Raw genomic sequence first — 56,425 nt, forward strand, 5'->3', positions numbered from 1 at the left:
AGAAGCGTACCCTAACTGGTAGTTGACCGCCTCTCTCCTATGCACCATGGGCATTGCACTTATTATCTGAATTCACGCCTGCGCATTCTGGAGCAGCAGAAAATGGCGCCAGCCGATCTCAAGGGATCCTGGGCCGGCGCCATGGGGCAGGTGCAGTTCATGCCCTCGTCCTATCTCAAATATGCGGTCGATCAGGACGGGGACGGCAAGCAGGATCTGTGGGGCAATCTGGCGGATGTGTTTGGTTCGGCAGCCAATTATCTGCATCAGAACGGCTGGCACGGGGATGAAACCTGGGGTCGTCTGGTGAGGGTGCCGGCAGGGCTGGATCCTGCGCTGGTCGGGCTGGAGGAGACCCGGGCGCTGTCGGCATGGCAGGCCCTCGGAGTGCGCAAAGCGGATGGGTCAGACTTGCCGCAGGCGTCGCTGCAAGCCTCGCTGGTGCAGCCCGATGGGGAGGGCGGGGCTGCCTATCTCGCCTATCCCAATTATCGGGTGCTGCGCGACTGGAATCGCTCCCACTATTTCGTGGTGGCGGTGGGCACCCTGGCCGATCGTATCGTGGAATAATCGATAATGGCGCCGCCGGATTTGCCACCGGGGGCAAGCGGTCGGGGTGGGAATAGCGATCGGAATAGTGCTGCCGGATTTGTCCTCAGGGACAAGCCGTCAGCGTGGGAATAACGATCGGATGCGGCGGACTTGCCGGGTGAGGCGGGGCGGAATATCCAAACGACAGGCAATAAAAACGGCGGGAATGCCCGCCGTTTTTATTGTTGCCACGCCGACTTATTCGCAGGCGACTTGCATCACCTTGATGGCCAGGCCACCGCGGGAGGTTTCACGGTACTTGGAGTCCATGTCCTTGCCGGTGATGTACATGGTCTCGATCACCTTGTCCAGCGAGACACGCGGCTTGGAGGTGCGACGCAGCGCCATGCGGGAGGCGTTGACCGCCTTCATGGCAGCGATGGCGTTGCGCTCGATGCAGGGCACCTGCACCTGACCGGCGACCGGGTCACAGGTCAGACCCAGGTTGTGTTCCATGCCGATCTCGGCGGCTTCACAGACGTGCTCCGGGCTGCCGCCCATCAACTCGGTCAGACCGGCGGCGGCCATGGAGCAGGAGACGCCCACTTCACCCTGACAGCCCACTTCGGCGCCGGAGATGGAAGCGTTCATCTTGTAGAGCATGCCGACGGCAGCCGCAGCCAGATAGAAGCGGGTGTAGTCGTCGCGGCCAACCGGCTGGATGAACTTGTCGTAGTAGGCCAGCACGGCCGGGATGATGCCGGCGGCACCGTTGGTCGGAGCGGTCACCACACGGCCACCGGCCGCGTTCTCTTCACTTACCGCCAGGGCGAACATGTTGACCCAGTCAACAATGTTCATCGGATCGTTGGAGAGGTTCTCGTTAGTGGTCAGCTGACGATAGAGCGGCGCGGCGCGGCGCGGTACGCGCAGCGGGCCGGCGAGAACGCCTTCAGTGCGGCAGCCGCGCTCGATCCCTTCACGCATGGTGGTCCAGATCTTGCCAAGCTTCTTGTAGATCTCTTCCGGGGTATTGAAGCACTTCTCGTTCTCCATCATCAGGGCGGAGATGGAAAGGCCGGTCTGGCTGCAGTGGGCGATAAGCTCGGCAGCGCTCTTGAACGGGTAGCTGACGGACATGTCGCCGCTGTCGGCCTTGCCGAAGTTCTCTTCGTCAACGATGAAGCCACCGCCGATGGAGTAGTAGGTCTTGCTGTAGACGGCAGCATCTTCGATGAAGGCGGTCAGCTTCATGCCGTTTTCATGCAGCGGCAGGGCTTCGTCATGGAACACCATGGCGTCGCGCGGGAAGCTGACAGTGTGGCAGTGCAGGCCGATGGGCAGACGACCGGTCTGCTCGACGCGGGAGATGAACTCGGGGATGCCGTCGATGTCGACATTTTCCGGCAGGTTGCCCGCCAGACCCATGATGATAGCGGTATCGGTGTGGTGACCTTTGCCGGTCCAGGAGAGTGAGCCGTAGACATCGACCTGGATCCGGGTGATGTCACGGATCTTGCCGCCTGCACGCAGTTCATCCACGAACTGTTTGGCTGCTTTCATCGGGCCGACAGTGTGGGAAGAGGAGGGGCCAACACCGATTTTGAAGATATCAAAAACGCTGATCATGTAACAATTACCTCAGGATAGAAGGGGGCGCCATGCCCACTCGCAGAAACGGGGTGATCCATGGGACGAGGGCGTCGTCGCCGAGGTCAATGAACCAGATAACCACAGTGTAACGGCTCAAAGCCCAAAAAAAGTTGAAATAGATCTATTTTTGTTGAATCAGAGCGGGCGAGTATAAAATTTATTTTGATGCTTATCCATTTTGTTAAGCGTTTGCCCATAAAAATACCCGACAATGCCGGGTATTTAGGAACCAAATGGGGCAAGTTACCGATTTTTAACACTCGGTAATGTTAACCGCCAGGCCACCGCGGGCGGTTTCCTTGTATTTGGTCTTCATGTCGTTGCCGGTTTCCCACATGGTCTTGATCACCTTGTCCAGCGACACCTTGTGCTCGCCGGTACCGCGCAGGGCCAGGCGCGCGGCGTTGATGGCCTTGACCGCCCCCATGGCGTTACGCTCGATGCAGGGCACCTGCACCTGGCCACCCACTGGATCGCAGGTGAGGCCCAGGTTGTGCTCCATGCCTATTTCGGCGGCGTTTTCGACAATCGCCGGGCTGCCGCCCAGGATCTCGGTCAGCGCCCCCGCCGCCATGGAGCAGGCAACGCCCACCTCACCCTGGCAGCCCACCTCGGCGCCGGAGAGCGATGCGTTCTTCTTGTAGAGGATGCCGATGGCGGCGGCGGCGAGGAAGTAGCTCAGCAGCAGTTCGTCATCCACCTTGCGCACGAAGCGATCGTAGTAGTGCAGCACGGCGGGGATGATGCCAGCGGCGCCGTTGGTGGGGGCGGTCACCACCCGGCCGCCGGCGGCGTTCTCCTCGTTGACGGCCAGCGCGAACAGATCCACCCACTCCATCACCATCAGCGGATCCTTGTTGAAATTGGTCTCGCAGCTGAGCTGGCGATAGAGCGCCGGGGCCCGCCGTTTCACCTTGAAGCCGCCGGGCAGCACCCCCTCGCTGCGACAGCCACGCTCGACGCAGCCCTGCATGGCCTGCCAGATCTTGCGAAGGCCCGCCTTGATCTCGGCTTCGGTGCGAAACACCTTCTCGTTGGCCAGCATCACGCCGGAGATGGAGAGGCCGCTCTCTTGGCAGTGGGCCAGCAACTGGGCGCCGCTCTCGAACGGATAGGGGATGGGGTGGGCCGCATCGAAGCGGGCGGCTTCCTCCTTGGCGTTGGCGAAGTGGCTCTCCTCGATGATGAAACCGCCACCGATGGAGTAGTAGGTCTGGCTAAACAGCAGCTGTTCCCCGGCGAAGGCGCGCAGGGTCATGCCGTTGGAGTGGGCGGGCAGGGTCTTGCGCCGGTTGAAGATGATGGCGCCGCTGCGGGCAAACTGGCTCGGCTGTTCACCCGCCAGCAGCAGCGACTGGCTGCGCTCCACCTCGGTCAAAAAGGCGGGGATGGCTTCGATGTCCACCGACTCGGGTTCGAAACCGGCCAGTCCCAGGATGATGGCCTTGCCGGTGCCATGGCCCTTGCCGGTCTGGCCGAGGGAGCCGTAGCACTCCACTTCTACCCGTTCGGTGCTGGGCAGCACCCCCTGCTGCTTGAGCGCGTTGGCAAAGGCGTAGGAGGCGCGCATCGGCCCCACGGTATGAGAAGAAGAGGGACCGATCCCGATGGAAAACAGGTCGAAGACACTGATCATGACACCACTCCGATTATGGGTTTCGTCTAAATATTGTAAATTTTTTGTAGTCGATGGAAAGCGGGAAAACCGAGGGGTGTGATGGCGGCACGCAAATGAAAGCAAGGATGGGTTGCAAAGAAGAGGGCGGCTTGCGCCAAAAAAGAAGGAGCGGCCCGGGGGCTGCTCCTTTGTGCGTGTTCAGGCAAGGGTTGCCGGCGGCTTAATCGAGAAACTCGCACAGATAGGCGGTGGGAGTTTTCACTTCCAGCTTGAAGGAGGAGTGGCCGGCCACGTCGAAGGATTGACCCTGCTCATAGGTGTGCCATTCGTCTTCGTCGGCCAGCTGGATGGTGAGCGCACCTTTGACCACCGTCATCCGCTCGGGGGCGGCGGTATTGAACTGGTAGTGACCGGCTTCCATCACACCCACGGTGGCTTTGTCGCCTTTTTGCTCGAAACCGATGGATTTTACATTTCCATCAAAATACTCGTTAACTTTCAGCATGTTTTCATCCCTGTATGCACGTTTGCCCAGCCAAAGTAGCACAATCTTTTGCCAGTTGTCATGAATAAAGCGGGAAAAATCGCCGTGAGCCTTTTGAATCTTTACTTTGTTGCAAACTTATCAATAACTCCCGTTAACGATTTGACGATTTAAAACAGCGAATAAATATGAGATAAAGCGCGCGCTCAGGGGAATGGACAGCTGTTCATCCCCTGTTTGGTTGATTGCACTGGGAAAGTGCGAATATTTGCTACTTAAAGGAACATTCTGTGTTAACAAAAGGACTCATTAAGAACGTTGGCTTCCAGGTCGTGGTCGCCATGGTGCTGGGGGCACTGGTGGGGGCGTTCATGGGTGAACAAGCCACCGTGTTTGCACCGCTCGGTACTCTCTTCATCCAGCTGATCAAGATGCTGGTGATCCCGCTGGTGGCGGTCGCCATTCTGTCGGGGGCGGCCAACCTCGGCGCCAGCCCGGCTGCTGGCAAGATTGGCGTTACCACGCTGGCCTTCTTCCTCGGTACCTCGGCGCTGGCGGTACTGCTGGCCCTGGTGATGGGGCAGATCTTCAAGCCCGGTGTCGGGGTCGAGTTCGGCTCCATGGCCTCCATGTTCTCCGGTGACTATGCCGACAAGGGCGCGCTGCCCGATGCGGTCGCCACCCTGCTCGGGATGATCCCGACCAACGTCTTCCAGTCGCTCAACGAAGCCAACATCCTGCAGATCCTGGTGTTCTGCATGTTCCTCGGCATCGCCCTGGCCAAGCAACCCCGCGAGCGGGCCAAGCCGCTGGTGGACGGCCTCAATACCCTGGTGGATGCCTTCGTCTGGATGATCAACAAGGTGATGCTGATCGCGCCGCTCGGCGTGTTCGGCCTGATGGCCGATGCCATCGGCACCTACGGTTTCGACGTGCTGACCCTGGTGCTCAAGCTGTTCGTGGTCTATCTGGCCGCCATCCTGATCTTCGCCTTCGTGGTCTATCCGCTGCTGATCGTGCTGTTCTCCAACACGCCGGTACGCAAGTACCTGTCTGCCATGAAGAAGCCGCAGATCGTCGCCTTCTCCACCGCCTCTTCCATGGCGACCCTGCCGGTCAACATGGAGACCTGCGAGGAGGAGCTGAAGGTGACCAATGCCACGGCCTCCTTCGTGCTGCCGCTGGGCGCCACCATCAACATGAGCGGCAACGCCATCTATTACGGCCTGGTCGCCATCTTCTTTGCCCAGGTCTACCAGATCGACCTCTCCATGGGTGCCTGGGCCGCCATCATAGTGACCGCCACCCTGGGGGCCATCGGCCAGGCCGGTGTGCCGGGCCCGAGCTTCCTGGTGGTCGCCGTGCTGCTGGCAGCCGGGATCCCCATCGAGGGGCTGCCGCTGCTGTTCGCGCTGGATCGTTTGTTCGACATGATCCGGACCGCCCTCAACATCACCGGCGATGCGGCCTGCGCCGTCATCGTTGACCGCTACAGTCCGGATTACGATCCGGACCGCTGGAACAAATAATCCAGCTGCAATGAACAAGGGGCCTGCGGGCCCCTTTCTTTATGCTTGTTGTTGTGACCGTCAGCCGAGCTGAGCGAGTGCCTGCTGGCAGCGCTGCTCGGCGGCGTCCAGCTCCAGCAGCACCATCTTGATGTCTTCCAGCTGCTGCTGCAGGGTCTCCCGTTTGTCGGCCACCAGCCCCAGCATGGTTTGCAGCTGGGTACGGCTGCTCTTGTCCGCATCGTAGAGATCGAACAGATCGCGGATGTCCGCCAGGCTGAAGCCCAGCCGCTTGCCGCGCAGGGTCAGCTTGAGTCGCACTCGGTCCTGCCGACTGTAGATCCGGGTCTGTCCCTGGCGGGCAGGATTCAAAAGTCCCTGATCTTCATAAAAACGAATACTTCGGGTCGTAACATCAAATTCACGGGCCAGTTCGCTGATGCTGTAGGTCCGCGTGTCATCCTTGGTTCGGTTCATGGCGCTATCTTGACTGTCAATCCTGGCTGGCACCTTACCCAAACGTCAACTGCCCCGCAAGTCTTGTTCCCGCAGCGGCGGCAGCATATGTTATTTCAATGTAACAAGGAGAGTGCAATTGATGGATATCGTGATTGTTGCGGCCAAACGTACCCCCATGGGGGCCTTCCAGGGAGCCCTGGCCAACCTGACGGCACCTGAACTGGGGGCCTGTGCCATTGCCGCGGCCATGGCAGAAGCGGGGCTCAGGGGAGAGCAGATCGATGAAGCCTATCTGGGCAACGTGCTGAGTGCCGGGGTCGGCCAGGCACCCGCCCGCCAGGCGGTGCTGAAGGCGGGTCTGCCGGACAGCATCCCCTGCACCACGGTCAACAAGGTGTGCGGTTCCGGCATGAAGGCGGTGATGCTGGCGGCCGATGGCTTGCGGCTCGGCGATACCAAGGTGGTGATCGCCGGCGGGATGGAGAGCATGAGCCGCGCCCCATATCTTCTGGACAAGGCGCGCAGTGGTTTTCGGATGGGGCACCAGAGCGTGCTCGATCACATGTTCCTCGACGGACTGCAGGATGCCTACGAAGGCCAGCTGATGGGGCATTATGCCCAGCTGAGCGCCGATCGCGCCGGACTGACCCGTGCCGACATGGATGCCTTTGCCATCGCATCGCTGGAGCGGGCGCTGGCGGCCCAGCGCAGCGGTGCCTTTGCGGCGGAGCTGGCGCCGGTGATGGCCGGAGATACCCTGCTGCTGGCCGAGGATGAGCAGCCTGCCAAGGCCAGGCCCGAGAAGATCCCCCAGCTCAAGCCTGCCTTCAGCAAGACGGGCACCATCACGGCGGCCAATGCCAGCTCCATCTCGGACGGGGCGGCGGCGCTGATCCTGATGCGCTCCGACACTGCCGTGCAGCTGGGACTGCCGGTGCTGGCGCGACTGGTGGGTTATCAGAGCCACGCGGCCCTGCCCGCCGAGTTTACCAGCGCACCGGTAGGGGCCATCAAGGGCCTGCTGGCCAAGGTGGGTTGGCGGGTGGAGGAGGTGGATCTGTTCGAGGTCAACGAGGCGTTTGCCATGGTCAGCCTGCTGGCGATGGCCGGTTGCCAGCTGCCCCATGACAAGGTCAACGTGAACGGCGGCGCCTGCGCGCTGGGTCATCCGCTGGGGGCGAGCGGTGCCAGGATCCTGGTGACCCTGATCCATGCCCTGCGCGAACGCGGTCTCACACGCGGGGTGGCCAGTCTGTGTATCGGGGGCGGGGAGGCGACGGCGGTCGCCATCGAGCTGGGTTAATCTGTCTCCGCCATCGCCTGGAGTTGCTGGTTGACCCAGGCGGTGGCGGTCAGATAGAGCTGGCTGACCTTCTCTTCATTGAGCCCGAGCCGGGCCGTTCTGGCCGTGATCCGCTGCCAGTTCGCACTCTCGTAATCCTCGCAAAACGACAGATAGAACCCCAGGTTGCCCTTGCGTTCCAGCAGGGCGACCCGGATCTCCTCGATCAGCGGAATGGTGCCGAGCAGCTTGTCCATGGGCTGTTCCATCAACACATCGAGCAGGGAGAAGAGGCCGGTGATGAAGGCCTGCTGGGCTTCCTGGGTCGGCGCATGGGTGTGGGCCAGCAGCTCGCAGAAGCGGGCCCGGATCATCGACATCTGATAGAGCTCGGCACTCTTGCCGTGGCCGGCGCTGGTGGCGGCGACCAGGGTCACGAAACGTTTGAGCTGGGTGTGGCCGAGATAGACGGCGGCCTGGCGAAAGGAGGAGATGGGGTTGGCGTGGCTCTTGAGGTGGTTGACGTAACGCAGCAGCTTGAGGGACAGGGAGATGTCCTGACTCAGCAGTTGCTCGATGCGGTTGAGGTCGGGCTCGGGCTGGTTGACCACGTTGAGCAGTTGCATCACCACCACCTGGGCCGGCTCCATGGTCGCCTGCTTGACCATCTCGGGTCGACTGAAGAAGAAACCCTGGAACAGGTCGATGCCAAGTCGCTTGACCCGTTCAAACTCCGCCTTGTCCTCCACCTTCTCCGCCAGATAGGTGAGCTTGAGCTGCTGATGCTGCTGGATGAACACCTTGATCTGCAGCAGCGACGTGGCGCGCAGATCGAACTTGATGATGTGGATGTAGGGGAGGAAGCGCTCCCAGTCCGGCGACAGGGTGAAGTCGTCGAGGGCGAGCTGATAGCCCAGCCCGTGCAGCTGTTTGACCTTGGCCAGCAGCGCATCGTCGGGATCGGCATCTTCCAGGATCTCGATCACCACCTTCTCCGGCGGCAGGCACTCGGCCAGCCCTTCCAGCAGCAGCGAATGAGGGAAGTTGATGAAGCAGGGGCGACCGCCGAGCAGCTGATCGATGTTCTGTTGCAGGAACTGTTCGACCACCAGTCTGGCGGTGGCTTGCTGGGAGGAGATGGGGGGGAACACGTTATCCAGACTGTCGCGAAACAGCAGCTCATAGGCGTGGGTGTTCAACTCCCGATCCAGGATGGGCTGCCTTGCTACGTATGAATACATGCATCTCTCCAGCGTGTGTACTGGATTGATTTTATTGTGAAGCCGCGCACTATGCCAGCGCTTGGAGGCCAGAAACGGTCAATAACTGGCATAGTGCTTGAGTGGGCGGGCAGGGGATGCCCGCCCGCTTCAGAACAGGTAATTGAGCTGCAGACCGGCCAGCCAGGCATCCCCTTCCGAGGTGCCCTGGAAGGTGGAGGTGGTCTGCGGGATGCCAGGTTTGAGCTGCATGGTCTCGCTCACGTCCACCTTCTTGCCGTCGATCAGCGTCACCCCCAGATCCAGCGAGAGGTGGCGATCGATCTGATAACCCACCCCGGCGCTGTACCAGACCCGATCCGAGTCGGGGATGGAGATGGTGCGGCGATCCGCCGGGACCGGGCTGCGGTCATAGGCAAGGCCGGAGCGCAGCTGCCATTGCGGTGCCAGCTGGTAGGTCAGGCCCAGCGCGTAGCGCCAGCTGTCTTCCCAGTGCTCGTCCTTGATGTGCATGACACCGTGGTGGTCGAGCTCGGATTCCAGCTGCACGAACTTGCTCCAGTTGGTCCAGTTGATGCTCGAATGCAGCGCCAGTGCCGGCGTGAGCTGATGGAACAGGGCCAGCTCGGCGGTGGCGGGCAGCGGCAGATCCAGGCTGCCGGTATCGGTGAAGGGCTGCCCGTTCTGGTCGATGCCGATGGCGTCGCCAGAGAGCTTCAGGGTGACGTCGTGGCGGTAGGAGAGGCCGATGCGGGTCGCCTCCGACAGTTCCAGCAGGGTGCCCAGGTTCCAGCCCATGGCCCAGCCATCCCCTTTCAGGTGCTTGGCGATCTGGTTGTTGGACGGGAAGGTGCCACCCACTTCCCCTTCGCCCTGAATGGCGGAGAGGCCGGCGCCGACGGACCAGACGCGGTTGATGCGGTAGGCCAGCGACGCCCCCAGATCCACGGTCTTGATGTCGGAGACATTGCCGAAGTGGCCGGCATTGTAGTTGTCCGGCATCTTGACGCCGAGCCCGTAATAGGAGGTGGCAGCCAGCCCCAGGCGCCACTGGTCGTTGAGCGGCACTATGAGGTAGGCGTTGGGCACCCAGGCATCATCGGCGATGTCGTGGGCCGCCGCATCCAGGCTGACCGGCCCCTTGGGGGTCGGCACCCGGGTGGTGCCCTCGATGTTGACGTCGGGGTGCACATAGATGAAGCCACCGGAGAAGGCCATGGTATCGAAACGGGTCATGGCGGCGGCGTTGCGGGAGAGCACGCTGGCATTGTCGGCGATGGCGGCTTCGCCGGCGAAGGCGCGGCCCATGCCGGTGGCGGATTGCTCGGCCAGCTGAAAACCTGCCGCCTGGGCCTGGCTCGACAGCACCAGCAGGGCGATGAGAGACGGCTTCATGATGGAGTGCATTGCATTGTCCTTGAAAATGAACTTGGAGTTCGAACGTTCTTATGGTTGGAGGCAGGATTTTATATGGTATGACCAGTAAGGCAACGGGCGTGGGGGCGAGGGGATGAAAACGGGATTAAATGCTGGGGGATGTGCTGCTAATAGCTTGATAAAAAAAGAAAAGCGTACAGTTGTTTACTACAGATGTACGCTGAAACATGAATTTGGAATAAAAAAAGAGCGCCCGCAGGCGCTCTGGTCAATTCGCTGATTATCAGAACTTCATGTTGAACTGAGCGGAAGCGAGGAAGGCGTTGCCGTGGGAGGTGCCTTTCCAGCGCAGGGCTTCGTTGCTTTCGACCAGCTTCTCGTTGACGTCCACTTTCTTGCCGTCCAGATAGGCCATGCCGAAGTCGACGCTCATGTCCTTGTCGATGTGGTAGGTGGCGCCAGCGCTATACCATACGCGGTCGGAATCCGGGATGCTCAGGCTGCGGTATTCCGGCTCGATCGGGGTGTTGTCGTAGGCAAAGCCGATACGGGCTTCCCAGGACGGGTTGACGTACCAGGTACCGCCCAGAGAGTAACGGGTGGAGTCCTTGAACTTCTCCGGCTTGTAGAGGCAGACGCCGGCACCGTCGGTGCTGTTGCACTGACCGCTGGTGGCTTTGAGCTCCTGGAAGGCGCTCCAGTCGGTCCAGTTGACGGAGTAGTGCACGGCAAACTGCTGGTTCAGACGGTGGTAACCGGCGAACTCGGCCTGGGCCGGCAGATCCAGCGGCAGTTCGCCACCGACGGTCTTGAAGCCGGAAGAGGTGCCCTGATAGTCACCCTTGAACTTCAGGTCTACCTGGGAGCGATAGGTCAGCGCGAAGCGGTTGTTCTCGTTCACTTCATACATGGTGCCCACGTTCCAGCCGTAACCCCAGTCGTCCCCCTTCAGGTGGCTGACGATGGTGTCCTTGCCGATACCCGGTACGCTGCTCAGCGGCGGCACGGCGGCCAGTACACCGGCGCGGCGGTTCAGTTCAGCCTTGGCATAGACCAGGTTCAGACCGGCGCCGACGCTGAAGTGCTGGTTGACGCGGTAGGCGATGTTCGGGTTGATGTTGAAGGTGAGCAGTTCGGTGTTGCCGGCAATGGAGCCACCGTTGAAGTTCTCGGTATACTCGGTCGACAGACCGTAGTTGGAGAACAGGCCGATACCCCAGGCCCACTGGTCGTTCAGCGGCTGGATGAAGTAGGTGGCAGGCACGAAGGCGCTCGGCGCAATGCCGCTTTCGCTGGCACCGGCCATCTTGGCGGAGCCTGCATAGATGTCACCATTTACATCCACATCCGGCTTGATATAGGTACCGGAGACAGAGAACGCCATCTTGTCAAACTGGGTCATGGCTGCCGGGTTGCGGGACAACACGGAGGCGTTGTCCGCCACGGCGGCTTCCCCTGCATACGCACGACCCAGGCCGGAGGCTGAGTGTTCGTTCAATTGGAACGCGGCGGCGAAGGTTTGGGTACTGGCCAGGGTGACGGCGGCAGCGATCAGGCTCTTTTTGAAAAAGGCAGTTGTCATAGTGTTCTCTCTTGTAGGCAGATTTTCCGTCGGCATCAGGGCTATTTTGCCTCTGTATGTGACAAGATCTGTTGTTATTTCAGCTTCTTCCCATTCAATTCTGGCGTGATTCTATGGATCTGGTAGGAGGTAAGAAATCAGACCAGTGACAGCAGAATACATAAAAGTTTCCAGAGTGTTAATCATTTGTTTGAATTCGCCGGTTAAATAGTCTCTTTTACCATTAATTGGATAAAAAACACCCACATACAGCGATCTGCATCACAAAAATATTTTTGGGTATTTGCGGGGAATGAGCAGCGAATAGGGGAGAATCGTGACGGGAAAGGAGATAAACGGGCAGCCAACCTGATTGGTCTGCCCGTTGGCTTGACCCGCTACGAGGCGAGTCAAGATTGGGTTAATGCCTGTTAAATCGACCAGTGCAGTCGGGATTCCAGCTGCTCTGCCACCGGCGCCAGCGGCTCTTCCATCCCACCGATCAGCACCATGTTGGCCCCCTTGAGTTGCAGGATCTCGCCCTTGAGCTGGCCATCTTCAAAGGTGGGCTGCAGGGTGAGTGGCACATGCTTGGGCACCAGGAACAGGGTGACCGGGCCCATCTTGCCCTGCAATACCATGTGCAGCGCCGGCCCCTGATAGAAGGAGCAGTGGTTGACATAGGTGATCTTCAGCCCCTGCATGCCCATCAAGGTCGCGCCATATTTCTCCATCTTGGCGTTGATGGTGCGCAGGCTCACCTGCTCGTCCACATCCTTGATGAAGGGCTCCTCGCCATAGATGTGGGCCATGGCGACCTGGGCCAGCGAGAGCTCGTCGGGAGCGGCTAGCGGCCAGTTCAGCCAGCGGGTGCTCATGCCGAGCAGGAAAGCGATCGAGGCAGCCATCGCCAGCGCACGCCAGTTGCTGCGCGGGCGCACCGGCAGGGGAACCACCTGCGGCTGATCGGCTTCCAGCGCCTGTCTGAGCAGGATACGCTCGGCCAGACCGGCCGGCACCTCGACCTCCATGGCTCGCTGCAGACTGCGATCGAGCTGCTTCATCTCGTCCAGATGCTTGCGGTTGGCGGGGGATCGCTGGGCCTGCGCGAGAAACGCGGGATCCTGCTCCTGTGGATGGGCTATGGCCCGACGGCGAAATTCCAGCTCATCCATTGGTGTGTCCTCTCTGTTGGGTCGTTGACTCCATGGCCTCTTTTATCTGGTTGCGGGCCCGAAACAGGCGAGTCATGACGGTGTTCTTGTTGAGCCCCAGCTGCGCCGCTATCTCGTCGCCGCTAAAGCCCCCCAGCACCTGCAGCAGCAGGGGTTCCTGATATTCGGCCGGCAGGCGGGCGATGTGGCGTCTGAGCCACTCGTTCTCCATCTCCTGCTCGCTGTGCAGTGCCTCCTGATCGCTCTGGGGATGCTCGTCGAGATCGACGAGGTCAAACTGCTTGCGCTCGAAGCGGCGTGCATTTTCCCGCCGCAGTATGGTGATGAGCCAGGCCTTGGCGGCCTTGTCGTCGAGCAGGGAGTCTATGCTCTTCCAGGCGCGCAGAAAGGTCTCCTGCACCAGGTCTTCCGCCACTTGCGGGTCCCGGCACAGCCAGTAGGCGTAGCGGTAGATGTCCCCGTGCAGGGCATGTACCAAGGCTTCGTATTTGGTTTGTTTGTCTGCCATGCCTCCATAGACCGGGGAGGTCGTGGGATCCTTTCCGACCGTGGCACCTTTTTTTCTGAAAAAACCTAAAGCCATCGCTGGGCTTCCTTATTTGAATGAAGGCCAGGATCGACCGATCCTGGCCAGTTGCCTGAGGCCATAGGCTATCGCAAAAGTTTCGTGGCCGCATAGGGCGCTGGCAAAGTCCGTCCAGGTTTGCGGGTGGCTCTCAGCAGGGGACGCGGCGGCAAAACAGGCGCGCTCCAGGGCGGCAAAGTGGGGTACAAGGGCGGGATCGCGACGACAGGGCAGGACATCGAGGCGGTGATGGGGCAGTGACCAGTGCAGGTGGGCCCACGCCAGCAAGCGGGCCCGGATCTGCTCGGTATCGGCCCGACACAGCGCCTGTTGCAGGCGATAGAAGGCGTGCCAGCGCGGCCCGTGGCGCCAGCAGGCGCGCAGCAGCAGAGCCCAGATGACCCACAGCAGGCTCTCGTCGTTCGGCCCATCCTGCGCCGGCTGCGACTGCGTGCCTGCGGCGATGTGCAGGGGCGTGGCGGGCAGCCGAGCATATTCGATGCGCCCGCGCTGGGTGTTGAACCAGGCCATCTCGATGGCGGGCAGCAGGTAGTCACCAGGTTCGTCCACGGTCAAGGCCTGGCGCCACTCGCGCTCGAAGCGCAGCGTCCCCTTGGCGAGATAGCGCTCCTGCTGCTGCTCCCCATCTGGCCTGGCCCTGATGCCGGCGGGCAGGCCGGATGAGCCGAGCAGGCGTGCCAGATTGAGGCGGCTGCCATCCCCCCCCTCCAGGGTGAGGGTCAGGGTACGGATCACCGGCTCACCCGCTCTGGCCGCCGTCGGGGGATCCAGCCGCTGACCCAGGGTGAGCTGGCTCGCCACCGGTTGCAGCGGGGGCTCGTCGATCTGCACGAACAGGGTGGCCGCCCGGGCCGAGAGCGGGTCACTGCCACCGTCATCTTGCGGCAGGCGCCCCTGAAAGCGGGGGGATTCCAGTGGATGGCGCCCCGCTTCTTTGGCCTGCAGCAGCCAGCTGCGGGTCAGGCGGCCGGGCAGACCGGGGCTTGCCGGTGGCTGCCACTGATCGTTGCCGAGGCGGCGAATGGTGAAGGCATCGCTGGCCGGCTCGGTGAGGTTGGGAGCCTCCATGTTGGCCGGCAGCCAGAGGCTGAGCTGATAGATAAACGGCTGGCCGGGGTAGAGCGGCCCCTGTTGCAGCACCCGGGCCTGCAGTTCGATGGGGGAGATGGCAGGCGTTGGCGCCAGGTTGCCGGCTTCGCTGCGTGGCGGAAAGGGGATGGATGGAGTCTGCTCCGCCCCCAGTGGCAGGGCCGGCACCTGCTGCGGGCTGGTATCCAGCAGGTGCAGGGGGATCTGCCACCGGGTCAGGCTCTGCTGCGGGGCGCTGATCCGGCTCATGGTCACCTTGCCCACCGCAAACTGGCGCAGCAGAGGGGTGATGGCAAGCTCATTGCTCTGGCGCTCGCCGTCCGCTTCGATGATCAGCAACCAGTCGCGGCGATCGGCCCCTGGCAGCAGCTCGGCCCGGGGCGGGGCGGCAAAAACCTGCGCCGTCATCAGCCAGAGCAGCAACAGGCACAGGGTATGGCAACGAGTGAAGAGGCAGCTCACCAGGGATCCTCTCCTTTCAGGTTGCCAGGGGCGAGGCCACGGTCGGCCTCCTGCTCGCGCCTGCGCTGATCTTCCTTGCGCAGCCGCTGCTCCAGCAGCAGGACGGGAGGTGACGGAGGCAGAGGAGCGTCCGGGGTAGCGGCCTGCTCGGGGGCATCGATGGGCTTGGGATCCTGCGCCTGTGGGGTTGCCTCGGGCGGCTGGGCGCGCAGCAAGGTCAGGTTGTAGCGCGCATCCTGATGGCTGGGTTCCAGTGCCAGCGCCGCCAGATAGGCCTGCTCGGCGGCCGCCAGCTGACCGAGCTGCACCAGGGCATTGCCCCGGTTGTAGTGGGCAGTGGCCGTGCTGGCCCGGCCATAGGCGGCGGCCGCCTTGGCGTAGTCGCCAGCCCGATACCAGGCATTGCCTTGCCAGACGGGATCCGCAAAGGTGCGGGCGGCCTCCTGATAGCGCTTCTGCAAGAAGGCCTGCCAGGCCTGATTGTCATGGGCAGCGGGCGGCAGGGCCGTTGGCGCCGGGCTGGCCTGCAGGGAGGGGGGCGTCAGCAAGAGCGCCCCCACCAGCACCAGCCAGAGGCTGCCAATGCGGGCCAGCAGCGCCAGCGGCAGCAGGGGCAGCAGCAGCCAGGGGCCGAGATCCATGGCCTGGTGTGTACCTATGCTCTGGCTCATGGGCAGGGGGGCAAAGCGTGGCGCCCCCTGTTGCAGCCACTGCAGTTGACCGCCGAGATCGCCGGCCAGCTGTTGCAGGGTGGCCACGTCGGGGGCCGGCAGGGCACGACCGAAGCCACCGCCTATGGTGGCGGGCAGGCGACTGGCCTGGCCGCTGTTGACCAGCAAGACGTCGAGGCGTGCCTGTACCTGGGCGTGGCAAAAGAGGCTGCCCTGGCAGGGCCACACCGCCTTGATCCGCTTGGCCTGACGGGCGGTCAGGTCATCGGTGATCAGCAGCAGGCGGGCCTGCTGGCCGGCGGGGATCTGCTTGAGTGCCAGCGCCACTGCACGCTCGGGCGCGCTGCCTTGCCTTGGCATGATGGCCGGGCGCAGGTCGGGTAGCAGCAGGGCGAGGGCCTGGTGATCCCGGGTTGGCGGCATGGCGAGGTAGGCATCCCCGGCAAACAGGATGAGGGCGATGGGATGGGCCGCTTCCTGCTGCACTCGGTCAGCCAATAAATCCTGCAGCAGCACCCGCACCCGGGTGGCCCGGTCTGGCAGCAGATCGGTGGCCAGCATGGAGCGGGAGAGATCCAGCAGCCAGATGTCGAGGGCCGGGCTCGGAACGCTCTGGCTCTGCTGGCGCAGGGCCGGGCCGCTCAAGGCCAGGATCAGCGGCAGGCAGGCCAGCCAGAGCCAGGGAAAATGGCGCCGCTGCCCAGGCAGTAGATAAGCCTGCATGGCGGGAGCCAGCAGCGGCGCCTGGCGACGACGGCGCCATCCCTGCCACAGCCAGGGCAGCAGGGCCAGCAACCAGAGCGGGCGCAGCAGAGTGAGCTCCATCATGGGGCGCCTCGGGACGGACTGTCAGGCACAGTGGCTTTGTGGCTCAGCCGCGTCGGCCAGCGCAATCGGGCGGGCCAGCTCAGCAGCAGCCAGGCCAGCGCCAGTGGCCAGGGGTAGAGCTCCTGGTTGGGACGATAGCGGGTCTGCGCGGTGGCGACGGGCTCCAGAGTATCCAGCGCCTGATTGATGACCTCGAGATCCCCCTGGGTGCGCGCCCGGAAGTAACGGCCATGGCCTACCTCGGCCAGCTGCTGCAAGAGGGCCTCGTCGAGCTCGGCACTGGGGTCGCTCTGGGCCGGGGCCTGGGCGGGAGTCATCGCCTCGGCAAAGGTATCCGGATCGGCGCCCACTCCCAGGGTATAGAGACGAATGCCTGCTGCGGCGGCCTGCTTGGCCTCGCGCAGGGGATCGGCGCTGCCGGCAGTGTTGCGCCCGTCGGTGACCAGCAACAGGGCGGTGGAGCGATCGGGGGCCTTGTGCTGGCGAGCAAGCAGGATGGCCTCGCCGAGGGCGGTGGTGCGTCCCACCAGCTCGAAATCGAGCTCGCGGGTCAGACCGAGCAGGGCGTTGGTCTCCTGGGTCAGGGGGGAGAGCAGGTAGGCATGATCGGCGAACACGATGAGGGCGATGCGATCGCCGGGACGGGCGGCGATGAGCCTGTCTATCTGCTGGCGCACCGCGCTGAGCCGGTCTTTTTGCTCCCCTTCATCCAGCATGTCCTGAGTGCGCATGCTGTCGGAAAGATCCACCGCCAGGATGAGATCCCGGCTGCTCTGATAGCTCACCTGAGGCGGCTCCTGCCACTGGGGACGGCAGAGCGCCAGCACCAGGGCGCACCAGCACAGCGCCATTCGCCACAGGGGCTGGCCGGCATGGGGGCGCAGCAGGGGAAAGCCGGCATGGGTCAATACGCCAGGATCATGTGCGCTGCTGGGGCGGGGCGGCAGACCAAAGCGCACCAGCAGCGGCAACACCAGCGCCAGGGCAAACCAGGGCCAGGCGAGGATCATGGCTCTCTCCCGGCGTGCGCGTCGCTGGTGCGAGTTCGCCTCCGTGGCCAGCGGGTGCGCAGGTCCAACAACCAGGCTGGCGGGCAGATGCAGTGACGTCCCCAGGCGAGGTAGGCCCGGCGCAGCGCCTGGCGCTGCTGCGCATCCGGGCTCTGACCGCCGTAGAGCCAGGCAGACCAGTGCGGGGCCAGCTCGCGAAAGCGGCTGCCCCCCAGAGGATCGAGCCCCAGAGAATCGAGAAAGGCGAGCCAGGGCGCGCCTTGCAGGGAAGCCGCCTCGGGCCAGCGGGGCAGCACAGCCTCGCGCAATACAGTCTGCAGTTGGGGCACCAGATCGGGGGCCTGCCAGTCGAGCTGCCGCCGCCAGCGGCGATAACGCAGCAGGCTCTGCACACCGAGGATGATGATGGCGCCGACCAGCAACGCGATCAGCAGCCACCACCAGCCCAGCAGACGGGGATCAGAGGCCAGCTGCAGCGGCGGGCCGGGGTGAATGTCGCGTAGCTGGGCCGCCAGCGGCGAGGTGGGGACGCTGCTGCCCGGCACGGCGCTGGCGAGCCAGTTCAGAATTGGCGGCATGCCCCCTCCTGCCACTGGCGTTGCAGCGGCTGGCCGTTGTCGAGCCGGTAGAGGCGTTGCACCAGCGGCAGCAGTTGCTGATGGCTCTGGCGGGCCAGCTGCTCGGCAGCCTCTTGATAGCGCCAGGCGAACCCCGGTTCGCCGGCCTCGAGCCAGCCGTTCTGCTGGCCGGCGCGCACCGCCAGACGCCCCTGGGCGGGCAGGGCTGCCTCCAGCGGATCCCGAATTTGCCAGCAATGCAGGTCGTGGCGCCGGCCGAGCAGTTGCAACTGGCGGCAGAGTGCCTCGTCGAGGGGGCTGTGATCGGTGATCAGGGTCAATCTGGCGCCGTGGGGCAGGTTGAGCCGGGCCAGGGTATGGGCCAGGGCGTGGGGGGGCGGCGTGCGCGCCAGCCCCAGCCGGTAGTGGTGGCAGAGGGCCTCCAGCAAGGGCACCAGGGGGCCGCGCTGGTGTTGCAGATGCGGCTCCACACCGTGGCAGATCAGGGTGTTGGCCTGCTTTTCCCCTTGCCAGAGCAGGGCGGCAGCCAGCTCGCAGCCCAGGCGCGCCTTGAGCTGGCGGCAAGAGCCGAAGTACATGGCCGGAGAGAGATCGAGCAACAGCCAATGGGCCTGATCCTGCTCCTCGCTGTAGAGCCGGGTATAGGGGCGACCGAGGCGAGCGGTCACCCGCCAGTCGATGTGGCGCACCTCGTCGCCGGCCTGATAGGCGCGCAGCTCGCGAAAGGTGAGCCCCGGCGTGCGGCCAAGTCGGCCCTGCGCCACCGGTTGAATGCGCGAGCGCGGCCCCTGCCGGGCCCACAGCCTGATCGCCAGCAGTCTGGCAAGCGGCAGGGCGATATCGGGATGGGCGAGGGGATCGACGGTGCTCGTCATGGCAGCAGGGCCCGCACAGAGGAAACGAGCGGGCTCAGGGGCATGGGATCGCATCCAGCAGCAGGGTGATGAGCGCCTCGTTGTCGAGGTTGTCCGCCAGCGCCTGATAACTGGGGATGAGGCGATGGCGCAGCACGGCCGGCGCCAGCTGCTGAATGTCTTCGGGCAGCACGAAATCCCGTCCGGCCAGCCAGGCCCTGGCGCGGGCCGCTCTGGCCAGACCTATGCTGGCCCTGGGGCTGGCGCCCACCGCGACAAGGGGTTCGAGTTCCGGGCACAGGCCACTGCCCGGGCGGGTGGCGCAGACCAGCTGCACCAGATAGTGCTCGAGGCGCCCCTGCATCTGCACCGCCTGTACCGCGCTGCGGGCCGCCAGCAGATCGGCCTGGCTCAGGGTGAGCGGCGGCGTCGGCAGGGTGTCGCCGCGGGCGTTGAGTTGAAGGATGGCCAGCTCCATGGCGGGGCTCGGGTAGTCCACCAGCAGCTTGAGCAAGAAGCGATCGAGCTGGGCCTCCGGCAGGGGATAGGTCCCCTCCTGTTCTATGGGGTTCTGCGTGGCGGCCACCATAAAGAGGGGCGGCAGGCGCCAGCTCTTCTTGCCCACGGTGATCTGATGCTCGGCCATCGCCTCCAAGAGGGCGGACTGCACCTTGGCCGGCGCCCGGTTGATCTCGTCCGCCAGCACCAGGTGGTTGAAGAGAGGGCCGGGCTGAAACACGAAGCTGGCATCCTGGGGATGAAACACCTCGCTGCCGGTGAGATCGGCAGGCAGCAGGTCGGGGGTGAACTGGATGCGGGCGAAGCGCCCCTCCACCGCGCCGGCCAGCGCCTTGACGGCCCGGGTCTTGGCAAGACCGGGGGCGCCTTCGATCAACACATGTCCTTCACATAACAGGGCGATCAGCAGCCCCTCGATGAGGGGGCCCTGTCCCAGAATTTGACTACCCAGATAGTCCCCAAGCTGTCTGAACTCGGCCGCTGCCATGCAATAAACCCGTTGTTTTCATAGAAGTTGATCTTTTTATACTCCAGTTGACGCACAAGGGCGAGGGAGGGGGCCAAGATGGCGGCAATTTAGTTTCAATCAGCCGTATGAAATTTGTGAGTGGATTGTTAAGATGTGGCGCAATGAGGTCAGACCTCTCCCTTTAGTCTTCTCGTTTAACCAAGGAGCCAGGATGAAAGAGCCATTGAAACTGACGACTCGCCAGGGCGAACGGATTGCCGTCGTGGCGGGTTTGCGCACTCCCTTTGCCAAGCAGGCCACCGCCTTTCACGGCGTGCCTGCGGTGGATCTGGGCAAACTGGTGGTGAGCGAGATGCTCGCTCGCACCGATCTCGATCCCAAGCTCATCGACCAGCTGGTGTTCGGCCAGGTGGTACAGATGCCGGAAGCCCCCAACATCGCCCGCGAGATCGTGCTCGGCACCGGCATGAGCGTCAGCACCGATGCCTATAGCGTGTCGCGCGCCTGCGCCACCAGTTTCCAGGCCGTCGCCAACGTCACCGAATCCATCATGGCCGGCACGGTGGATATCGCCATCGCCGGCGGCGCCGACTCCTCCTCCGTGCTGCCCATCGGGGTGAGCAAGAAGCTGGCCCGCGCCCTGGTGGATCTCAACAAGGCGCGCAATCTGCAGCAGCGTTTCAATATCCTGCGCCAGTTGCGGGTCAAGGATCTGCTGCCGGTGCCGCCCGCCGTGGCCGAGTACTCCACCGGTCTCTCCATGGGGCAGACCGCCGAGCAGATGGCCAAGAGCCACCAGATCAGTCGCGAGGCGCAAGATGCGCTGGCGCACCGCTCTCACACCCTGGCCGCGCAGGCCTGGGCCGATGGCAAGTTAAGTGGCGAGGTGTTCACCGCCCACGTGCCGCCCTACAAGTCGCCGCTGGAGCGAGACAACAACATCCGTGAAAGCTCGGATCTGGCGAGCTACGCCAAGCTCAAGCCGGTGTTTGACCGGGTACACGGCTCCGTCACTGCCGCCAACGCCACCCCGCTCACCGACGGCGCCGCCGCCGTGCTGCTGATGCGCGAAGGGCGGGCCCGCGAGCTTGGCCTCGAGCCGCTCGGCTATATCCGCAGTTTCGCGTTTTCTGCCATCGACGTGTGGCAGGACATGTTGATGGGCCCCTCCTACGCCACCCCGCTGGCGCTGGACCGCGCCGGCATCACGCTCAGCGATCTCACCCTGATCGACATGCACGAGGCCTTTGCCGCCCAGACCCTGGCCAACCTCAAGATGTTTGCCAGCAAAGAGTTTGCCCAGAGCAAGCTGGGTCGCGATCAGGCCATCGGCGAGGTGGACATGGACAAATTCAACGTCCTCGGTGGCTCGCTGGCCTTTGGTCACCCCTTTGCCGCGACCGGTGCGCGCATGATCACCCAGACCCTGCACGAGCTGCGGCGCCGGGGTGGGGGATTGGGGCTTAACACCGCCTGTGCGGCGGGTGGTCTCGGCGTGGCCATGGTGTTGGAGGTAGAGTGATGAGCGAGAAGACTTTTTCCCTGGCGGTGCGCCAGGATGGCATCGGCATTCTCACCATGGATGTGCCGGGCGAGAGCATGAATACCCTGAAGGCCGCCTTCGTGGAGGAGATCCGCGCGGTGCTGGCCGAGGTGAAAGCCAATAAAGAGCTGATCGGCCTGGTGGTGGTCTCTGGCAAGAAGGACTCCTTCATCGCCGGCGCCGACATCAGCATGCTGGCGGCCTGTACCAGCGCCAAGGATGCCGAGACGCTGTCGCGGGAAGGGCAGGTGATCTTCGCCGAGATCGAGTCACTGCCGATCCCGGTGATCGCCGCCATTCACGGCCCCTGCCTCGGCGGCGGGCTGGAGCTGGCACTGGCCTGCCATGGCCGGGTGGTCACCGATCACGGCAAGACGGTGCTCGGCCTGCCCGAGGTGCAACTGGGCTTGCTGCCGGGCTCCGGCGGGACTCAGCGTCTGCCGCGCCTCATCGGGGTGGCCAAGGCGCTCGATCTGATGCTGACCGGCAAGCAGGTGCGGGCCAAGCAGGCCAAGAAACTGGGGCTGGTGGACGACGTGGTGCCGCCCTCCATCCTGCTGGACGCCGCCATCAAGTTAGCCAAGAAGGGCAAGCCCCGTCACGAGCTCAAGCGGGATCTGCAGGGCAAGCTGCTGGAGACCAACAAGCTTGGCCGCAAGGTGCTGTTCGATCAGGCCCGCAAAGGGGTGAAGGTGAAGACCCGCGGCAACTATCCGGCCCCGGATCTGATCCTGGAAGTGGTGCGCATCGGGGTGGAAGAGGGGATGCAGGCCGGCCTTGCCGCCGAGTCCCGCCATTTTGGCGAGCTGGTGATGACCAGCGAATCCGCCGCCCTGCGCTCCATCTTCTTTGCCACCACTGAGATGAAGAAGGAGGTCACCTATCAGGGGGCCGAGCCGCGCAAGGTGGGTCACGCCGCCGTGCTGGGCGGCGGTCTGATGGGGGGCGGCATTGCCTTCGTCACCGCCACCAAGGCAGGCGTGCCGGTGCGGATCAAGGACGTGGCCAGCAGCGGCATCGGCAATGCCATGCGCTACAGCTACGATATCCTGGCCAAGAAGCTCAAGCGCCGCCAACTGCTGCGCAGCGAGCTTGAGAAGCAGATGAGCCTGCTGACCGGCACCCTCGACTACTCCGGTTTCCACCGGGTCGACATGGTGGTGGAAGCTGTGTTTGAAGATCTTTCCCTCAAGCACCAGATGGTGAAGGACGTGGAGCGTGAATGTGGCGAGCACACCGTGTTTGCCTCCAACACCTCCTCTCTGCCTATCCACCAGATCGCCTCGGCGGCGGCGCACCCGGAACGGGTGGTGGGGCTGCACTACTTCAGCCCGGTGGACAAGATGCCGCTGGCGGAGATCATCCCCCACGCCGGCACCAGTGCCGAGACGGTCGCCACCACCCTGGCCTTTGCCCGCGCTCAGGGCAAGACCCCCATCGTGGTCAAGGACGAGGCGGGCTTCTACGTCAACCGCATCCTGGCCCCCTACATGAACGAGGCGGCGCGCCTGGTGCTGGAAGGGGAGCCGGTGGAGGTGCTGGACGGCGCCCTGCTCGATTTCGGCTTCCCGGTCGGCCCCATCACCTTGCTGGACGAGGTGGGGATCGACGTGGGTGCCAAGATCTCCCCGATCCTCGAAAAAGAGCTGGGGGGCGAGCAGTTCCAGGCTCCGGCGGCCTTTGACAAGCTGCTGCAAAACGATCGCAAGGGGCGCAAGAACGGCAAGGGCTTCTACCTCTACGGCAAGGCGGCCCCGCGCAGCAAGCTCACCGGCAAGGAGGGCAAGAAGACGGTGGACGAGAGCGTCTACGGTGTGCTCGGCATCTCGCCCCAGGCCAAGCTGGCCAAGGCGGAGCTGGCCGAGCGCTGCGTGCTGATGATGCTCAACGAAGCGGCCATGGCGCTGGACAGCGGCGTAGTGGCCTCGGCTCGCGATGGCGACATCGGCGCCATCTTCGGTATCGGCTTCCCGCCGTTCCTGGGCGGCCCGTTCCGCTACATGGACAGCCTCGGCATCGAGCACCTGGTGGGGCGCCTTGAGCACTACCAGAAGCGCTACGGCGACCGCTTCGCCCCCTGCGATCGCCTCAAGGCGATGGCGGCGGAGCAGCTGCGCTTCTATTGAGTGCGCGCCGCTCGCTACAACAGGCCAACCGACAAGGAGGCGACCCCGGGGTCGCCTCTTTTTTTTCGGCACCGAGATGGAAAATGCGGGGGCAGCAGGCTGACAACTGGTTGAATCCCGTCCATATTTTTCCTCGGCAAGGGATAAATTGTTGATCCAACTCAAACTAGCCCCCTATTTATTACTTTGGTGGCATAGGACTCAGGCGCTGGTTGGGGTCAAATAGCATCATCAGGAACGGGGGGATAACCCCGTCACGAAAGGGACACCCATTTCACTGGATGAAGGACACATAATGAGTCTGCTTGAACAAACCATCTGGACTGTATTGGGATACGGGGCCATGCCCTTTATCTTCCTGAGCGGGTTTGTGGCGGTGGCAGTGACCTGCTGCCTGCTGCTCAATGCCTTCGGGGTCAAGTCCGCCGAGAAGTGATCCGCTTCTTTCGTTCATACCGCCAAATGCCAGTCTTCGGACTGGCATTTGTTTTTTGAGCCTTGGCAGGCAGTTATCTGCGGCCCAGGGGCCAAATGTGTGCTGCTTGAGGTCGAACCGGCCGCCGATTTTGATTACACTGGCGCGCAGTTTTTCGTTTCGGCCCGCTTCCCAAGGTATTCAAGGTTTTCTATGGCTCTCAAGGCAACCGTATTCAAGGCTCAGCTCAGCCTGTCCGACATGGATCGCAATCTGTATCAGGACTTCTCTCTCACCCTGGCCCGTCACCCCTCCGAGACCGACGAGCGGATGATGATCCGGCTGGCGGCCTTCGCCTGGCATGCCGCCGAGCGACTGGAGTTCACCAAGGGCCTCTCTGCCGATGACGAGCCGGAGCTCTGGCGCAAGAACTATTCCGACGAGATTGAACTCTGGATCGAACTCGGCCAGCCCGACGAGCGCCGTCTCAAGAAGGCGTGCAACCGCTCCCGTCATGTGGTGCTCTACCTCTACGGCGGCCGTGGCACCAGCGTCTGGTGGAAGCAGAACCAGGGCAAACTCGGCCTGCACGACAACCTCACCGTGATTGAGCTCTCCGACAGCCAGACCCTGCCGCTGACCGAGATGGTCGAGCGCACCATGCAGCTCACCTGCACCATCTCCGATGGTCAGCTCTGGGTGAGCAACGGCCGCCAGGAAGTGACTCTGGATCCCGTGCTGCTGATGGGAACCCCCGCCCGCGAACTGTAAAGGACTCGCCCATGTTCAGCGCGCTGCTCAATATCGTCATTCCGGTGTTTGCGGTGGTGGGGCTTGGCGCCCTCTACGGCAGGTTGCGTCCGGGCGGCGCGCTGGGTTACGTCAACCGGGCCAATATCGAGCTGTTCACCCCGGCGCTGGTGTTCTCGGCGCTGGTCAAATACCCGCTGGATCTGATGGCCCACCTGTCGCTCATCGCGGCGGGGGCCCTGGTGATCCTGCTGCCGGGGCTGCTGCTCTCCCTGCTCAGGCTTCGCAGCATCAGCCGACCGGCCCTGATCCTGCCCGCCATGTTTCGCAACACCGGCAACCTCGGCATTCCGCTGATGGTGCTGGCCTTCGGCGAGCAGCAGCTGGGCGCCATCATCATACTGTTCGTGCTCTCCAACCTGCTCCACTTCTCGGTGGGCATGTTCATCCTCTCGGCCAACACCTCCCGCTGGCTCTGGTTACGCAGCCCTGTGCTGTGGGCCGCCCTGGCGGGCCTGCTGGTGGCCAATCTGCACATCCCGCTGCCCGAATACCTGGTGACCAGCGCCTCCCTGCTTGGCCAGATCTCGGTACCGCTGATGCTGTTTGCCCTCGGTATCCGGCTGATGGAGGGGGAGCTGGATCATCTGGGGCTCGCCCTCAAGTGCAACCTGCTCTATCTGCTGGCCGGCGGCATCTCCCTGGGGCTGGCGGTCTGGCTGCTGCCGCTGCAACCGGCCTGGATCCCGCTGCTGATGCTGTCGGTGGCGCTGCCTCCGGCGGTGCTCAACTACATGCTGTGCGAGCAGTACCAGTGCCAGCCGGAGAAGGTGGCCAGCATAGTGCTCGGCGGCAATGCGCTCTCGGTCCTGGTGATCCCGCTGGCAGTCTGGCTGGCCCTGCATCTGGGCAGTTGAGGCGTCCTTTCTCACCGTTTTCGCGCCCACCGGATGATGTGGGCGGCCTGCTCCTTGGCTTTTCTCTTCCCCACTCTGCGCCAGCTCTCACTCCGGGATGCGGGGCGGGTGCAAGTTCCCTTTTCGTGATCCTCGGCGAAGTCGCTGCCGTCGAATTGGCATAGTATCTGGCCAGCATGAATCCCACCCGGGGTGGGAGCCAGGGGATTTACAACATGATGTCCGTCAGTAACCAATGTTTGTTGATGCAGATCCAGCCCACCATTTTGCGCTTTGCCAAGATGCTGGCCAGCGTGCTGCAACTGGAAGTGGAAATCGTGGACGCCAACATGGTGCGGGTGGCGGGAACCGGCCCTTACGGCAAGTTCTTCGGTCGCCAGCTGGAGGGGGACTCCCGCCTGTTGCGCTACGTCATCGAGCATCAGCGTGAGAAGATCGTCACCCACACCAGCGAGGATCCGGTCTGCGAGGGGTGCAGCTGCAAGGAGAGCTGCCGGGAGCGGGCCTTCCTCGGGGTGCCCATCATGGTGGAGGAGAACTGCATCGGGGTGATCAGCCTGGTGGCCTTCAACCCGGAGCAGCAGGCCCGTCTCAACAACAACCTGCAGGAGGTGTGCGACTATGTGCAGCACATCTCCAGCATCTTCGTGGCCAAGCTGCTCGACTCGCGCGGCCTGTCGGACGGGGTCAACAAGGTCTTTCTGAGCCTGATGAACCACATGGATCAGGGCTGCCTGCTGCTCGATGAGAAGAGCCAGGTGCTTTACGCTAACGAGGTCGCGCTCAAGCAGCTCAACTGCCAGCAAGAGGCGCTGCTGGGCTGCGAGATAGGGCTGCGCCCGCTCACCTTTGCCCAGCAGGGGTTGACCGGCCACCTGCAGCACATCGTCACCCTGGGGGATCGTCAGGAGCTGATCATCGGCCAGTTGCACCACGTGCAGGGTCAGCAGCTGTTTCTGATGGCGTTTCACCAGTCTCACGGCACGCCGAACCCGCCGCTGGAGCCCGATGAAGGGGTCAGCATGCTGATCGGGGAGAGCAAGCCGATGCGGGCCCTGAAAAAGCTGCTCCATCGCATCGCCCTGAGCCCCTCCAGCGTGCTGGTGTGCGGCGAGAGCGGCACCGGCAAGGAGGTGGTGGCCCGCGCCATCCACCGGCTCAGCCCTCGCCGCGACAAGCCCTTCATCGCCATCAACTGCGCCGCCATCCCCGAGCAGCTGCTCGAGAGCGAGCTGTTCGGCTACGTGAAGGGGGCCTTCACCGGGGCTTCTAGCACCGGCAAGCAGGGGCTGATCCAGGCCGCCCAGCAGGGCACTCTGTTTCTCGACGAGATAGGGGACATGCCGCTCACCATGCAGGCCAAGCTGCTGCGGGTGCTTGAGCTGCGGGAGGTGACCCCCATCGGTGCCAGCCGGCCGGTGCCAGTGGACATTCGCATCATAGCCGCGACCCATCAGCATCTGGAGCAGTACATCGCCGAGGGCAAGTTTCGCGAGGATCTCTTCTATCGCCTCAACGTCATCCCCATCCACCTGCCGCCCCTGCGCGAGCGGGAGGGGGACGTGGCGCTGCTGACCCACTACTTCCTCAACCTGCACACCAGCCGCATCGGCCTGCTGTATCCGGGGCTGAGCCCGGAGGTGATGGCTCTGCTCGAAGGTTACCGCTGGCCCGGCAACGTGCGCGAGCTCAGCAATCTCATCGAGTACCTGGTGAACGTGGTGCAGGCGGGGGAGGTGATCGAGAGCATCCTGCTGCCCCCCAACATCCTGCGCAACCAGCGCAGTGGGGCGGACGAGCCGCCTCGGAGCACGGTGCAGATCGCGCGCATGCCGCTCTCGCCCGACCCTTATCCCCATGGCGTGCTGGCCGACCCTGCGCTCAGCCCTGCCGCTGGCAACCCGGCATCTGCTAGCGGGACGCCCTGGTCATCGCCAGAGGCAAGCCCGTTAGAGCCGGCTGCCGGCCAGGTCGAGCGCGGGTTGGCGCTGCCACTTGGCGAAAACGGGCTGGAGAACATGGAAAAGCAGATGATAGAGGAGACCCTGCTGCGTCTTGGCAACAAGAAGCTGGCCGCCCAGGCACTCGGGATCGGCATCGCCACCCTCTATCGCAAGATAAAGAAGTACGAGATAGCCGTGCAGGCCTGATCCCGCAGCGGGTCGCCTGGCGGCCCCGCTTGACCGCGCCGCGACCGACAATCGCGGCGTTATCATTATGAGAATGTGGTCCCGCTTTCTATCAATTGGCAGGCTCTGGTGATAGCCGGACTGATAATTATCAGGGCCGGCTTGGCCTTCTCTCACACTATTCTCGCGCTATTTCAGTGGCGCTCAGTCATCAGCTTGAAAATAAGCTGGTCCACCTGCCTTGGCAGGGCGCCATATAGCCTCAGGCTGTGCGCCGGCTCAAATTCAAGACGCCTTTTCTGGTTATTCCCCGCTTATTTATGCGTTGGCACGCTTATTGATTGCCCTTATTTGACGCTGACCGATGAACTCACCCAATGGCCCTTGTTTCGGTGACCTGTGAGTGGAAGGGGAGCAATGCATTTCTCATCAACAGATTGGGGCTAACGATGAAAGCAGTGAACCAGTTAATCAAAGAGATCAATGAACTCAAGTCCAACCTGCATGAAAAAGACTTCCTGCTGACCTGGGAGCAGACCCCTCAGGAGCTGGCGCTGGTGCTCAAACTGGCCGAGGCCCTCAAGGGACTGCGCGCCGAAAACATCGCCACCAAGCTGTTCAATACCGGTCTTGGCATCTCGGTGTTTCGTGACAACTCCACCCGTACCCGTTTTTCCTACGCCTCCGCCCTCAACCTGCTCGGCCTGACCCAGCAGGATCTGGACGAGGGCAAGTCCCAGATTGCCCACGGCGAGACCGTCCGTGAAACCGCCAACATGATCTCCTTCTGCGCCGACGCCATCGGCATTCGCGACGACATGTACCTGGGGGCCGGCAACGCCTACATGCGTGAAGTGGGCGCCGCGCTCGACGAGGGGTTCGAGAAGGGGGTACTGCCCCAGCGCCCGGCGCTGGTCAACCTGCAGTGCGACATTGATCACCCGACTCAGTCCATGGCTGATCTCGCCTGGTTGCAGGAGCACTTCGGCAGCCTCGAGAACCTCAAGGGCAAGAAGATTGCCATGACCTGGGCCTACTCGCCGAGCTACGGCAAACCGCTCTCCGTGCCGCAGGGCATCATCGGTCTGATGACCCGCTTTGGCATGGACGTGACCCTGGCCCACCCGGAAGGGTATGACCTGATCCCGGACGTGATCGAGGTGGCAAAGGAGAATGCCAAGGCCTCCGGCGGGAGCTTTCGTCAAGTCACCTCCATGGAAGAGGCATTCAAGGATGCCGACATCGTCTATCCCAAGTCCTGGGCTCCCTATCAGGTGATGGAGCAGCGCACCGAGCTGCTGCGGGCCAACGATCATGCGGGCCTCAAGGAGCTGGAGCAGCATTGCCTGGCACAGAACGCCAAGCACAAGGATTGGCACTGCACCGAAGAGATGATGGCACTCACCAAGGGGGGCGAGGCGCTCTATATGCACTGCCTGCCGGCGGATATTTCCGGCGTCTCCTGCAAGGAAGGGGAAGTGAGTGAAGGGGTATTCGAGAAATACCGGATCGCCACTTATAAAGAGGCGAGCTGGAAGCCCTATATTATCGCCGCCATGATTGTCGCCCGTAAATTCTCGGCACCGGGCGCCGCCCTCGAAGGCTTGATAAAAGAGGCGCAAAAACGCGTCAAATAATGGCCTGGCCGGGCGGGAAATAAGTCCCGCCCGGCCGTCGTCATCACGCAATGATTGTCACGGGTTCTCTCCCCGGGGCGCTTTTCACTCGATGATCCCCGGCGAGATGACTCTTTGCGAGGTATTCATGTCCCAATTTTCCCTGAAGATGGAGATTGCCGATAACCGTTTCTTTACCGGTGAGTCGCTGCCCCTGTTTTCCCGTGCGCAGGCGCAAAAGGCCCGCGCCTTTCATAAAAAACTGGCCGGTTATGAGCCCACCCCCCTGTGCGATCTGACAGCGCTCGCCGGCTATATCGGGGTGAAGAACATCCTAGTGAAGGATGAGTCCAAACGCTTTGGCCTCAACGCCTTCAAGATGCTGGGGGGGGTCTACGCCATCGCCAACCTGCTCTGTGAAAAATACGGGGTGGCGGTAGAGGATTTCACCTTCGATCTCATCAAGCGCACCATCAAGGAGCCGATGACCTTCGCCACCACCACCGACGGCAACCACGGTCGCGGCGTCGCCTGGGCCGCCAAGCAGGTGGGTCAGCATGCGGTGGTCTACATGCCCAAGGGCTCGGCCCAGGAGCGAGTGGACCACATCCTGGCGCTGGGGGCCGAGTGCATCGTCACCGACATGAACTATGACGATACCGTGCGCCTGACCATGAAGATGGCCGAGGAGCGCGGCTGGTACATAGTGCAGGACACCGCCTGGGAGGGGTACACCAAGATCCCGACCTGGATCATGCAGGGCTACGCCACCCTGGCCGACGAAGCGGTCGAGCAGATGCAGGCCATGGGCATCAAACAGCCCACCCACGTGCTGCTGCAGGCCGGGGTCGGGGCGCTGGCGGGCGGCGTGCTCGGCTATCTGGTGGACTGCTTCGGGGCGAAGAATCTGCACAGTATCGTGGTCGAGCCGGATCAGGCCGACTGCATCTACCGCTCCGGCGTGGCGGGGGAGATGGTCAACGTGGGGGGCGACATGCGCACCATCATGGCCGGCCTCGCCTGCGGCGAACCCAATCCCCTCGGCTGGCCGGTGCTGCGCGGCTGCACCACCCAGTTCATCTCCTGTCACGACAAGGTCTCGGCGCTCGGCATGCGCGTGCTCGGCAACCCCCTTGGCGATGATCCCCGCATCATCTCCGGCGAATCCGGCTCGGTCGGCACTGGCGTGCTGGCGGCGGTGCGTCACCACCCGGATCGCGCGGCGCTGATGGCCCGGCTGGGGCTCGATGAGCAGTCGGTGGTGCTGGTGATCAACACCGAAGGGGACACCGACGTGGCCCATTACCGGGAAGTGGTGTGGGAAGGCAAGCACCCCGCCTGCGACTAATCCCTGCGAGAACAGAGACACGAATTGAAGAACTGATCGCGCCTCACTAACGGGGCGCGGTAACGGGCACAGGGCGCTGCTGACGAACAGGCCGCGCACTCTCAGTTGTTATGGAGAATCACAATGAGCAAGCAAATTCCGTTTGAAATGGTGTTGGAGAAGGCTTACCAGTACAAGGCCGAGATGACTCAGTTCCTGCGCGACATGATCGCCATCCCGAGCGAGAGCTGCGATGAAGAGCGGGTGGTGCTGCGCATCAAGCAGGAGATGGAAAAAGTCGGCTTCGACAAGGTGGAGATCGACCCCATGGGCAACGTGCTGGGCTATATCGGCCAGGGCCCGCACCTGATCGCCATGGATGCTCACATCGATACCGTAGGGGTCGGCAACATGGCCAACTGGACCTTCGATCCCTATGAGGGGATGGAAGATCACGAGATCATCGGTGGCCGTGGCGCCTCCGATCAGGAAGGGGGCATGGCCTCCATGGTCTATGCCGGCAAGATCATCAAGGACCTGGGACTGGAAGACGAGTACACCCTGCTGGTGACCGGCACCGTGCAGGAGGAGGACTGCGACGGCCTCTGCTGGCAGTACATCATCGAGCAGAGCAAGATCCGCCCCGAGTTCGTGGTCAGTACCGAACCCACCGACTGCCAGATCTACCGTGGCCAGCGTGGTCGCATGGAGATCCGCGTGGAGGTGCAGGGGGTCAGCTGCCACGGCTCCGCGCCGGAGCGCGGTGACAACGCCATCTTCAAGATGGGCCCCATCCTGGGCGAATTGCAGGAGCTGAGCCACAACCTCGGCAACGACGACTTCCTCGGCAAGGGCACCCTGACCGTCTCCGAGATCTTCTTCACTTCGCCAAGCCGCTGCGCCGTGGCGGACAGTTGCGCCGTCTCCATCGACCGCCGTCTCACCTGGGGCGAGACCTGGCAAGGTGCGCTCGACGAGATCCGCGCCCTGCCTGCGGTAAAAGCCGCCGGTGCCGAGGTTTCCATGTACCAGTACGACCGTCCGGCCTACACCGGCCTGGTCTACCCGACCGAGTGCTACTTCCCGACCTGGAAGGTGGAAGAGGATCACATCACGGTCAAGACCCTCTCCAAGGCGTACACCCAGCTGTTCAACAAGGCGCCGGTGGTGGACAAGTGGACCTTCTCGACCAACGGGGTCTCCATCATGGGTCGCCACGGCATTCCGGTCATCGGTTTTGGCCCGGGTAAAGAGCCGGAGGCCCACGCGCCGAACGAGAAGACCTGGAAAGAGCATCTGGTCAAGTGCGCCGCCATGTACGCCGTGATCCCCATGCTCTATCTGGCTGAGCTGGACAAGTAAGGGGTCTGCCGGGCGGTGACTCTCATCACCGCCCGGCTGTTGCATGTGTGGTAAGTGCCCCGTCTTTAGCAGGCGGGGCCTTGCTGTTTGACGCGATCGGATGTGCGAGGGGGTGGGGATGAAACGGCTGATCAAACACGGTGTGCTGGTCGATGCGCAGGGTGAATATCGTCAGGATCTGCTGATCGAGAACGGGGTGATCCTTGAGCGCGCCGCCGCTATCGAGCCCGATGGCGAGACCGAGCTGATCGATGCCAGCGGCTGCTACGTGATGCCGGGCGGTATCGACGTCCATACCCACTTCAACATAGATGTCGGGATTGCCCGCAGTTGCGATGACTTTTTCAGCGGTACCCGTGCCGCCGCCTGTGGTGGCACCACCACCATCGTCGATCACATGGGATTTGGCCCGGCGGGGTGCAATCTGCATCACCAGCTGGCCCGCTATCACGACTACGCCGCCACACAGGCGGTGATCGATTACAGCTTTCACGGCGTTGTTCAGCATGTGGATGACGCCATCCTCCACGAGATGGCCGCCATGGTGCAGGAGGAGGGGATCAGCAGCTTCAAGCTCTACCTCACCTACCAGTACAAGCTGGGGGACCACGACGTGCTGCGCGCCCTGGCCCGCCTCAAGGAGGTGGGGGCGCTTGCCACCGTCCATCCCGAGAACGATGCCGCCATCGCGGCGCGCCGGGCTGCTCTGCTGGCCGCCGGCCACTGTGAACCCTGGCATCACCCGCAAAGCCGCCCATTGGAGTGCGAGGCGGAGGCGATCGCCCGGATGATCAATCTGGCGGGTCTGGCGGGCAATGCGCCGCTCTATATCGTCCATCTCTCCAATGGCTTGGGGCTGGAGTATCTGAAACTGGCGCGCCGTCAGGGCCAACCGGTCTGGGTGGAGACCTGCCCGCAATACTTGCTGCTCGATGAGCAGTGTTATTACAAGGAGAACGGGGTCGACTATCTGCTGAGTCCGCCGCTGCGTGGGCGTAGCGAGCAGGACAAGCTGTGGGTCGGTATCGCTGCTGGCGACATCGATACGGTGGCGACCGATCACTGCAACTTCTCCCACGCCCAGCGCATGACCCTGTCAGGCGGTGATTTCAGCCGCTGCCCCAACGGCTTGCCCGGGGTCGAAAACCGGATGCTGCTGCTGTTTGCCCACGGGGTGCTGGGGGGGCGCATCTCGCCATCGCGCTTCGTGGCGCTCACCAGCGCCAACCCGGCGCGCCTGTTTGGCCTCTGGCCGCGCAAGGGCAACCTGCAACTGGGGTCTGATGCCGATCTGGTGCTGATGGATCCCCGCGATGACACCCTGATTTCTCACCCACTGCTGCATGACAACGGCGACTACAGCCCCTACGAGGGGATGCATTGCCCCGGCCGGATCAGGCTGACCCTGAGCCGTGGCGAGATAGTCGCTCGCGATGGCGAGTTCCTCGGGCGCCGTGGTCATGGCCGGTTTTTGGCCAGAGCGCCCTTTGACCCGGCGTTGGCGCCGGATCGGCACTCGCCTTGCCCCGCGGTTGCAGGCTGACAAGCAGTTCGCATCCCGCAAAGTCACGAGGTTATTTGAACAACGAAAGGTGGGCCGGTATCGCGCCGGCTTGTCCCATCACTGGAGATAACAAGATGAAACAGCGAATCGTACTGGCCCTTGGTGGCAATGCGCTGGGCAACAACCTGCCCGAGCAGATGAAGGCGGTGCAGAGCACGGCGGGCACCATTGCCGACCTGATCGCCCAGGGGCACGAGGTGGTGGTGACTCACGGCAACGGCCCTCAGGTGGGGATGATCCAGCAGGCGTTCGAGGTGGCGGCCCGCCACGATCCCAAGGCGCCCCATCTGCCCATGTCGGTCTGCGTGGCCCTGAGCCAGGGGTACATCGGCTATGACCTGCAAAACGCCCTGCGCGAGGCCCTGCTTGAGCGCGGCATCCATAAGCCGGTCGCCACCCTGGTGACCCAGGTGGAGGTGGATAAAAACGATCCCGCCTTCCTCGACCCGAGCAAGCCCATCGGTGGCTTCTTCAGCAAGGAGGAGGCTGAGGCGCTGATGGCCAAGGGCGAGCGACTCAAGGAGGATGCCGGTCGCGGCTATCGCCGGGTGGTGGCGTCCCCCAAACCCATTGACATCATCGAGAAAGAGACCGTCTCTGCCATGCTGGCCGCCGGTCAGGTGGTGATCACCGTCGGGGGTGGCGGCATTCCGGTGCTGCGCGAGGGCAATCACCTGCGCGGTGCCAGTGCGGTGATCGACAAGGATTGGGCCAGTGCCAGACTGGCGGAGCTCATTGACGCCGACATGCTGATCATCCTTACCGCGGTAGAGAAGGTCGCCATCAACTTCGGCAAGTCCGATGTGCAGTGGCTCGATCAGCTGAGCGTCGCCGATGCCAACAGCTTTATCGCTCAGGGGCAGTTTGCCAAGGGCTCCATGTTGCCCAAGGTGGAGGCGGCGCTCTCGTTCGCCACCTCCATGCCGGGGCGCAAATCCCTGATCACCCTGCTGGAGAAGGCCGCCGACGGCATTGCCGGCAAGACTGGGACCCTGATCAGCCTGTAGCCTCGCCTTTGATGGTTGCAAACAGGGGGCCCAAGGCCCCCTTTCTGTTGGCCGGTGCCAGGGATTGGCAGAGGGAAGCATGGGCCGGCCAGCTCTTATCCGCGGTGGGCAGGGGGACGGCAGAGGAGTAAGATGGCGCCCCGAATGGCGGACGCACCGACCGCAGCAGCAACAAGGCAGCACAATGAATAGCAAGTTGAACATGGCGGCGCTGGGGGGATTGATCCTGCTCACCGCCATCTGGAGTTACAGCTGGATCGTGATGAAGCAGGTGATGCTCTATGCGGGGGCGTTCGAGTTCACCGCCCTGCGCTGCCTGTGCGGATCCCTGGTGTTGCTGCTGGTGCAGTGCCTGCGCGGACGCCGTTATCTCAAACCCACCCCGTTTCGCTATACCCTCGCCATCGCCCTGTTCCAGACCTGCGGCATGGTGGGATTGGCCCAGTGGGCGCTCATCAGCGGCGGGGCGGGCAAGGTGGCTATTCTGAGCTACACCATGCCGTTCTGGGTGGTGATCTTCGCAGCGCTCTTTCTGGGGGAGCGGATGCGCAAGCTGCACTATCTGGCGGTCGGGGTGGCCGCCTGCGGCCTGCTGTTGGTGATCGAGCCCTGGCAGCTACACCTGGATTCCATGAAGAGCGCGCTGCTGGGCATTGCCTCCGGCATCTGCTGGGGGATCAGCGCCATCATCGCCAAGCGGATGTATGCCCGCCACCCCGGGGTGGATCTGATGTCCCTCACCACCTGGCAGATGATCTACGCCACCGTGGTGATGGCATTGGTGGCGGCGCTGGTGCCGGAGCGACCCATCGACTGGCAGCCCTATGTGTTTGGTGCGCTCGCCTATAGCGCCATCTTCGCCACGGCGCTGGCCTGGAGCCTCTGGCTGTTTGTGCTGAAAAAGCTGCCGGCGGGGATCGCCGGGCTCAGCACCCTGGCGGTGCCGGTGAGCGGCGTGCTGCTCTCCTGGTGGCTGCTTGGTGAAAATCCGGGGCCGGTGGAGGGGAGTGGCATTGGCCTTATCGTGCTGGCCTTGGTCGTCATCAGCCGAAAGGGCAAACGTTCCCTGGTGTCGGTGGCGGGGGAGACCCGCATCAAGCACGGCTGAGTTGATTGTCGGCAACGAGATAAAAAGGGCCCGCCATCATGGCGGGCCCTTTTTGTTGGTGCGCTGGCTTATCTGCGCTGGGCCAGATGCATCATGGCTTCCAGCACGGCGCCACCGATCGCTCGCGCCTTGTCAGAGACGGTAGTGGGATCGGCCCGCTCGCCTCTGGGGTCGATGTCACCGATCTTGAAACCGACGGTCACCTCGATGCCATCGCTGAGCAGCCCCCGCACCATGCCGGAGAGCGGCGCTATGATGGGAGCATCCCCCACGTGGGCGATCACGTCCCCCTCCTGCACCAGATCGCCGAGCTTGATCAGGCTCTTCATCACGCCGGCGACGGGGGCGCGCACCACCCGGCGGGCGGAGTGCCCCTCGATCACCCCGGGAATGCCGGTATTGGGCTGGGCGGGGCCCTGATAGATGACCCGCCCCAGATGGTGGCCACGGTTGGTCTCGATGACCGCATCGCAGTCGCGCCCCGCCTCGAAACCCGGGCCAAGGGCCACCGTGATGGGGGCCATCTCCCTGTGGGTGCCGAGATTCTGCTTGGCGAGGATGGCATCCACCAGATAGCGGGGCTTGAGTTCGGCGAGGGTCGCGCAGTCGGGGTCAACCAGCAGCGGAATGACGCCCAGATCCAGCTGCTCGAACGCCTGCTCGACGCTCTCGACCCGCTTGGCTCGCACCCCCTCAACGCGGGTTTCACCGTCGAACATCCCCTGGGCGAAGGCGACGGTGCGGCGGATCACAGTCGGCTTGTCGAGATCCAGCATCACCACCTTGAAGCCGGCATGGTAGAGGCGCAGCGCCACCCCGGTGGCGATATCGCCGGAGCCACGCATCACCACCAGCTGATCCCGCTTGAGGCGCACGTCATCCTGCATCAGGCCACCGGCCTTGCCATTTTTCACCTGCAGCAGCTCGGCGAGGATGCTGATGGCGATCTCCTCGGGGGTCTCGGCACCTATGTTGTAGCCGATGGGGGCGTGCAGCCGCTGCAGTTGCTCCTGACTCACCCCTTGCTGGCGCAGGGCCTGGGTGAAGGTCTGTACCTTACGCTTGCTGGCGAGCAGCCCCAGGTAGGCGAGGGGACGGCTGATGAGCCGATCCAGCGCCTCCTTGTCCTGATGGTTGGTGGCGATGATGACGAAGTTGGCGGGTTCGATGGCAAGCTGCTCGATCACCGCGCTGATGGTATCGGCCTGCTGCAGATGGGTGCCGGCCGGGAAGCGATCTGGGCTGAGGCTCCCCTCGAAGCAATCCCCCACGTGGATGTCAAAGCCGAGCGGCGCCGCGGCATGGGCCAGTGCCCGGTTGACGTGGCCGGCGCCGATCAATACCAGCCGGGGGCGCAGGCCGTAGACGTCGATATAGACCGACATGGCGCCGCCGCAATCCGAGCCCACCGCATGTTCGCCGTTGCGGGCCATCCGGCCGTGGAAGATGCGCGGTTTGCGCTCGGCAATGGCGGCCATGGCTTCCTCGATCACCAGCCGCTCTATCATGCCGCCGCCGATGGTGCCGAGGATCCGGCCATCGGCCATCACCAGCATCTGGGCCTGATGGCGCGGGGTGGAGCCCCGGCTCTCGATGATCTGGGCCATGGCAAAGGGAGTGTTCTCCTGCTCCAGTCGGGCAGCGTGTGCAAACAGATTCATAAGGTACCTCGTATCATCCTTAACGGGTCAGTGACTGCGCGGCTTCGGAGGCAGGCCGACAGCAAACATGGTGAATGGCGCCGGGTTCACGCACGGCCCCCTGCCAGATGGCGTGGAGCTCGGGGTGGTGTTGCAGCAGGTTTATCAGGGCGGGCAGCCACTGCTGCTCATTTTGATAATCGCCATTGATAAACCAGACTCGGCGCGCCCCGGGCGGGGTGCCCTTGAACGCCCCCTCGGGGTGGGCGATGAGCCGATCAAACAGGGCCCAGTCGAGCCGTTCACCGGCCGCAATCCCGCACAGGGCCTGGAACTCGGCCCAGCGGTGGATCTGCGCCGGGTCGGCGCTGGCTCCCACCATGGCGCCGCCCACCAGGGCGATCACCCAATCACTGTGCTGAGGAATGCAAGGTTCGTGCAAAGCGGGCGCTTTCAATAACTTGTGATGGGCGCCGTCCGCCTCCACCAGGATGATGTCGAAGCGTTGCTGCCCCTTGAGCAGATCGATCTGCTGGGGGCTCGGCCCCACCGCCTTGCCGCTGGCCCGATCGAGGTGGCTGAACAGCACCAGCTGCATCGGTTCATCGGGCAGCGCCTGGCAGCGGGTCAGCTGACGGATGGGGTCGGCCTCGATCAGCAGGGTGCGCCGAGAGGAGGGGGCAGGCAGAAACATCCGGGTGCTGGTGGTGAGCAGCACCTTCTTGCCCTGTTGATGGAAATAGTCGGCCAGCCAGAAGAGGGTGCTGGTTTTCCCCCCGGCGCCGCAAAGACTAATTAAAGTGGTACGCCCATCAATATTTTCGGTGAGCGGGTTTAATACACTCTCGATATTTGGCGAGGTGAGCAGGATGGGTGATGAAATAGCCATGGAGACGACCGATGAAAATAGAGGCGCGGTCAGTGAGAAGCACTGGCATTCGCGCGAGCGGTGTGACTGCCTAATTACGGCGGCCGGGCTCTCATCACGAATGGGCGCGTGGAAATTGATGCTACCGTATCGCCAGAGCACGATTCTTGATGAGAGTCTCAAAAATGCCATGGTGCTGTGTGACCGGGTCATTCTGGTGGTGGGACATCGCGCCGATGAGCTGATCAGCCGCTACGCCAATCACCCCCGTATCCGGCTGGTACACAACCATGATTATGCACAGGGGCTTGGCAGCTCCATCCGTGCGGGGCTCGCCGCCTGTACCAGCGATCACCTCTTCGTGAGCCACGGCGATCTGCCCTGCATTCCCCCCGAGATATTCCGCACGCTCTGGCAGGCGCGGGGGGACGAGACCCTCTTTCCCTCCTATCAGGGGGAGGCGGGCCACCCCGTGCTGTTGCCCAGAGCCCTTGCCACCGCGCTGGCAGCAGCGCCTGCACAGGGTTCGGTGCGCCGCTGGCTGCTGGCGCACCCTCATCGATTCATCGAGGTGCAGAGCGACGCCATCCTGCAGGATGTGGATACCCCGGAGCGCTATCAGGCGCTGCTGGCAAACGAAGCATTCGAGCGCTGAACTGGTCGGCTGGCAGGGGCTTGCCCGGTCTTGGTTTGCATATTTATCCCCTTGTCGAACCCGTTATCAGGGACCTACAGCGGCCGTTATCATCCTGGCCGGCCTGATAATGGCGCTGGCCGCACTCTTTATCAAACTGATAGCGCGCCGCGCCAAAGTGAGATCATTTTTAGCCGTGAGGGCGGCGTTTCCATTATTTAAATTCGGTGTTGATAGCCACTCTCATTGTCGAAACTGGTATCGGCTTTCGATGTTTTATTAATTGGAGGTGCCTCACGTTTTTATGGCTGAAAAATAAAAAGATCCGGCGCTGGCCTGATTGTTGCTCTTGTCAGTTTCAAGGGGCTTTTTATGCGTGGTTGTGGATGGGCCCCATTTATTCACCCTGTCAATGAGCAGTGCCGCTGCAAGGAGATCAACATGGGCGATATTATGCGACCCGTTCCCTTCAAGAACCTTCTGGTCCGTATCTTCTCGGAATATAAAGCGAGTCAATCCATCTTCGGCATTCCCGCCGCGCAATTCTATCGCAAGCAGGACGAGCGCAAGATCAAGGTGTTCGGTGAAACCTGCGAGACTCCCATCGGCCCGGCAGCCGGCCCCCATACCCAGCTGGCCCAAAACATCGTCACCTCCTGGCTGACCGGCGGGCGCTTTATCGAGCTCAAGACGGTGCAGATCCTGGACCGTCTCGAACTGGAAAAGCCCTGCATCGATGCCGAAGACGAGTGCTTCAACACCGAGTGGTCCACCGAGTTCACCCTGCCCAAGGCGTTTGACGAGTACCTGAAAGCCTGGTTTGCCCTCTACCTGCTGGAAGAGGTGTTCGACCCGCGCCTCGACGGAGAGGCCAAATCCTTCATCTTCAACATGAGCGTGGGGTACAACCTGGATGGCATCAAACAGCCACCGATGCAGCAGTTCATCCACAGCCTGATGGATGCAAGCAGCAATCCGAAATTTGCCGAGTACCAGCAGGTGGTACGTGACCTCGTGGCCGACGAGCAGTTTATCGCTGAGCTGGGGCTGGGGGCGCACCGCGCTCGCCTGCAACAGCTGGCGGAGCGCATTCCGGCCGAGCTGGTGCACGGCGTCACCCTCTCCACCATGCACGGCTGCCCGCCCAACGAGATCGAGGCCATCTGCCGCTACATGCTGGAAGAGAAGGGGCTCAACACCTTCGTCAAATTGAACCCGACCCTGCTGGGCTACCCGCGGGTGCGCGAGATCCTCGATGCCTGTGGTTTTGATTACATCGGTCTGAGCGAAGCGTCGTTCGATCATGACCTCAAACTGGATCAGGCCAAGGCGATGCTGACCCGCTTGATGGCGCTGGGGGCCGAGAAGGGGCTCACCTTCGGGGTCAAGCTCACCAACACCCTCGGCACCATCAACCGCAAAGGGGCGCTGCCCGGCGACGAGATGTACATGTCCGGCCGTGCGCTGTTCCCGCTCTCCATCAACGTGGCCGCCGTGCTGTCCCGCGCCTTCGATGGCAAGCTGCCCATCTCCTACTCGGGCGGCGCCAGCAAGTTCAACATCAGCGATATCTTCGAGACCGGTATTCGTCCCATCACCATGGCCACCGACCTGCTCAAACCGGGTGGCTACCTGCGCCAGATTGAGTGCCTCAACGAGATCGACGCGTCCGATAGCTGGGCCATGACCCAGGTCGATGTCGAGAAGCTGGAAGCCCTTGCCGCCAAGGCCCTCACCATGGATTACACCCAGAAGGAGTGGAAGTCCGAGGATCGCATCGAAGTGGGTGGCGGCCTGCCGCTGACCGACTGCTACGTGGCGCCCTGCGTCACTGCCTGCGCCGTGCATCAGGATATCCCCGAGTACATTCGCCTGATGGGCGAGGGGGAGTATGTGGCTGCCCTTGAGCTGATTTATCAGCGCAACGCCTTGCCCGCCATCACCGGCCATATCTGCGATCACCAGTGCCAGTACAACTGCACCCGTCTTGATTACGACAGCCCGCTAAATATCCGCGAGCTCAAGAAAGTGGCGCTGGAGCGCGGCTGGGAAGGGTACAAGGCTCGCTGGCACAAACCGGCAGGCAGCGGTGACAAGCACCCGGTGGCGGTGATTGGCGCCGGCCCGGCCGGTCTCTCAGCCGGTTACTTCCTGGCCCGTGCCGGTCATCCGGTCACTCTGTTCGAGCGTGAAGCCGATGCCGGTGGCGTGGTCAAACACATCATCCCCGAGTTCCGGATCCCGGCCGAGCTTATCCAGCACGACATCGACTTTGTCGCCGCCCACGGGGTCAAGTTCGAGTTTGGCTGCGATCCGGCGCTCACCGTCGACAAGCTGCACGCCCAGGGCTTTACCTATGTCTTCGTCGGCATCGGCGCCGACAAGAATGGCGGCATGCGTCTCGAAGGGGGTCATGATCGGGTCTACAAATCCTTCCACTTCCTGCGCAGCTTCAATCAGGGCAAGCCGCTGCCGCTGGGCCGCCATGTGGCTGTGGTCGGCGCCGGCAACACCGCCATGGACTGCGCCCGCGCCGCCCTCAAGGTGCCCGGTGTCAGCGATGTGACCGTTATCTACCGTCGCAGCGAAAAAGAGATGCCCGCCTATCGCGAGGAGTATCTGGAAGCGGTGGAAGATGGGGTGCGTTTTTGCTTCCTCACCAATCCGGAGCGCTTTGACAAAGATGGCAAGCTTGTCGTGCGGATGATGGCGCTGGGGGAACCCGACGAGCAGGGCCGCCGCCGTCCGGTGCCCACCGAGCAGACCGAAGTGATGCAGATGGATGCCCTGATCACCGCCATCGGTGAACAGCCTGACTGCGAGGTGCTCAAAGCCATGGGGATTCCTCTTGGCAGCGATGGCTGGCCCGAGGTGGATGGCCAGACCGGCGAAACCAGCCGTCGCAACGTCTTCCTCATCGGTGACGTGCAGAGCGGCCCGTCCTCCATCGTCGGTGCCATCGGCGGTGCCCGCCGCGCCGTGGATCTGGTGCTGGCCCGCGAGCATATCGCCAGCCAGCAGCGTGACGTGACCACCCAGCCGTCGGGCAAGGATGAGATCTACCGCCGCAAAGGAAACATCGCCATCACTCTGGTGGACAAGGGGGAGCGCGATGCCTTCGTGGCGCAAGAGGCGCACCGTTGCCTCGAGTGCAACTACCTCTGCAGCAAGTGCGTGGATGTCTGCCCCAACCGGGCCAACGTCGCCATCGCGGTGCCGGGCTTCAAGGACCAGTTCCAGACCCTGCACCTAGATGCCTACTGCAACGAGTGCGGCAACTGCGCCCAGTTCTGCCCCTGGCAGGGCAAGCCCTATCAGGACAAGGTCACCATCTTCAGCCTGCCGGAGGACTTCGACAACAGCCGCAATCCCGGTTTCTATCTGGCGGATGGTGGCGAACTGCGGGTGCGTCAGGATGGCGAGACCTATCGCCTGACCATCGACGCCCAGAGCCGGATCAAGGATGCACCAGCGGCCCTTGGCGACATGTGCCGCATCATCAGCCATGTCCACGCTCATCACCACTACCTGCTGGGGGCCGTCGAGGCCTGAGCGGACCACGAATAAGCGAAGGAGCCAACCATGTTTATTCTGAAAAACGTCACCGCCGTCCAGCTGGAGCCGACCCTGGTGCTGGAGGGGGTGGATATCGCCATCGAAGGATCGCTTATCAAAGCGGTGGGGCCCAATCTGCGGGCCCTCTACCCAGAGGCCACCTATCGGGAGATGGGCGGCAAGCTGGTGATGCCTGGCATCGTCTGTGCCCACAACCACTTCTACTCCGGCCTGTCGCGGGGGATCATGGCCAACATCGCCCCTTGCCCGGATTTTATCTCCACCCTGAAAAACCTCTGGTGGCGGCTCGATCGGGCGCTCGATGAGGAGTCCCTCTACTACAGCGGTCTCATCTGCTCGCTGGAGGCGATCAAGGGCGGCTGCAGCGCGGTGATCGACCACCACGCGTCGCCCAACTTCATCAAAGGCTCCCTGAACGTACTGCGCAAAGGGTTTGTGGAGGCGGGTCTGCGCGGCATGACCTGCTTCGAGACCACGGATCGCAACGGCGGCCTCGCCGAACTGCAGGCCGGGGTGGAGGAGAACATCCTGTTTGCGCAGGCCATTGATGCCGCCAAGGCCAAGGGGAGCGAACCCTATCTGGTGGAGGCCCACATCGGCGCTCACGCCCCCTTCACCGTGCCCGACGAGGGGCTCGCCATGCTGCGCGAAGCGGTGCAGGTCACCGGTCGCGGTCTGCATATCCATGTGGCGGAAGACCGCTACGACATGGCCCACGGCCACCACCACCATGGCAAGGAGCCCATCGCCCGGCTGGACGAGTTTGGCCTTGTCGACAGCAAGACCCTGATCGCTCACGGCATTTACTTAAGCCCGGCCGACATCGAGCTGCTCAACAGCCGCGATGCCTTCCTGGTGCACAACGCCCGCTCCAACATGAACAACCACGTGGGCTACAACATGCACCTGCCGGAGTATCGCAATCTGGCGCTCGGCACCGATGGTATCGGCTCCGACATGCTCGAAGAGCTCAAGTTTGCCTATTTCAAGCACAAGGATGCCGGCGGGGCGCTCTGGCCAGACAGCTTTGCCCGCTTCCTCTGGAACGGCAACACCTTGCTTGAGCGCAACTTCGGCGCCAAATTTGGCCGCCTGGAGCCGGGCTACAAGGCCGACCTCACCATCTGCGACTACGCCGCACCGACCCCGCTGGCACCGCGCAACCTCGGCGGCCATCTCGCCTTTGGCATGGGCTCATCCTCGGTCAACAGCGTGATGGTAGAGGGGCGCATGGTCTATCAGGATCGCGAGTTCGCCTTTGACGTCGAACCCATTTATCAGCAGGCCAGCAAGGTGGCGAGCCGCCTGTGGCAGCGGATGGATCAGCTGGCCTGAGGCCACCCTCCGCACGTTTGGACTGGATTGCCCGCCCTGTGGATTTTCCCGGCGGCGGGCAGCAAGAGTAAGGACGACACATGATTGAGCAATTCTTCCGACCCGAGCAACTGGGTCAGGCTTTGGAACTCAAGGCCCGCTTTGGCAACGACGCCGTCTACATGGGGGGCGGCAGCAAGCTCAACGCAGCCCCGACCCGCACCGACAAGAAGGTCGCCATCTCGCTGGACAAGCTCGGACTTGGCCAGATTGAGCAGCAGCACGGTCAACTCCACATCGGCGCTACCGTCACCCTGCAAGCCCTCAAAGATGACCCTCGTACCCCGGCCGCCCTGTGCGAGGCGCTGGGGCTTGTCTACTCCCGCCATCTGCGCAATCAGGCCACCATTGGCGGCGAAATTGCCTGCCAGCAGCAGGACTCCCCGCTGCTGCCGGTATTGCTGGTACTCGAAGCCGTGGTGGTGCTGGAGAACAACCAGCTGCAACCCATCGATGCCTACCTGGCCGGCCAGCGCAAGGAGCTGATGCTGGGGGTGGTGCTGCCGGAGCCCGCGCTGCGCTGCGCCACTCGCCGCATCAGCCGCAACGCCGATGGTCTGGCGGTGATGACCGCCGCCGTGGCCCTCGATGCCCTGGGTGAGATGCGGGTCGCCGTTGCTGGCGTTACGCCGCAACCGATGCGCCTGCGTGATGTGGAGCGCCGCGATCTGCACGATGCCGCGCTGGAGGCGGCCGTGAGCGAGCTGGTTGCACCGCGCGAGGATCTCGGCGGCAGCGTGGCCTACAAACGCTATATCAGCGGCGTGGTGGTGGCGGATCTGCTGGTGGAGTGCCAGCAGCAGGAGGTACAGGCATGATGGAACTCAATTTCACCCTGAACGGTGCCCTGCGCACCGTCATCACCCCGGCGGGTGAGAATGCCCAGCGGGTGCTGTTCAACCAGTGCCGGATGCACTCGGTGCGCAACAGTGACGACGGCTTCGGTTTTGCTGGCTCCGACGCCATCCTCTTCAACGGCAAGGTGATCAACGCCTCCCTGCTGATCGCCGCACAACTGGATGGGGCGCAGGTGCGCACCGCCGAGTCACTGGGTAGCTGGAACCAGCTCAGCCTGGTGCAGCAGGCCATGGTGGATGTGGGCGTGGTGCAGTCCGGCTACAACGATCCGGCTGCGGCGCTCATCGTCACCGACCTGCTTGATCGCCATCCCGAACCGACCCGTGATCAAATCGACGACGCGCTCTCGGGCCTGTTTCACCGGGACGGCGGTTACCAGCAGTTCTATCAGGCCATCGAGCTTGCCAGCTCGCGCCTCAAGGATCCCGATTACCTGTGCCAGATTGCCCCCGAGTTTCGTGACGACCTGCGCCACATCGGCAAGAGCTGCCCGAAAGTGGATGCTGCCAAGATGGTGCAGGCCAAACCCTGCTACGTGGAGGACAGGGTCAGCGAGGATGCGCTGGTCATCAAGATGCTGCGAAGCCCCCATCCCCATGCGGTGATCACCAAACTCGACGTGAGTCGCGCCGAAGCCATGCCGGGGGTGGTGCACGTCATCACTCACCTCAACTGCCCGGATGTCTACTACACCCCGGGTGGCCAGAGCGCCCCTGAGCCGTCACCGCTGGATCGCCGCATGTTTGGCCGCAAGCTGCGTCACGTGGGTGATCGGGTGGCCGCCGTGGTGGCCGAGAGCGAAGCCATCGCATTGGCCGCACTCAAGCTCATCGAGGTCGAGTATCAGGTATTGCCGGCGGTCATGAACATAGACGAGGCGATGGCCCCCAATGCACCCCTGGTGCACGACGAGCCCATCATCTACATGGCTGGTGCCCCTGCGGATCTCGAGCAGCAGAACGCCTGCTCGGTGCGCCGCGGCGACGAGCACATGATCATCAACTTCCCCATCGGTTCCCGTCCGCACGAGAACCTGGCCGCCAGCGTCCATGGCCAGATTGGCGATGTGGCAGAAGGCTTTGCCGAGGCAGACGAGATTGTCGAACGTACCTACGAATCGACCCAGGCCCAGCAGTGCCCGACCGAGCCGCATATCTGCTTCACCTACATGGATGGGGAGCGTCTGGTCATTCACGCCTCCACCCAGGTGCCCTGGCACGTGCGCCGTCAGGTGGCACGCATCGTCGGCATGAAGCAGCACCAGGTGCATGTGATCAAGGAGCGGGTAGGGGGCGGCTTTGGCTCCAAGCAGGATATCCTGCTGGAAGAGGTGTGCGCCTGGGCGACCAGAGTCACCGGCCGTCCGGTTACCTTCCGCTACACCCGTGAAGAGGAGTTCATCAGCAACACCTCCCGCCATGTGGCCAAGGTAAAGGTGAAAGTGGGGGCCAAGAAAGATGGCACCATCACCGCCATCGAGATGGATTTTCGCGCCAACACCGGCCCTTACGGCAACCACTCTCTGACGGTGCCGAGCAACGGCCCGGCGCTCTCCCTGCCGCTCTATCCGTGCGAGAACGTGCGCTTTACCGTCAATACCTACTACAGCAACATCTGCCCGACCGGCGCCTATCAGGGTTATGGTGCGCCCAAGGGCAACTTCGCGCTGACCATGGCGATTGCCGAACTTGCCGAGAAACTCGGCATCGATCAGCTCGACATGGTGGAGCACAACCGGGTGCACGAAGGGGACATCCTCAAGGTGCTGGGTGCCATCGGCGAGGGCAAGATGCCTACCTCGGTGCCCCATGCGGCCAGCTGTGCCCTTGAACCCATCCTCAAGCAGGGTCGCGAACTTATCGAGTGGGATAGCCCCAAACCCGCCGACGGGGATTGGCGCATCGGCCGTGGCGTCGCCATCATCATGCAAAAATCGGGGATCCCGGACATCGATCAGGCCAACTGCATGGTCAAGCTGGAATCGGACGGCACCTTTATCGTCCACTCCGGTGGCGCCGATATCGGCACCGGCCTCGATACAGTGGTGGCCAAGCTGACTGCCGAGGTGCTGCACTGCCCGCTCGGGGATGTGCACGTCATCTCCGGTGACACCGACCACGCCCTGTTTGACAAGGGGGCCTACGCCTCGTCAGGTACCTGCTTCTCCGGCAACGCGGCCAAGAAGGCGGCCGAGAACCTCAAGGAGAAGATCCTGTTCCACGGCGCCGCCATGCTGGGCGAGCCGGTAGCCGATGTTGAACTGGCGTTCCCGGGCCTGGTGCGCGGCAAGCTGGGGGAGGTGAGCCTCGCCAAGCTGGCCCACAAGGCCGAGACAGGTACCGGCTTCGGCATCCTGGTGGGCACCGCCAGCTACATCACCTCGGAGCTTGCCTTCCCGTACGGGGCCAACTTCGCCGAGGTGGCGGTCAACGTCAGAACCGGTCAAATCCGGCTCGACAAGTTCTACGCCCTGCTCGACTGCGGCACCCCCATCAACCCGGAGCTGGCGCTCGGCCAGATCTACGGGGCGACCATGCGGGCCATCGGTCACTCCCTGACCGAGGAGATCTGCTACGACGGCAAGGGCATTCCGCTCACCCGGGATCTGAAGAGCTATGGCGCGCCCAAGATTGGCGACATTCCGCGCGATTTTCGGGCCTTCCTGGTACCGAGTGACGACAAGGTCGGCCCTTACGGCGCCAAGTCCATCTCGGAGATCGGTGTCAACGGCGCCGCGCCCGCCATCGCCACCGCCATCCACGACGCCTGCGGTGTCTGGCTGCGCAAGTGGCACTTCACGCCGGAGCAGATCCTGCGCGAACTGGGCAAGCTGGAGCAACAAGCGTCGGCATAACAAAAGAAAAGGTGAGGGGCGGGCGCAGGCTCGCCCCCAGCACCTGACAGCGGAATGAGTACTCCGCCCATATTCTGTGTGATGGGACAATCAAGATGTCTAAAACAATACGCAAGCACTCGGACCTGATTTACGCGCTCGAAGACAAACCACCCTTTTACCAAACCCTGATGGGGGCCGTGACCCACCTGCTGGCCATCTTTGTGCCCATGGTGACGCCGGCCCTGATCGTGGGCGGGGCCCTCGGCCTCTCCACCGAGACCACAGCCTACCTGGTCTCCATGGCGATGATCGCCTCCGGCATCGGCACCTGGCTGCAGGTGAACCGTTACGGCCCCATAGGATCGGGGCTGCTCTCCATCCAGTCGGTCAACTTCTCCTTCGTCACCGTGATGATTGCGCTTGGCAGCGCCATGAAAAAAGATGGCCTGCACGAGGAGCTGATCGTCTCGACCCTGCTCGGGGTCTCCTTCGTCGGCGCCTTCCTGGTGATGGGCTCCTCCTTCGTGCTGCCTTATCTCAAGCGGGTGATCACCCCCACCGTGAGCGGGGTGGTGGTGCTGATGATTGGCCTGAGCCTCATCAAGGTGGGGATCATCGACTTTGGCGGCGGTTTCTCCGCCATGAGCAGCGGCACCTTTGGCAAATACGAGAACATCGGCCTGGGGCTGCTGGTGCTCTGCGTCATCGTCGCCTTCAACTGCAGCAAGAGCCCCTTGCTTCGCATGAGCGGCATCGCCATCGGCCTGCTGGTGGGCTATGCGGTGGCCCTGATGCTCGGCATGGTTGATTTCTCCGCCCTTGAGAACCTGCCGCTTATTACTGTGCCCATCCCGTTCAAGTACGGTTTTTCCTTCGATCTGCACGCCTTCGTGCTGGCCGGCACCATCTATCTGTTGAGCGTGCTGGAGGCGGTGGGGGACATCACCGCCACCGCCATGGTTTCCCACCGGCAGATCCAGGGCCCCGAGTTCCAAAAACGGCTCTCCGGCGGCGTGCTGGCGGACGGCCTGGTGTCGGTGATCGCCTCGGCGCTCGGCTCCCTGCCGCTCACCACCTTCGCCCAGAACAACGGCGTCATCCAGATGACCGGGGTGGCCTCGCGCCACGTGGGCAAGTTCATCGCCGTCATCCTGGTGCTGCTGGGGCTCTTCCCTGTTGTGGGACGCTTCTTCACCACCATCCCATCCCCTGTGATGGGGGGCGCCATGGTCATCATGTTCTCCATGATCGCCATCGCCGGCGGTCGCATCATCATCAGCCATGGTTTCGATCGGCGCGAGACCCTGATCGTCGCCACCTCCCTGGGTCTTGGGCTTGGTGTCTCCTACGACCCGAACGTGTTCAAGGTGCTGCCGGCGGGGATCTACATGCTGGTGGAGAACCCCATCTGCGCCGGCGGCATCACTGCCATCATCATGAACCTGGTGCTGCCGCAAAGCCGCAGACGCCAGGCGGCCGCCAATGCCGCCGAGGCGGTGGAGATGATCCAGCTGAGCGACAAACCCGACAGCCGTTTTGCCACCCGGCCCGCTCCGTCAGCCACAGCCTGCCAACAGGGGCTGGCGACGGACGAGGCCCAGGTGCGCGCCCCGCAAGTGGATCGCGGCTAACGAACAACAAGAGGGAATTGAGAGATGAAAAACGACAACTCCGTCAAGGCGGTGCGTGGCAGCTTCTTTGACATCACCCGGGTGGTGAGCCAGCCCGAGGAGATAGAGCCCAATGCCCGCCTCATCGAAGACGGCCTGCTGATCATCCGCAACGGCTGCATCGACTGGTTCGGCCAGTGGGAGGAAGGCAAGGATCGCATTCCGGCCCAGGTGCGGGTGCGCGACTATCGCGGCAAGATGATAGTGCCCGGCTTTGTCGACACCCACATCCACTACCCGCAAAGCGAGATGGTGGGGGCCTATGGTGAGCAGCTGCTGGAGTGGCTCAACCGCCACACCTTCCCGGCCGAGCGGCGCTACAACGACCTCGAGTACGCCCGCGAGATGTCCACCTTCTTCATCAAGCAGCTGCTGCGAAACGGCACCACCACGGCGCTGGTGTTCGGCACTGTCCACCCCGAGTCGGTGGATGCCCTGTTCGAGGCGGCCAGCCGCATCAACATGCGGATGATCGCCGGCAAGGTGATGATGGATCGCAACGCCCCCGACTATCTGCTCGATACCGCCGAGAGCAGTTATGAACAGAGCAAGGCGCTCATCGAGCGCTGGCACGGCAACGGTCGCTTGCTCTACGCCATCACGCCGCGCTTTGCCCCCACCTCGACCCCGGCGCAGCTGGCGATGGCGAGACGACTGCGCGAAGAGTACCCGACCACCTATCTGCACACCCACCTGTGCGAGAACAAGGACGAAATAGCCTGGGTCAAATCCCTCTTCCCAGAGCATCAGGGCTATCTCGACGTCTATCACCAGCACGGGCTGACCGGTCACAACTGCGTCTTTGCCCACTGCGTCCATCTGGAAGAGCAGGAGTGGGATTGCCTGAAAGAGACCAGCTCCACCATCGCGTTTTGTCCCACCTCCAATCTGTATCTGGGCAGTGGCCTCTTCAAGCTGCACAAGGCGTGGCACAAGCAGGTGAAGGTGGGGATGGGCACCGACATCGGTGCCGGTACAACCTTCAACATGCTGCAGACCCTCAACGAGGCCTACAAGGTGATGCAGTTGCAGGGCGAGCGCCTCTCGGCCTATCAGGCCTTCTACCTGGCCACCCTGGGCGGCGCCCATGCGCTCGGGCTGGACGAGCAGATCGGCAGCTTCGCGGTGGGCAAGGAGGCGGACTTCGTGGTGCTCGACCCGGTCGCCACCCCGCTGCAGCAACTGCGTTATGACAACTCCACCACCCTGCGCGACAAGCTGTTCGTGCTGCTGACCCTGGGGGATGACAGATCCATCTACCGCACCTACGTGGATGGTCAGCTGGTGCACGAGCGGGGCTGATCCGGTTTTCAAAGCAGAGGGGCGGGCATGCTCGCCCCGGGAACACGGCAGCAGGGGCCAGCGTGGCGCCTGCGCCGCACGACAGGCGGGGCGCTTGCCCCGCCACAGCAGGTGAAATGGCCCGGTTTTTTTAGATGGCAAGTCAAACGTTTGCCTTGCCTGCCAACCCCATGATGCCGGCGACCGTGGCAGCAGAGATCCACGGCACCGACCGCCATTTCGTCACGACACATTCAGGGATGCAGGAAGGAGTCGGCCATGAGCCAGACAAACAGGATAAACGAGATGGACGGGGCAGTTGCGGACAAGGGGGCGGCGGCGGGACGACAACCCGCCGGCGGCGCGCTCGATCGCTACTTCATGATCAGCGAGCGGGGCAGCAACGTGCGCCAGGAGGTGCTGGCGGGGCTCACCACCTTCCTCGCCATGGTCTATTCGGTGATCGTGGTGCCCAGCATGCTCGGCAAGGCGGGTTTTCCCCCCGGCGCCGTGTTCGTGGCCACTTGTCTGGTGGCGGGCTTTGGTTCGCTGCTGATGGGGCTTTGGGCCAAGCTGCCGATGGCCATCGGCTGCGCCATCTCGCTTACCGCCTTTACCGCCTTCAGCCTGGTGCTGGGGCAGCAGATCTCCATCCCGGTGGCGCTCGGCGCCGTCTTTCTGATGGGGGTGCTGTTTACCGCCATCTCGGTGACCGGGGTGCGCAGCTGGATCCTCGACAACCTGCCGATGGGGATCGCCCACGGCACCGGCATCGGGATCGGGCTCTTCCTGCTGCTGATCGCCGCCAACGGGGTGGGGCTGGTGATCAAGAACCCGCTGGAGGGGCTACCGGTGGCGCTGGGGGCCTTTACCTCCATGCCGGTCATCATGTCCCTCATCGGGCTGGCGGTCATCGTCGGGCTGGAGAAGCTTAAAGTTCCGGGCGGGATCCTGCTGGTGATCATCGCCATCTCCATTTTCGGCCTCATCTTCGATCCGGCGGTCAAGTACCAGGGGCTGTTCGCCATGCCGAGTCTCGCCGACGAACAGGGCAAGTCCCTCATCTTCAGCCTGGACATCATGGGGGCGCTCTCGCCGCTGGTGCTGCCAAGCGTGCTGGCGCTGGTGATGACGGCGGTGTTTGATGCCACCGGCACCATTCGCGCGGTGGCGGGGCAGGCCAACCTGCTGGACAAGGATGGCCACATCATCAACAGCGGCAAGGCGCTCAGCGCCGACTCCATCAGCAGCATCTTCTCCGGTCTGGTGGGGGCCGCGCCGGCCGCCGTCTACATCGAATCGGCGGCGGGCACGGCGGCAGGCGGCAAGACCGGCCTCACTGCCACCGTGGTGGGGGTCTTGTTCCTGCTGATGCTGTTCCTCTCGCCGCTCTCCTACCTGGTGCCGGCTTATGCCACCGCGCCGGCATTGATGTACGTGGGGCTGCTGATGCTGAGCAACGTCGCCCGGCTCGACTTCGATGACTTCGTCGGGGCCATGTCCGGCCTGCTGTGCGCGGTCTTCATCGTGCTCACCTGCAACATCGTCACCGGCATCATGCTGGGCTTCAGCGCCCTGGTGATCGGCCGCATCTGCTCGAAGGAGTGGCGCAAGCTCAACGTCGGCACCGTCATCATCGCCCTGGCGCTGGTGCTCTTCTACGCCGGCGGCTGGGCCATCTAGTCCGGATCATTTCCTTCTCTTGGCGGGGCCAGCCTCTCTTGGCCGGCCCCGCGCTGCAAACCGAACTCATACCATTTTGATAACGGGGCTTACCAGATTGATAACGCCGCCCGACACTGGCGCCGCCGCGTCCTCCATGGGCTGCAGCTGCGGGGCTGGTCACGGCCATGACGGAGAGCCTGATGGGCGCCGGATGGGATCTTCTTCACACTTCTTCCCTTTGCTCGCCGCCTTTGCCCCCCGGTTGGCCCGCCTTGCCGGAAACGGGCGCATATCTTGCTGTTTTTTATACCGGTTCTGATTTTTTCTGCCTGACAAAGGACTTGCATATGTCCATAGGATTACCGCTCAAGCGGGTGGATGCCGAGGCCAAGGTGACCGGCAGCGCCCGCTACACCGACGACAACATCATGCTCGGCATGCGCCACGCCAAGTACGTGCGAAGCCATATCGCCCACGGCAAGGTGCTCACCATCGATGCCAGCGAAGCGCTGGCGCTGCACGGGGTTGAAGCCGTGTTCACCCACGAGGATGTGCCCACCACCTGTTTTCGCACCGCCGGTCACGCCTGGTCCCTCGATGAGACCAAGCGGGATGTGAAAGACCGCCGCCTGCTCACCGACCATGTGCGTCACTTTGGCGATGGCGTCGCCATCGTCGTAGCCCGCGATCCGCTGGTGGCCGAGAAGGCCGCCGCCCTGGTCAAGGTGACCTACGAGCCGCTGCCGGTGATGACGGATGCGGCCAGCGCCCTGGCCGAGGGGGCTTATCCCATCCACCCAACCGGCAACCTGCTGCGCCAGAGCCAGATCCGGGCGGGAGAGCCGGAGCAGGCCATCGCCGCCGCCGACTTGCAGTTCAAGGGGCACTACCAGACGCCGGTGGTGCAGCACTGTCATCTGGAGACGGTGACCTGCTACGCCTACATGGATCAGCCGGACCACATCATCGTCGTCACCAGCACCCAGATCCCCCAGATTGTGCGCAGCCGGGTGGCCAAATCCCTCGGCTTGCCCTGGTCCAGCGTGCGGGTGATCAAGCCCTACATGGGCGGCGGTTTTGGCAACAAGCAGGATGTGCTGGAAGAGCCGATGGCGGCATTTTTGAGCTACAAGCTTGGCGGCGTGCCGGTCAAGGTGACCTTGAGCCGGGAGGAGTGCTTCTTTGCCTCGCGCACCCGCCACGGTTTTGCCATCGACGGCACCCTCGGTATCAACCGGGATGGCACCCTCAAGGGGTATCAGCTGAACGTGCTCTCCAACACCGGCGGCTATGCCTCCCACGGCCACTCCATCGCCAGCGCCGGCGCCAACAAGATAAGCTACCTCTATCCGCGCAGCGCCTTTGGCTATGACGCCAAAACCTTCTACAGCAACCTGCCCACCGCCGGTGCCATGCGCGGCTACGGCGCGCCCCAGGTGGTGTTTGCCCTCGAATGCATGCTGGATGACGCCTGCGCCGAGCTGGGACTGGATCCGCTTGCGGTACGCATCGCCAACGTGGCGCGCGAGGGGGATGTCAATCAGGTCAACCAGAAGACCATCTACAGCGCAGGGCTCCCTGAGTGTCTGCGCCGGGGTGGCGAGCAGTTCGAGTGGGAACGGCTCAAGGCCGAGTGTCTGGCGCAGGAACCGGCAAGTCGGGTACGCCGTGGTATCGGGGTGGCCTGTTTTAGCTACGGCTCCAACACCTATCCGGTAGGGGTCGAAATTGCCGGCGCCCGCATGCTGCTCAACCAGGATGGCACCGTCAATCTGCAGATCGGTGCCACCGAGATAGGGCAGGGCTCGGATACCGTCTTTGCCCAGATGGCGGCCCAGACCTTGGGCATTCCGTTTGAGCAGATCCGGGTCATCTCGACCCAGGATACCGACATCACCGCCTATGATCCGGGTTCGTTCGCCTCGCGCCAGAGCTATGTGGCGGCCCCCGCCATCCATCAGGCGGCGCTGCAGTTGCGGGCCCGCATCCTGTCGCTGGCGGCTCAGCTCTGCCATCAGGACGTGGGATCGCTGACCCTGATCGACGGTTACGTGGTGCTGGCGGGTGCGCCGGACAAGGTGCTCATCAGCGTCGCCGAGGTATCGGTCAACGCCTATTACCACCTCACCATCGGCGGCCAGATCACCTCGGAAGTCTCCCACAAGACCACCACCAACCCGCCGAGCTTTGGCTGCACCTTCGTCGATCTCAGTGTCGACATCGATCTCTGCAAGGTGACCATCAACCGCATCCTCAACCTGCACGATGCGGGCAAGATCCTCAACCCACAGCTGGCAGAGGGGCAGGTGCACGGCGGCATGGGGATGGGGATCGGCTGGTCGCTGTTCGAGGAGATGATCATCGACGCCAAGACCGGCGTGGTGCGCAACCCCAACCTGCTCGACTACAAGTTCCCCACCATGCTGGATTTGCCCGAGCTTGAATGCGACTTCGTGCAGACCTACGAGCCCCAGTCGGTCTATGGCCACAAGTCACTGGGGGAGCCGCCCATCATCTCGCCGGGCCCGGCGATCCGTAACGCCATTCGCATGGCGACCGGGGTCGCCATCAACGAGCTGCCCATCACCCCCAAGACCCTGTTTCGGGAGTTTGTCGCGGCGGGTCTGATTGGCGAGGGAGCAGGGGAGGAGCAACGCCATGTTTGATATTGCCCGTTATTACAAGGCCCACAGCGTGGCCGAGGCGGTCGCCCTGCGCCAGGCCGACCCCGAAGCGCGCCTGCTGGCTGGTGGCACCGATGTGATGATCCAGCTCCATCACCTCAACGCCGCCTATCGCCATATCGTCGATATTCACGACTTGCCTGAGCTCAAGGGGGTGAGCGAACTGGCTGACGGTTCTATTCGCATCGGTTCTGGCACCACCTTTACCGAGCTCATCGAAAACGAACTGGTGCAGCGCCGCCTGCCGATGCTGGCGGAAGCCGCCGCCACCATCGCCGGCCCGCAGATCCGCAACGTGGCCACCTATGGCGGCAACATCTGCAACGGCGCCACCAGTGCCGACTCGGCGGCGCCCACGGTCGCACTGGAGGCTGAGCTGGAGATCGCCGGCCCCGATGGCACGCGCCGCATTCCCATCGCCGGCTTTCACACCGGCCCGGGCAAGGTGGCGCTGCAACCGGCGGAGATCCTGGTGGCATTGCACTTTGCCCCGGACGCGCACCCCCAGGTGGGCTCCCACTACTTCAAATACGCCATGCGGGGGGCCATGGACATCGCCACCATCGGCTGCGCCGCCTATTGCCAGATTGAGGATGGTCACTTCAAGCGCCTGCGGCTGGCCTACGGCGTGGCGGCCCCGACGCCGGTGCGCACCCCGCACGCGGAAGCGGCGGCCGAGGGGCAACCGCTGACCCGGGCGACGTTGGCGGCCATTGCCGAGGCGGTGGGGGCCGACGTGGCGCCGCGCTCCTCCTGGCGGGCAGACAAAGAGTTTCGCCTGCACCTGATCAAAACCCTGGCGCAGCGGGTGATCACCTGCGCCGTCGAACGTGCCGGAGGCAAGATCCTATGATGCAACCGCAAAGCTGTCCCACTGTTGCGATCCAGTGCGAGATCAACGGCAAGCCTTACTCCTACGCGGTGTCGCCCACCATGTCGTTGCTTCACTTCCTGCGCGGGCAGGGGCTCATCAGCGTAAAAGAGGGGTGCAGTGTCGGTGAGTGCGGCGCCTGTACCGTGCGGGTGGATGGCACCGCCATCGACAGCTGCCTCTATCTGGCGGTGTGGGCCGATGGCAAATCCATTCGCACTGTGGAGGGGGAGCGGCAGGGCAATGAGCTCTCCGACGTGCAGCAGGCCTTTATCGACGAGGGGGCGGTGCAGTGCGGCTTTTGCACCCCGGGCCTCGTGATGGCGAGCGCCGCCCTGCTCGACAAGACAGATCGCCGTCCCTTGACCGACGCGGAGATCCGCCGCGGCCTGTCGGGGAATCTGTGTCGCTGCACCGGTTATCAGAACGTGGTACGGGCGGTGAAGAAGTGCTGCAAGGGGTGACGGGCTCACCCCTCGATTAGCCTCGCAAGCCGTCGTTCGGCAGCGAGGTGACAGCGCCTGAAATAGGCCGAGAGGTTATTTTCACCCCGCTGCTCAAGCGTGCATCCCGTTATTTCGGGCGGGCAGTGGGGGGCGTTGTTTCCCAAATCAGAGTGACCTGAATTGAACTTATGGTTGAGACGGTGATCTGATCACCAAATCCCTCT

42 protein-coding genes and 1 pseudogene are annotated in these 56,425 nt (G+C 63.1%); 26 read left to right on the top strand and 17 right to left on the bottom strand.

The annotated features are described in order from the left end of the window. Positions 1–78: 78 nt before the first annotated feature. Positions 79–570 (top strand): annotated as a pseudogene (locus PG899_RS18105) (lytic murein transglycosylase); the annotation flags it as partial. A gap of 219 nt (positions 571–789) precedes the next feature. Here the strand turns inward: PG899_RS18105 and PG899_RS18110 are convergent. The 3 genes from PG899_RS18110 to ppnP all read right to left on the bottom strand — a co-directional run bounded on the left by PG899_RS18110 (position 790) and on the right by ppnP (position 4,307). Then, positions 790–2,160 carry an L-serine ammonia-lyase gene (locus PG899_RS18110; protein ID WP_011705996.1) on the bottom strand — a complete coding sequence of 457 codons (1,371 nt, stop codon included), beginning with the start codon at positions 2,158–2,160 and terminating at the stop codon, positions 790–792. A gap of 277 nt (positions 2,161–2,437) precedes the next feature. Continuing rightward, entirely contained in the window at positions 2,438–3,820 is a 1,383-nt protein-coding gene (locus tag PG899_RS18115) for an L-serine ammonia-lyase (RefSeq protein WP_190283598.1), read from the bottom strand. 202 nt (positions 3,821–4,022) lie between these two features. After that, entirely contained in the window at positions 4,023–4,307 is a 285-nt protein-coding gene (gene ppnP / locus PG899_RS18120) for a pyrimidine/purine nucleoside phosphorylase (RefSeq protein ID WP_010633884.1), read from the bottom strand. Positions 4,308–4,576: 269 nt separating this feature from the next. Here ppnP and PG899_RS18125 point away from each other — a divergent pair, with 269 nt between their 5' ends. After that, entirely contained in the window at positions 4,577–5,815 is a 1,239-nt protein-coding gene (locus PG899_RS18125) for a dicarboxylate/amino acid:cation symporter (protein WP_011705999.1), read from the top strand. A 60-nt stretch (positions 5,816–5,875) separates the two neighbouring features. On the opposite strand, the gene PG899_RS18130 is transcribed toward PG899_RS18125, so the two are convergent. Continuing rightward, on the bottom strand, positions 5,876–6,271 hold the full coding sequence (locus tag PG899_RS18130) for a MerR family transcriptional regulator (RefSeq protein ID WP_016350830.1): 396 nt from the start codon (positions 6,269–6,271) through the stop codon (positions 5,876–5,878). Positions 6,272–6,392: 121 nt separating this feature from the next. Here PG899_RS18130 and PG899_RS18135 point away from each other — a divergent pair, with 121 nt between their 5' ends. Continuing rightward, positions 6,393–7,556 (top strand): thiolase family protein, encoded by a 1,164-nt coding sequence (locus tag PG899_RS18135; protein ID WP_077095494.1) that lies wholly within the window; start codon positions 6,393–6,395, stop codon positions 7,554–7,556. Here PG899_RS18135 and PG899_RS18140 read toward each other — a convergent pair. From PG899_RS18140 to PG899_RS18190, 11 genes are all read right to left on the bottom strand, one after another. After that, a complete protein-coding gene (locus tag PG899_RS18140; RefSeq protein ID WP_024945326.1) occupies positions 7,553–8,776 on the bottom strand; it encodes an EAL and HDOD domain-containing protein in 1,224 nt (407 codons plus the stop codon). The two genes, PG899_RS18135 and PG899_RS18140, sit on opposite strands and share 4 nt — an antisense overlap. A gap of 129 nt (positions 8,777–8,905) precedes the next feature. Beyond that, positions 8,906–10,162 (bottom strand): OmpP1/FadL family transporter, encoded by a 1,257-nt coding sequence (locus PG899_RS18145; RefSeq protein WP_077095493.1) that lies wholly within the window; start codon positions 10,160–10,162, stop codon positions 8,906–8,908. Positions 10,163–10,415: 253 nt separating this feature from the next. Then, positions 10,416–11,714: an outer membrane protein transport protein gene (locus PG899_RS18150; RefSeq protein ID WP_024945328.1), complete on the bottom strand. Its 1,299-nt coding sequence runs from the start codon at positions 11,712–11,714 to the stop codon at positions 10,416–10,418. Between the two features lie 410 nt (positions 11,715–12,124). Further along, positions 12,125–12,868 carry a DUF3379 domain-containing protein gene (locus PG899_RS18155; protein ID WP_077095492.1) on the bottom strand — a complete coding sequence of 248 codons (744 nt, stop codon included), beginning with the start codon at positions 12,866–12,868 and terminating at the stop codon, positions 12,125–12,127. After that, on the bottom strand, positions 12,861–13,451 hold the full coding sequence (locus tag PG899_RS18160; RefSeq protein ID WP_017408325.1) for a sigma-70 family RNA polymerase sigma factor: 591 nt from the start codon (positions 13,449–13,451) through the stop codon (positions 12,861–12,863). Before PG899_RS18160 ends, PG899_RS18155 begins: the two co-directional genes overlap by 8 nt. A gap of 12 nt (positions 13,452–13,463) precedes the next feature. Then, positions 13,464–14,951 (bottom strand): hypothetical protein, encoded by a 1,488-nt coding sequence (locus tag PG899_RS18165; RefSeq protein WP_423244486.1) that lies wholly within the window; start codon positions 14,949–14,951, stop codon positions 13,464–13,466. A gap of 50 nt (positions 14,952–15,001) precedes the next feature. Next, positions 15,002–16,501, bottom strand: coding sequence for a tetratricopeptide repeat protein (locus PG899_RS18170; protein WP_077095490.1), 1,500 nt, complete (start codon positions 16,499–16,501; stop codon positions 15,002–15,004). Beyond that, positions 16,501–17,514: a VWA domain-containing protein gene (locus PG899_RS18175; RefSeq protein WP_077095489.1), complete on the bottom strand. Its 1,014-nt coding sequence runs from the start codon at positions 17,512–17,514 to the stop codon at positions 16,501–16,503. Before PG899_RS18175 ends, PG899_RS18170 begins: the two co-directional genes overlap by 1 nt. Then, positions 17,511–18,092 carry a DUF4381 domain-containing protein gene (locus PG899_RS18180; RefSeq protein WP_077095488.1) on the bottom strand — a complete coding sequence of 194 codons (582 nt, stop codon included), beginning with the start codon at positions 18,090–18,092 and terminating at the stop codon, positions 17,511–17,513. Before PG899_RS18180 ends, PG899_RS18175 begins: the two co-directional genes overlap by 4 nt. Beyond that, on the bottom strand, positions 18,077–18,967 hold the full coding sequence (locus tag PG899_RS18185; RefSeq protein ID WP_179101323.1) for a DUF58 domain-containing protein: 891 nt from the start codon (positions 18,965–18,967) through the stop codon (positions 18,077–18,079). Before PG899_RS18185 ends, PG899_RS18180 begins: the two co-directional genes overlap by 16 nt. A gap of 34 nt (positions 18,968–19,001) precedes the next feature. Then, complete coding sequence (locus tag PG899_RS18190; protein WP_043123155.1) at positions 19,002–19,952, bottom strand: AAA family ATPase; 951 nt, start codon at positions 19,950–19,952, stop codon at positions 19,002–19,004. 193 nt (positions 19,953–20,145) lie between these two features. On the opposite strand from PG899_RS18190, the gene fadI reads away from it, so the two are divergent. The 12 genes from fadI to PG899_RS18250 all read left to right on the top strand — a co-directional run bounded on the left by fadI (position 20,146) and on the right by PG899_RS18250 (position 35,798). After that, positions 20,146–21,456 carry an acetyl-CoA C-acyltransferase FadI gene (gene fadI / locus PG899_RS18195; protein ID WP_077095486.1) on the top strand — a complete coding sequence of 437 codons (1,311 nt, stop codon included), beginning with the start codon at positions 20,146–20,148 and terminating at the stop codon, positions 21,454–21,456. After that, a complete protein-coding gene (gene fadJ / locus PG899_RS18200) occupies positions 21,456–23,603 on the top strand; it encodes a fatty acid oxidation complex subunit alpha FadJ (protein WP_077095485.1) in 2,148 nt (715 codons plus the stop codon). Before fadI ends, fadJ begins: the two co-directional genes overlap by 1 nt. Positions 23,604–23,898: 295 nt before the next feature. Continuing rightward, complete coding sequence (locus tag PG899_RS18205; RefSeq protein ID WP_005301193.1) at positions 23,899–24,039, top strand: TIGR02808 family protein; 141 nt, start codon at positions 23,899–23,901, stop codon at positions 24,037–24,039. Between the two features lie 192 nt (positions 24,040–24,231). Then, a complete protein-coding gene (locus PG899_RS18210) occupies positions 24,232–24,789 on the top strand; it encodes a YaeQ family protein (protein WP_016350817.1) in 558 nt (185 codons plus the stop codon). Between the two features lie 11 nt (positions 24,790–24,800). Further along, positions 24,801–25,685 carry an AEC family transporter gene (locus tag PG899_RS18215; RefSeq protein WP_010633898.1) on the top strand — a complete coding sequence of 295 codons (885 nt, stop codon included), beginning with the start codon at positions 24,801–24,803 and terminating at the stop codon, positions 25,683–25,685. 215 nt (positions 25,686–25,900) lie between these two features. Further along, positions 25,901–27,835, top strand: a complete 1,935-nt coding sequence (locus PG899_RS18220; RefSeq protein ID WP_077095484.1) for a sigma 54-interacting transcriptional regulator — start codon at positions 25,901–25,903, stop codon at positions 27,833–27,835. 428 nt (positions 27,836–28,263) lie between these two features. Next, complete coding sequence (ygeW, locus tag PG899_RS18225) at positions 28,264–29,451, top strand: knotted carbamoyltransferase YgeW (protein ID WP_011706019.1); 1,188 nt, start codon at positions 28,264–28,266, stop codon at positions 29,449–29,451. A 127-nt stretch (positions 29,452–29,578) separates the two neighbouring features. Next, a complete protein-coding gene (gene dpaL, locus PG899_RS18230) occupies positions 29,579–30,778 on the top strand; it encodes a diaminopropionate ammonia-lyase (protein WP_077095483.1) in 1,200 nt (399 codons plus the stop codon). A gap of 123 nt (positions 30,779–30,901) precedes the next feature. Continuing rightward, entirely contained in the window at positions 30,902–32,119 is a 1,218-nt protein-coding gene (locus PG899_RS18235; protein WP_077095482.1) for a YgeY family selenium metabolism-linked hydrolase, read from the top strand. Positions 32,120–32,237: 118 nt separating this feature from the next. Next, positions 32,238–33,662, top strand: a complete 1,425-nt coding sequence (hydA, locus tag PG899_RS18240; RefSeq protein ID WP_077095481.1) for a dihydropyrimidinase — start codon at positions 32,238–32,240, stop codon at positions 33,660–33,662. 95 nt (positions 33,663–33,757) lie between these two features. Then, complete coding sequence (arcC, locus tag PG899_RS18245) at positions 33,758–34,690, top strand: carbamate kinase (RefSeq protein ID WP_077095480.1); 933 nt, start codon at positions 33,758–33,760, stop codon at positions 34,688–34,690. Between the two features lie 184 nt (positions 34,691–34,874). Next, on the top strand, positions 34,875–35,798 hold the full coding sequence (locus tag PG899_RS18250) for a DMT family transporter (protein WP_077095479.1): 924 nt from the start codon (positions 34,875–34,877) through the stop codon (positions 35,796–35,798). Between the two features lie 68 nt (positions 35,799–35,866). Here the strand turns inward: PG899_RS18250 and yqeB are convergent, their stop codons facing one another. Both yqeB and yqeC read right to left on the bottom strand, forming a co-directional pair. After that, positions 35,867–37,459, bottom strand: coding sequence for a selenium-dependent molybdenum cofactor biosynthesis protein YqeB (yqeB, locus tag PG899_RS18255; protein ID WP_077095478.1), 1,593 nt, complete (start codon positions 37,457–37,459; stop codon positions 35,867–35,869). Positions 37,460–37,478: 19 nt separating this feature from the next. Then, entirely contained in the window at positions 37,479–38,327 is an 849-nt protein-coding gene (yqeC, locus tag PG899_RS18260; RefSeq protein ID WP_077095477.1) for a selenium cofactor biosynthesis protein YqeC, read from the bottom strand. Between yqeC and mocA the strand changes: the two genes are divergently transcribed. From mocA to xdhC, 11 genes are all read left to right on the top strand, one after another. Further along, a complete protein-coding gene (gene mocA / locus PG899_RS18265) occupies positions 38,326–38,961 on the top strand; it encodes a molybdenum cofactor cytidylyltransferase (protein ID WP_256821929.1) in 636 nt (211 codons plus the stop codon). The two genes, yqeC and mocA, sit on opposite strands and share 2 nt — an antisense overlap. A gap of 420 nt (positions 38,962–39,381) precedes the next feature. After that, on the top strand, positions 39,382–42,492 hold the full coding sequence (gene ygfK, locus PG899_RS18270) for a putative selenate reductase subunit YgfK (RefSeq protein WP_077095475.1): 3,111 nt from the start codon (positions 39,382–39,384) through the stop codon (positions 42,490–42,492). A 30-nt stretch (positions 42,493–42,522) separates the two neighbouring features. After that, positions 42,523–43,851: a putative aminohydrolase SsnA gene (gene ssnA, locus PG899_RS18275; protein WP_190283597.1), complete on the top strand. Its 1,329-nt coding sequence runs from the start codon at positions 42,523–42,525 to the stop codon at positions 43,849–43,851. Positions 43,852–43,931: 80 nt separating this feature from the next. Further along, positions 43,932–44,708, top strand: a complete 777-nt coding sequence (ygfM, locus tag PG899_RS18280) for a molybdopterin-dependent oxidoreductase FAD-binding subunit (RefSeq protein ID WP_077095473.1) — start codon at positions 43,932–43,934, stop codon at positions 44,706–44,708. Further along, entirely contained in the window at positions 44,705–47,602 is a 2,898-nt protein-coding gene (locus PG899_RS18285) for a molybdopterin-dependent oxidoreductase Mo/Fe-S-binding subunit (RefSeq protein ID WP_218668657.1), read from the top strand. Before ygfM ends, PG899_RS18285 begins: the two co-directional genes overlap by 4 nt. A 95-nt stretch (positions 47,603–47,697) precedes the next feature. Beyond that, positions 47,698–49,215 carry a nucleobase:cation symporter-2 family protein gene (locus tag PG899_RS18290; RefSeq protein WP_270697536.1) on the top strand — a complete coding sequence of 506 codons (1,518 nt, stop codon included), beginning with the start codon at positions 47,698–47,700 and terminating at the stop codon, positions 49,213–49,215. Between the two features lie 24 nt (positions 49,216–49,239). Further along, entirely contained in the window at positions 49,240–50,556 is a 1,317-nt protein-coding gene (gene guaD / locus PG899_RS18295; RefSeq protein WP_077095471.1) for a guanine deaminase, read from the top strand. Between the two features lie 285 nt (positions 50,557–50,841). Further along, positions 50,842–52,218, top strand: a complete 1,377-nt coding sequence (locus PG899_RS18300; RefSeq protein ID WP_011706033.1) for an NCS2 family permease — start codon at positions 50,842–50,844, stop codon at positions 52,216–52,218. Positions 52,219–52,547: 329 nt separating this feature from the next. After that, a complete protein-coding gene (xdhA, locus tag PG899_RS18305; RefSeq protein ID WP_077095470.1) occupies positions 52,548–54,866 on the top strand; it encodes a xanthine dehydrogenase molybdenum-binding subunit XdhA in 2,319 nt (772 codons plus the stop codon). After that, on the top strand, positions 54,859–55,737 hold the full coding sequence (gene xdhB, locus PG899_RS18310) for a xanthine dehydrogenase FAD-binding subunit XdhB (RefSeq protein WP_077095469.1): 879 nt from the start codon (positions 54,859–54,861) through the stop codon (positions 55,735–55,737). The genes xdhA and xdhB overlap by 8 nt, the downstream gene beginning before the upstream one ends. Continuing rightward, entirely contained in the window at positions 55,734–56,219 is a 486-nt protein-coding gene (xdhC, locus tag PG899_RS18315; protein WP_077095468.1) for a xanthine dehydrogenase iron sulfur-binding subunit XdhC, read from the top strand. The genes xdhB and xdhC overlap by 4 nt, the downstream gene beginning before the upstream one ends. The last annotated feature ends 206 nt before the right edge of the window (positions 56,220–56,425 follow it).

Source organism: Aeromonas sp. QDB39 (genome assembly GCF_027707585.1).
GTDB classification, from domain to species: Bacteria; Pseudomonadota; Gammaproteobacteria; order Enterobacterales; family Aeromonadaceae; genus Aeromonas; species Aeromonas hydrophila.

Coding starts and splice junctions, on each gene's coding strand:
- PG899_RS18110 (WP_011705996.1), bottom strand. CDS start 2,160: ATGATCAGCGTTTTTGATATCTTCAAAATCGGTGTTGGCCCCTCCTCT.
- PG899_RS18115 (WP_190283598.1), bottom strand. CDS start 3,820: ATGATCAGTGTCTTCGACCTGTTTTCCATCGGGATCGGTCCCTCTTCT.
- ppnP (WP_010633884.1), bottom strand. CDS start 4,307: ATGCTGAAAGTTAACGAGTATTTTGATGGAAATGTAAAATCCATCGGT.
- PG899_RS18130 (WP_016350830.1), bottom strand. CDS start 6,271: ATGAACCGAACCAAGGATGACACGCGGACCTACAGCATCAGCGAACTG.
- PG899_RS18135 (WP_077095494.1), top strand. CDS start 6,393: ATGGATATCGTGATTGTTGCGGCCAAACGTACCCCCATGGGGGCCTTC.
- PG899_RS18140 (WP_024945326.1), bottom strand. CDS start 8,776: ATGTATTCATACGTAGCAAGGCAGCCCATCCTGGATCGGGAGTTGAAC.
- PG899_RS18145 (WP_077095493.1), bottom strand. CDS start 10,162: ATGCACTCCATCATGAAGCCGTCTCTCATCGCCCTGCTGGTGCTGTCG.
- PG899_RS18150 (WP_024945328.1), bottom strand. CDS start 11,714: ATGACAACTGCCTTTTTCAAAAAGAGCCTGATCGCTGCCGCCGTCACC.
- PG899_RS18155 (WP_077095492.1), bottom strand. CDS start 12,868: ATGGATGAGCTGGAATTTCGCCGTCGGGCCATAGCCCATCCACAGGAG.
- PG899_RS18160 (WP_017408325.1), bottom strand. CDS start 13,451: ATGGCTTTAGGTTTTTTCAGAAAAAAAGGTGCCACGGTCGGAAAGGAT.
- PG899_RS18165 (WP_423244486.1), bottom strand. CDS start 14,951: ATGACGGCGCAGGTTTTTGCCGCCCCGCCCCGGGCCGAGCTGCTGCCA.
- PG899_RS18170 (WP_077095490.1), bottom strand. CDS start 16,501: ATGGAGCTCACTCTGCTGCGCCCGCTCTGGTTGCTGGCCCTGCTGCCC.
- PG899_RS18175 (WP_077095489.1), bottom strand. CDS start 17,514: ATGATCCTCGCCTGGCCCTGGTTTGCCCTGGCGCTGGTGTTGCCGCTG.
- PG899_RS18180 (WP_077095488.1), bottom strand. CDS start 18,092: ATGCCGCCAATTCTGAACTGGCTCGCCAGCGCCGTGCCGGGCAGCAGC.
- PG899_RS18185 (WP_179101323.1), bottom strand. CDS start 18,967: ATGACGAGCACCGTCGATCCCCTCGCCCATCCCGATATCGCCCTGCCG.
- PG899_RS18190 (WP_043123155.1), bottom strand. CDS start 19,952: ATGGCAGCGGCCGAGTTCAGACAGCTTGGGGACTATCTGGGTAGTCAA.
- fadI (WP_077095486.1), top strand. CDS start 20,146: ATGAAAGAGCCATTGAAACTGACGACTCGCCAGGGCGAACGGATTGCC.
- fadJ (WP_077095485.1), top strand. CDS start 21,456: ATGAGCGAGAAGACTTTTTCCCTGGCGGTGCGCCAGGATGGCATCGGC.
- PG899_RS18205 (WP_005301193.1), top strand. CDS start 23,899: ATGAGTCTGCTTGAACAAACCATCTGGACTGTATTGGGATACGGGGCC.
- PG899_RS18210 (WP_016350817.1), top strand. CDS start 24,232: ATGGCTCTCAAGGCAACCGTATTCAAGGCTCAGCTCAGCCTGTCCGAC.
- PG899_RS18215 (WP_010633898.1), top strand. CDS start 24,801: ATGTTCAGCGCGCTGCTCAATATCGTCATTCCGGTGTTTGCGGTGGTG.
- PG899_RS18220 (WP_077095484.1), top strand. CDS start 25,901: ATGATGTCCGTCAGTAACCAATGTTTGTTGATGCAGATCCAGCCCACC.
- ygeW (WP_011706019.1), top strand. CDS start 28,264: ATGAAAGCAGTGAACCAGTTAATCAAAGAGATCAATGAACTCAAGTCC.
- dpaL (WP_077095483.1), top strand. CDS start 29,579: ATGTCCCAATTTTCCCTGAAGATGGAGATTGCCGATAACCGTTTCTTT.
- PG899_RS18235 (WP_077095482.1), top strand. CDS start 30,902: ATGAGCAAGCAAATTCCGTTTGAAATGGTGTTGGAGAAGGCTTACCAG.
- hydA (WP_077095481.1), top strand. CDS start 32,238: ATGAAACGGCTGATCAAACACGGTGTGCTGGTCGATGCGCAGGGTGAA.
- arcC (WP_077095480.1), top strand. CDS start 33,758: ATGAAACAGCGAATCGTACTGGCCCTTGGTGGCAATGCGCTGGGCAAC.
- PG899_RS18250 (WP_077095479.1), top strand. CDS start 34,875: ATGAATAGCAAGTTGAACATGGCGGCGCTGGGGGGATTGATCCTGCTC.
- yqeB (WP_077095478.1), bottom strand. CDS start 37,459: ATGAATCTGTTTGCACACGCTGCCCGACTGGAGCAGGAGAACACTCCC.
- mocA (WP_256821929.1), top strand. CDS start 38,326: ATGGAGACGACCGATGAAAATAGAGGCGCGGTCAGTGAGAAGCACTGG.
- yqeC (WP_077095477.1), bottom strand. CDS start 38,327: ATGGCTATTTCATCACCCATCCTGCTCACCTCGCCAAATATCGAGAGT.
- ygfK (WP_077095475.1), top strand. CDS start 39,382: ATGGGCGATATTATGCGACCCGTTCCCTTCAAGAACCTTCTGGTCCGT.
- ssnA (WP_190283597.1), top strand. CDS start 42,523: ATGTTTATTCTGAAAAACGTCACCGCCGTCCAGCTGGAGCCGACCCTG.
- ygfM (WP_077095473.1), top strand. CDS start 43,932: ATGATTGAGCAATTCTTCCGACCCGAGCAACTGGGTCAGGCTTTGGAA.
- PG899_RS18285 (WP_218668657.1), top strand. CDS start 44,705: ATGATGGAACTCAATTTCACCCTGAACGGTGCCCTGCGCACCGTCATC.
- PG899_RS18290 (WP_270697536.1), top strand. CDS start 47,698: ATGTCTAAAACAATACGCAAGCACTCGGACCTGATTTACGCGCTCGAA.
- guaD (WP_077095471.1), top strand. CDS start 49,240: ATGAAAAACGACAACTCCGTCAAGGCGGTGCGTGGCAGCTTCTTTGAC.
- PG899_RS18300 (WP_011706033.1), top strand. CDS start 50,842: ATGGACGGGGCAGTTGCGGACAAGGGGGCGGCGGCGGGACGACAACCC.
- xdhA (WP_077095470.1), top strand. CDS start 52,548: ATGTCCATAGGATTACCGCTCAAGCGGGTGGATGCCGAGGCCAAGGTG.
- xdhB (WP_077095469.1), top strand. CDS start 54,859: ATGTTTGATATTGCCCGTTATTACAAGGCCCACAGCGTGGCCGAGGCG.
- xdhC (WP_077095468.1), top strand. CDS start 55,734: ATGATGCAACCGCAAAGCTGTCCCACTGTTGCGATCCAGTGCGAGATC.